The 57,256-nt window shown below is 70.8% G+C and carries 52 protein-coding genes and 1 pseudogene (1 of these 53 running past the window's edge); 30 read left to right on the plus strand and 23 right to left on the minus strand.

Translation table 11 applies throughout. The features are described from left to right. Positions 1-427: 427 nt before the first annotated feature. On the plus strand, positions 428-604 hold the full coding sequence (locus tag ACZ418_RS27200; protein ID WP_450980585.1) for a hypothetical protein: 177 nt from the start codon (positions 428-430) through the stop codon (positions 602-604). Positions 605-628: 24 nt separating this feature from the next. Here ACZ418_RS27200 and ACZ418_RS27205 read toward each other — a convergent pair whose 3' ends face one another. The 3 genes from ACZ418_RS27205 to ACZ418_RS27215 all read right to left on the minus strand — a co-directional run bounded on the left by ACZ418_RS27205 (position 629) and on the right by ACZ418_RS27215 (position 4,076). Beyond that, a complete protein-coding gene (locus ACZ418_RS27205) occupies positions 629-2,599 on the minus strand; it encodes an ABC transporter ATP-binding protein (protein WP_468367813.1) in 1,971 nt (656 codons plus the stop codon). A 146-nt stretch (positions 2,600-2,745) separates the two neighbouring features. Then, complete coding sequence (locus ACZ418_RS27210; protein WP_468368334.1) at positions 2,746-3,132, minus strand: hypothetical protein; 387 nt, start codon at positions 3,130-3,132, stop codon at positions 2,746-2,748. A gap of 170 nt (positions 3,133-3,302) precedes the next feature. Further along, positions 3,303-4,076 carry an ATP-binding protein gene (locus ACZ418_RS27215; RefSeq protein WP_468367816.1) on the minus strand — a complete coding sequence of 258 codons (774 nt, stop codon included), beginning with the start codon at positions 4,074-4,076 and terminating at the stop codon, positions 3,303-3,305. Between the two features lie 239 nt (positions 4,077-4,315). Here ACZ418_RS27215 and ACZ418_RS27220 point away from each other — a divergent pair, with 239 nt between their 5' ends. From ACZ418_RS27220 to ACZ418_RS27230, 3 genes and pseudogenes are all read left to right on the plus strand, one after another. Then, complete coding sequence (locus ACZ418_RS27220; RefSeq protein ID WP_468367818.1) at positions 4,316-5,176, plus strand: helix-turn-helix domain-containing protein; 861 nt, start codon at positions 4,316-4,318, stop codon at positions 5,174-5,176. Continuing rightward, complete coding sequence (locus ACZ418_RS27225) at positions 5,177-5,431, plus strand: DUF397 domain-containing protein (RefSeq protein ID WP_388621247.1); 255 nt, start codon at positions 5,177-5,179, stop codon at positions 5,429-5,431. Between the two features lie 63 nt (positions 5,432-5,494). Next, positions 5,495-5,677, plus strand: a pseudogene (locus ACZ418_RS27230) (SAM-dependent methyltransferase); the annotation flags it as partial. A gap of 101 nt (positions 5,678-5,778) precedes the next feature. Here ACZ418_RS27230 and pdxR read toward each other — a convergent pair. Next, positions 5,779-7,200, minus strand: a complete 1,422-nt coding sequence (pdxR, locus tag ACZ418_RS27235) for a MocR-like pyridoxine biosynthesis transcription factor PdxR (RefSeq protein ID WP_468367821.1) — start codon at positions 7,198-7,200, stop codon at positions 5,779-5,781. A 46-nt stretch (positions 7,201-7,246) separates the two neighbouring features. Here pdxR and ACZ418_RS27240 point away from each other — a divergent pair, with 46 nt between their 5' ends. Further along, positions 7,247-7,765: a carboxymuconolactone decarboxylase family protein gene (locus ACZ418_RS27240; RefSeq protein WP_468367823.1), complete on the plus strand. Its 519-nt coding sequence runs from the start codon at positions 7,247-7,249 to the stop codon at positions 7,763-7,765. Positions 7,766-7,828: 63 nt separating this feature from the next. On the opposite strand, the gene ACZ418_RS27245 is transcribed toward ACZ418_RS27240, so the two are convergent. The 4 genes from ACZ418_RS27245 to ACZ418_RS27260 form a co-directional block, all read right to left on the minus strand. After that, positions 7,829-9,316 carry a glutamate synthase subunit beta gene (locus ACZ418_RS27245; RefSeq protein WP_468367826.1) on the minus strand — a complete coding sequence of 496 codons (1,488 nt, stop codon included), beginning with the start codon at positions 9,314-9,316 and terminating at the stop codon, positions 7,829-7,831. A gap of 186 nt (positions 9,317-9,502) precedes the next feature. Beyond that, positions 9,503-9,982 carry an anthrone oxygenase family protein gene (locus ACZ418_RS27250; RefSeq protein ID WP_468368336.1) on the minus strand — a complete coding sequence of 160 codons (480 nt, stop codon included), beginning with the start codon at positions 9,980-9,982 and terminating at the stop codon, positions 9,503-9,505. A gap of 94 nt (positions 9,983-10,076) precedes the next feature. Then, the gene (locus ACZ418_RS27255; protein ID WP_468367828.1) at positions 10,077-10,772 is read right to left on the minus strand and encodes a DUF2293 domain-containing protein; all 696 of its coding nucleotides are present in this window, start codon (positions 10,770-10,772) and stop codon (positions 10,077-10,079) included. A 44-nt stretch (positions 10,773-10,816) separates the two neighbouring features. After that, complete coding sequence (locus ACZ418_RS27260) at positions 10,817-11,089, minus strand: hypothetical protein (RefSeq protein ID WP_468367831.1); 273 nt, start codon at positions 11,087-11,089, stop codon at positions 10,817-10,819. A 100-nt stretch (positions 11,090-11,189) separates the two neighbouring features. On the opposite strand from ACZ418_RS27260, the gene ACZ418_RS27265 reads away from it, so the two are divergent. Next, a complete protein-coding gene (locus ACZ418_RS27265) occupies positions 11,190-11,822 on the plus strand; it encodes a nucleoside/nucleotide kinase family protein (protein WP_468367834.1) in 633 nt (210 codons plus the stop codon). 31 nt (positions 11,823-11,853) lie between these two features. On the opposite strand, the gene corA is transcribed toward ACZ418_RS27265, so the two are convergent. Beyond that, positions 11,854-12,981, minus strand: coding sequence for a magnesium/cobalt transporter CorA (gene corA, locus ACZ418_RS27270; RefSeq protein ID WP_468367837.1), 1,128 nt, complete (start codon positions 12,979-12,981; stop codon positions 11,854-11,856). A 217-nt stretch (positions 12,982-13,198) separates the two neighbouring features. On the opposite strand from corA, the gene ACZ418_RS27275 reads away from it, so the two are divergent. Further along, the gene (locus ACZ418_RS27275) at positions 13,199-13,993 is read left to right on the plus strand and encodes a methyltransferase domain-containing protein (RefSeq protein ID WP_468367840.1); all 795 of its coding nucleotides are present in this window, start codon (positions 13,199-13,201) and stop codon (positions 13,991-13,993) included. Between the two features lie 273 nt (positions 13,994-14,266). On the opposite strand, the gene ACZ418_RS27280 is transcribed toward ACZ418_RS27275, so the two are convergent. Both ACZ418_RS27280 and ACZ418_RS27285 read right to left on the minus strand, forming a co-directional pair. Beyond that, positions 14,267-15,190: a carbohydrate kinase family protein gene (locus ACZ418_RS27280; protein WP_468367843.1), complete on the minus strand. Its 924-nt coding sequence runs from the start codon at positions 15,188-15,190 to the stop codon at positions 14,267-14,269. Continuing rightward, positions 15,187-16,092, minus strand: a complete 906-nt coding sequence (locus ACZ418_RS27285; protein WP_468367846.1) for a pseudouridine-5'-phosphate glycosidase — start codon at positions 16,090-16,092, stop codon at positions 15,187-15,189. Before ACZ418_RS27285 ends, ACZ418_RS27280 begins: the two co-directional genes overlap by 4 nt. Before the next feature lie 116 nt (positions 16,093-16,208). On the opposite strand from ACZ418_RS27285, the gene ACZ418_RS27290 reads away from it, so the two are divergent. Continuing rightward, the gene (locus ACZ418_RS27290) at positions 16,209-16,640 is read left to right on the plus strand and encodes a VOC family protein (protein ID WP_468367849.1); all 432 of its coding nucleotides are present in this window, start codon (positions 16,209-16,211) and stop codon (positions 16,638-16,640) included. 47 nt (positions 16,641-16,687) lie between these two features. Here ACZ418_RS27290 and ACZ418_RS27295 read toward each other — a convergent pair whose 3' ends face one another. Beyond that, a complete protein-coding gene (locus ACZ418_RS27295; protein WP_468367851.1) occupies positions 16,688-17,242 on the minus strand; it encodes a methylated-DNA--[protein]-cysteine S-methyltransferase in 555 nt (184 codons plus the stop codon). A 41-nt stretch (positions 17,243-17,283) separates the two neighbouring features. Beyond that, positions 17,284-18,153 carry a glycerophosphodiester phosphodiesterase gene (locus ACZ418_RS27300; protein WP_468367854.1) on the minus strand — a complete coding sequence of 290 codons (870 nt, stop codon included), beginning with the start codon at positions 18,151-18,153 and terminating at the stop codon, positions 17,284-17,286. A gap of 279 nt (positions 18,154-18,432) precedes the next feature. Here ACZ418_RS27300 and ACZ418_RS27305 point away from each other — a divergent pair, with 279 nt between their 5' ends. The 5 genes from ACZ418_RS27305 to ACZ418_RS27325 all read left to right on the plus strand — a co-directional run bounded on the left by ACZ418_RS27305 (position 18,433) and on the right by ACZ418_RS27325 (position 25,596). Continuing rightward, the gene (locus ACZ418_RS27305; protein ID WP_468367856.1) at positions 18,433-19,299 is read left to right on the plus strand and encodes an MHYT domain-containing protein; all 867 of its coding nucleotides are present in this window, start codon (positions 18,433-18,435) and stop codon (positions 19,297-19,299) included. 40 nt (positions 19,300-19,339) lie between these two features. Then, positions 19,340-21,478 carry an excinuclease ABC subunit UvrB gene (gene uvrB, locus ACZ418_RS27310; RefSeq protein WP_468367858.1) on the plus strand — a complete coding sequence of 713 codons (2,139 nt, stop codon included), beginning with the start codon at positions 19,340-19,342 and terminating at the stop codon, positions 21,476-21,478. A 157-nt stretch (positions 21,479-21,635) separates the two neighbouring features. Beyond that, a complete protein-coding gene (locus tag ACZ418_RS27315; RefSeq protein WP_468367861.1) occupies positions 21,636-22,214 on the plus strand; it encodes a TerD family protein in 579 nt (192 codons plus the stop codon). A gap of 61 nt (positions 22,215-22,275) precedes the next feature. Continuing rightward, on the plus strand, positions 22,276-24,372 hold the full coding sequence (locus ACZ418_RS27320; RefSeq protein WP_468367863.1) for a TerD family protein: 2,097 nt from the start codon (positions 22,276-22,278) through the stop codon (positions 24,370-24,372). 222 nt (positions 24,373-24,594) lie between these two features. Next, positions 24,595-25,596, plus strand: a complete 1,002-nt coding sequence (locus ACZ418_RS27325; protein ID WP_468367866.1) for a TerC family protein — start codon at positions 24,595-24,597, stop codon at positions 25,594-25,596. Between the two features lie 190 nt (positions 25,597-25,786). Here ACZ418_RS27325 and ACZ418_RS27330 read toward each other — a convergent pair whose 3' ends face one another. Beyond that, complete coding sequence (locus ACZ418_RS27330) at positions 25,787-27,058, minus strand: MFS transporter (RefSeq protein WP_468368339.1); 1,272 nt, start codon at positions 27,056-27,058, stop codon at positions 25,787-25,789. Between the two features lie 212 nt (positions 27,059-27,270). Here ACZ418_RS27330 and aroQ point away from each other — a divergent pair, with 212 nt between their 5' ends. Continuing rightward, complete coding sequence (gene aroQ / locus ACZ418_RS27335; protein WP_468367869.1) at positions 27,271-27,744, plus strand: type II 3-dehydroquinate dehydratase; 474 nt, start codon at positions 27,271-27,273, stop codon at positions 27,742-27,744. A gap of 10 nt (positions 27,745-27,754) precedes the next feature. Here the strand turns inward: aroQ and ACZ418_RS27340 are convergent, their stop codons facing one another. From ACZ418_RS27340 to ACZ418_RS27360, 5 genes are all read right to left on the minus strand, one after another. After that, positions 27,755-28,513 (minus strand): amino acid ABC transporter ATP-binding protein, encoded by a 759-nt coding sequence (locus tag ACZ418_RS27340; RefSeq protein ID WP_468367872.1) that lies wholly within the window; start codon positions 28,511-28,513, stop codon positions 27,755-27,757. After that, positions 28,510-29,412, minus strand: a complete 903-nt coding sequence (locus ACZ418_RS27345) for an amino acid ABC transporter permease (RefSeq protein ID WP_468367874.1) — start codon at positions 29,410-29,412, stop codon at positions 28,510-28,512. The genes ACZ418_RS27340 and ACZ418_RS27345 overlap by 4 nt, the downstream gene beginning before the upstream one ends. Further along, entirely contained in the window at positions 29,409-30,293 is an 885-nt protein-coding gene (locus tag ACZ418_RS27350; protein WP_468367877.1) for an ABC transporter substrate-binding protein, read from the minus strand. Before ACZ418_RS27350 ends, ACZ418_RS27345 begins: the two co-directional genes overlap by 4 nt. A 341-nt stretch (positions 30,294-30,634) precedes the next feature. Then, positions 30,635-31,291 (minus strand): MBL fold metallo-hydrolase, encoded by a 657-nt coding sequence (locus ACZ418_RS27355; protein WP_468367880.1) that lies wholly within the window; start codon positions 31,289-31,291, stop codon positions 30,635-30,637. Between the two features lie 45 nt (positions 31,292-31,336). Beyond that, positions 31,337-32,023, minus strand: a complete 687-nt coding sequence (locus tag ACZ418_RS27360; protein ID WP_468367883.1) for a maleylpyruvate isomerase family mycothiol-dependent enzyme — start codon at positions 32,021-32,023, stop codon at positions 31,337-31,339. A gap of 224 nt (positions 32,024-32,247) precedes the next feature. Here ACZ418_RS27360 and uvrA point away from each other — a divergent pair, with 224 nt between their 5' ends. Further along, complete coding sequence (uvrA, locus tag ACZ418_RS27365; protein WP_468367885.1) at positions 32,248-35,274, plus strand: excinuclease ABC subunit UvrA; 3,027 nt, start codon at positions 32,248-32,250, stop codon at positions 35,272-35,274. Between the two features lie 162 nt (positions 35,275-35,436). Here uvrA and ACZ418_RS27370 read toward each other — a convergent pair whose 3' ends face one another. Together ACZ418_RS27370 and ACZ418_RS27375 are read right to left on the minus strand one after the other, a co-directional pair. Further along, a complete protein-coding gene (locus ACZ418_RS27370; protein ID WP_468367888.1) occupies positions 35,437-36,348 on the minus strand; it encodes a carbohydrate kinase family protein in 912 nt (303 codons plus the stop codon). Beyond that, entirely contained in the window at positions 36,345-37,475 is a 1,131-nt protein-coding gene (locus ACZ418_RS27375; RefSeq protein ID WP_468367891.1) for a LacI family DNA-binding transcriptional regulator, read from the minus strand. Before ACZ418_RS27375 ends, ACZ418_RS27370 begins: the two co-directional genes overlap by 4 nt. Before the next feature lie 247 nt (positions 37,476-37,722). Here ACZ418_RS27375 and ACZ418_RS27380 point away from each other — a divergent pair, with 247 nt between their 5' ends. Further along, entirely contained in the window at positions 37,723-38,151 is a 429-nt protein-coding gene (locus ACZ418_RS27380; RefSeq protein WP_468367893.1) for a Rieske (2Fe-2S) protein, read from the plus strand. A 465-nt stretch (positions 38,152-38,616) separates the two neighbouring features. Here the strand turns inward: ACZ418_RS27380 and ACZ418_RS27385 are convergent, their stop codons facing one another. Next, complete coding sequence (locus ACZ418_RS27385; RefSeq protein WP_468367895.1) at positions 38,617-39,564, minus strand: hypothetical protein; 948 nt, start codon at positions 39,562-39,564, stop codon at positions 38,617-38,619. A gap of 277 nt (positions 39,565-39,841) precedes the next feature. Here ACZ418_RS27385 and ACZ418_RS27390 point away from each other — a divergent pair, with 277 nt between their 5' ends. The 14 genes from ACZ418_RS27390 to ACZ418_RS27455 all read left to right on the plus strand — a co-directional run bounded on the left by ACZ418_RS27390 (position 39,842) and on the right by ACZ418_RS27455 (position 56,949). Continuing rightward, positions 39,842-40,216: a hypothetical protein gene (locus ACZ418_RS27390; protein WP_468367898.1), complete on the plus strand. Its 375-nt coding sequence runs from the start codon at positions 39,842-39,844 to the stop codon at positions 40,214-40,216. Between the two features lie 68 nt (positions 40,217-40,284). Beyond that, a complete protein-coding gene (gene uvrC, locus ACZ418_RS27395) occupies positions 40,285-42,381 on the plus strand; it encodes an excinuclease ABC subunit UvrC (protein WP_468367901.1) in 2,097 nt (698 codons plus the stop codon). Next, positions 42,378-43,397: an RNase adapter RapZ gene (gene rapZ, locus ACZ418_RS27400; protein ID WP_468367904.1), complete on the plus strand. Its 1,020-nt coding sequence runs from the start codon at positions 42,378-42,380 to the stop codon at positions 43,395-43,397. Before uvrC ends, rapZ begins: the two co-directional genes overlap by 4 nt. Next, complete coding sequence (locus ACZ418_RS27405; RefSeq protein WP_468367907.1) at positions 43,394-44,485, plus strand: gluconeogenesis factor YvcK family protein; 1,092 nt, start codon at positions 43,394-43,396, stop codon at positions 44,483-44,485. The genes rapZ and ACZ418_RS27405 overlap by 4 nt, the downstream gene beginning before the upstream one ends. After that, positions 44,476-45,465: a DNA-binding protein WhiA gene (whiA, locus tag ACZ418_RS27410; protein WP_030583311.1), complete on the plus strand. Its 990-nt coding sequence runs from the start codon at positions 44,476-44,478 to the stop codon at positions 45,463-45,465. The genes ACZ418_RS27405 and whiA overlap by 10 nt, the downstream gene beginning before the upstream one ends. 173 nt (positions 45,466-45,638) lie before the next feature. After that, positions 45,639-48,602, plus strand: coding sequence for a M14 family metallopeptidase (locus ACZ418_RS27415; RefSeq protein WP_468367910.1), 2,964 nt, complete (start codon positions 45,639-45,641; stop codon positions 48,600-48,602). Positions 48,603-48,945: 343 nt separating this feature from the next. Beyond that, positions 48,946-49,953, plus strand: a complete 1,008-nt coding sequence (gap, locus tag ACZ418_RS27420; protein WP_468367912.1) for a type I glyceraldehyde-3-phosphate dehydrogenase — start codon at positions 48,946-48,948, stop codon at positions 49,951-49,953. A gap of 146 nt (positions 49,954-50,099) precedes the next feature. Further along, a complete protein-coding gene (locus ACZ418_RS27425; RefSeq protein WP_468367915.1) occupies positions 50,100-51,311 on the plus strand; it encodes a phosphoglycerate kinase in 1,212 nt (403 codons plus the stop codon). A gap of 6 nt (positions 51,312-51,317) precedes the next feature. Then, entirely contained in the window at positions 51,318-52,094 is a 777-nt protein-coding gene (tpiA, locus tag ACZ418_RS27430) for a triose-phosphate isomerase (RefSeq protein WP_468367918.1), read from the plus strand. 114 nt (positions 52,095-52,208) lie between these two features. Continuing rightward, the gene (gene secG / locus ACZ418_RS27435; RefSeq protein WP_023551598.1) at positions 52,209-52,439 is read left to right on the plus strand and encodes a preprotein translocase subunit SecG; all 231 of its coding nucleotides are present in this window, start codon (positions 52,209-52,211) and stop codon (positions 52,437-52,439) included. Positions 52,440-52,656: 217 nt separating this feature from the next. After that, complete coding sequence (locus ACZ418_RS27440) at positions 52,657-52,992, plus strand: RNA polymerase-binding protein RbpA (protein ID WP_078066843.1); 336 nt, start codon at positions 52,657-52,659, stop codon at positions 52,990-52,992. 147 nt (positions 52,993-53,139) lie between these two features. After that, positions 53,140-54,384, plus strand: a complete 1,245-nt coding sequence (locus ACZ418_RS27445) for an MFS transporter (protein ID WP_468367921.1) — start codon at positions 53,140-53,142, stop codon at positions 54,382-54,384. A 52-nt stretch (positions 54,385-54,436) separates the two neighbouring features. Then, positions 54,437-56,089: a glucose-6-phosphate isomerase gene (pgi, locus tag ACZ418_RS27450; protein WP_468367923.1), complete on the plus strand. Its 1,653-nt coding sequence runs from the start codon at positions 54,437-54,439 to the stop codon at positions 56,087-56,089. An 86-nt stretch (positions 56,090-56,175) separates the two neighbouring features. Further along, on the plus strand, positions 56,176-56,949 hold the full coding sequence (locus ACZ418_RS27455; RefSeq protein ID WP_468367925.1) for a DsbA family protein: 774 nt from the start codon (positions 56,176-56,178) through the stop codon (positions 56,947-56,949). 5 nt (positions 56,950-56,954) lie between these two features. Here the strand turns inward: ACZ418_RS27455 and ACZ418_RS27460 are convergent, their stop codons facing one another. Next, positions 56,955-57,256 carry the end of an ABC transporter permease gene (locus tag ACZ418_RS27460; protein WP_468367928.1) on the minus strand. It continues 1,999 nt past the right edge of the window, so the window shows 302 of its 2,301 coding nt (coding positions 2,000-2,301); the start codon falls outside the window, past its right edge; the stop codon is at positions 56,955-56,957.

Here is a 57,256-nt window from a genome sequence, read left to right on the forward strand (position 1 = left end):
AACCCCCCCCCCCCCCCCCCCCCCCCCCCCCCCCCCCACCCCCCCCCCCCACCCCCCCCCTCCCCCCCCCCCCCCCCCCCCCCCCCCCCCCCCCCCCCCCCGCCGGGATGCGCGGTTCGGCGCACGCGAGGTGACGACCGCGTCGTACGTCGGCGTGATGACCGAGTCCCTCGCCGATCGCCTTGACGGCCCTGCTGGAACGGTTTCCCGAACTCGCCCTGGCGGAGGGCGAGCCAGCGACCGGCTGCGTCTTCACGACGAGTACGACTACTGACACGGAGGGTGCGGTTCATGTCTCAAAGTGAACGGTCCCGCACGCTCCGCGCCGAACGAGTGTAGGTAATGTCTCAGTCCCGTCACTGAGCGAGGCGTTTCCCTTCTCCAGGGCGTTAACTCCTACGAGTACGACGCTTTCTGGAGGTGCGAGATGGTGAACGGGCGAACCGTGCTCGAACGCTTTCCCGCCGGTGGTCCGCGGGGCTCCCGGCCCGCGGAGGAGTTCGCGCACGCGCGGCGTCTGGAAGGCCTGCCCGCCGAAGTGGTCATGGACCTCGCGACGGACACCTTCCTGGTGATCGTGCGGGGGACCGAGGCGGCCGAGTGAGCGCGCAGTCGCCGTCGGCTGTGCTCAGGCCGGCCTCGGCGCCGGTACCTGCGCCGTGAACTGTTCCGCCTGCAGCGCGTACAGCTCGGCGTAGACACCACCCCTGGCCAGCAGCTCCTGAGGCGTGCCGGACTCCACCAGCCGCCCGTGCTCCAGCACATGCACCAGGTCGGCATGCCGCACCGAGGCCAGCCGATGGGTGATCAGTACGACCGTCTGCCCGCTGCCGGCCAGCGCCCGGATCTTCTCGAACACCTCCAGCTCGGCCCGCGCGTCCAGCGCTGCCGTCGGCTCGTCCACGATCAGCACCCGCCCGCGCCGGTACGCCGCCCGGGCGATGCCGAGCCGCTGCCACTGACCGCCGGACAGCTCGTGCCCGCCGCTGAAGTCGCGGGCCAGCAGCGTGTCCAGGCCGCGCGGCAGATCCGCGACCACCTCCTCGGCCCCCGCTTCGGCGACGGCCGCGGCCAGCCGTTCCTCGGTGATGGGCGCGGCCGAGCGGCCGACGGCCACGTTCACCCGCGCGGTGAACGGCCAGCGCTTGAAGTCCTGGGCCACCATGGCGATCCGCTCGGCGAGCAGCCGCCGGTCGGCCCGCGCCGCGTCGACGCCGTCCCACAGGATGCGGCCGCGGTCCGGGGTGTACAGGCCCGCGAGCAGCTTGACCAGCGTGGTCTTGCCCGAGCCGTTCTCGCCGACGAGCGCGATGATCCGGCCGAGCGGCAGCGTGAGGGTGACGTCGTCGAGGGCGGGGCGGGCTCGCGATCCACCGGAGGCGGGGTCGGGCGTGTCACTCGGATAGCTGAAGGTGACGTGCTCGAACCGGATCTCCTTCGGGTCCTCCGGCAGGGCCTCACCGCCCTCCGGGACGGCCCGCTCGGCCGCCTCCACGTACAGCCGCTGCAGATCACCCACGAACAGGGCCTCCTCGTGCAGCTGGTTGATCTCCAGCACCAGGGTGTCCAGGCTCGACGCACCCGTGCGGATCGCGATCACCGCCGTACCGGCGACCGACAGGGCCATCGCGCCGGCCAGCAGCAGCGCGCCCAGCGTGGCGTAGGTCGCGAGCGTGGCGAGGCCCGTCCAGCCCGCCGCGATCAGTCCGGTCCGGGCGGCGAGCCGGGCCAGCCGGGCCTGCTCCGCCTCCGCCGACTCCGACATGGACCGGAAGTGCTGCAGCAGGAACGGGCCGACCCCGTGCACCCGGACCTCCGGGGCCGCGGCCGGCTCGGTGAGCAGATGGCTGATCAGCCGGCCGGCGCGGGCGTGCTGCACCCAGACATGGAAGGACTCGTAGCGGCGCCGGGCGTTGGTCAGCGCGCTCCAGGCGCTCGGCAGGGTCATGGTCACCAGCAGCGGCAGCAGGACCGGATGCAGCACCGCCAGCACGCCCGCCGCCGCGATCAGCGAGATCAGCGCGCCGATCACCCGGGCGCCGTAGGAGATCATGCGGCGCGCGGACTCGGCGCCGTACCGAGCGGTGTCCAGCAGTTTGTGAAAGGCGTGGTCCTCGATGGCGGCCAGCTCCACGTTCGCCGCCCGCTCCAGATACAGCTCGGTCGCCACGCGCTCCACCTTGGGCTCAAGCCGCCCGATGGCGTACGTGGAGGCCGCGCGCAGCAGCACGGCCATGAGCGACACGGCGGCCATGGCGAGCAGTGCGGGGGCGGCCGACCGGAGTCGTTGCGCGATGTCCGGGCCGGTCAGCAGCCTGGCGAGCGCGCTGTTCACGGCCAGCAGGCTCACCGCCTGGGCGGCGCCGCGGAGCGCTTCGGTGGCCAGGACGATCCGCGCGGCCCGGGCGTCGGCCTGCAGGGCCAGCCGCAGACTGGACGCCAGCATGCCGGGCAGCCGGAGGACCATCGCCCGGAAGCTCAGTTCCAGGAAGGCGTCCGCGTGCTCGTTCCAGCCCATGTCGTACCGCAGCGGTCCCCCGAACAGCAGTCGCTCCGACCCCGACACCACGGGCTCGGGCGTCCCCCGCTTCTTCCTCACCTGACCTCCCGGAGCGTGACGGAACGGCCACTATGTCCGGGCGTACGGATGGTGGGGCAGGGCGCAAGGGGTGAACGCGGGGGAGTGAAGGGGGTGCAAGGCGAGCCGGCACCCCGGTAGGGCGTCAGGCCCGGGCGAGCGCAGCCCTACGCCGCCCGGGACCAGTCCGGAGTCGTCCCGGTCACCCGGCACAGGGCCAGGTACAGCGGGATCGGCGGAGTGTACGGAACCGTGCCCTCCGGACGATGGATGAGCCGTGCGGTGCCGGTGACCAGGGCGCCGGGGGCGTAGTGCGCCGGGGACGGCCAGGGGAGGGCGTAGTCGGAGTCCGACGGAACGAGCCACCACCAGCGGGCGCCGTCGGTGTACACACAGCCCAGCCGGGGCAGCCGGGGTACGACGAGCGGGCCGAGGCGGTCGGGCACGGCCACGGCGTCGCAGCCGAGCGATGCGGTCATGCCCTCCGGCACCGTGAGCCGGCGGGGCGCGTCCGGGACGGACCTGTGCCGCTGCAGCCGCACCAGGGTGTCCAGACCGAGGGACCGCTCAGGGCCCTGGCCGGCGGCACGGGCGGCACGCGCGGTGCTGACGGTGCCGGGCGGGAAGGGGCCCGTGACGTGGTGCCTGTTGTCATACCCGTCCGGCTCGTACCCGTTGGGGCCGTGGCTGCGGGCGTCGTGGCCGCCGGAGTCGTGCCGTGCGGTCACGGGCGTTCCCCGGCACGGTGCTGCTCGGGGGCGCGGTGCAGAGACTGGTGGGGTGGCCGGTCCAGGATTCGGTGCCGGTGGGGGGCCGGTGCCCCGTGGCGGTGCTGGGGCTCGGGTGCGAGAGGGTGAGGGTGCCCGGTGGCCCGTTGCCGGCCCTCCGGTGCCTCGTCCTCGCCGGAGTCGTCCGGGCGGCCCGGCTTGGGGCGGGCGCCCCAGCCCAGGTCGCCTCGCGGAGCGGCGGTGTCGTGGGCCGCGTCGCTCCCGCGGGCCAGCTCGGCCCATACCAGCAGGCCGGGCCCGTGTTCCTGGGCGCCCCAGGCCTGGCACAGCGCGTCGACGAGGAGCAATCCCCTCCCGTGCTCCTCGTCGGGTCGCTGTGGGGAGGGCTGGGGTTCGCCGGGGGCGCAGCCCTCGTCCCGTACGGCTATGCGTACGGTGTCGTCGTGGTCGTGCAGCTCGCACACCACGCGGCTGCTCGCGGTGTGCACGATCGCGTTGGTGACCAGCTCGGATATGACCAGGGCCGCGCTGTCGCAGATGTCCGCGCACACCGACCAGCCGGTCAGCCGGGCGTGCGCGAGGCGTCGCGCCTGGGCGACGGAACCCGGATGTGCGGCCAGCTCGAAGCGGAACCGGCGCCCGGCAGCACCCCCGTCAGGGGCTGCTCCCGTGGCGGCACCGAGACCGGGGTGGTCTGCGGCGGCGTCTGTTCCTAAGGGCGCGGACGGAATCACGCTTGCCACTATCTCCCCGCCGTGAACACTTGGCAAGTGTCACTCTGAAAATTGCAGAGTGCTGTGTGACTCGGTCAGGGGCCGTGGCACACTGCTCGCAACAGCACGTCGAGCGGCGCCAATTGGGGTCATCGGAGGTCCGTCCCGGTCTTCGAATGCATCTTCGAGTGGCGCCGCAGGGCTATCGGGAAACCCCTGTCAGGAAAGGTTCGGTCGCCTGGAAACCTTCGGTTGCCGGGAAACGTTCGGTGGAGGCGTTCGGTGGAGGTGAGAGCGTGAGCGAACCGCGGTCCGCGCCGACGGTGGGCCAGGTGGTCCTCGGACGGCGCCTGTTGGACCTGCGGGAACGCGCCGGACTGAAGCGTGAGGAGGCCGCCCGCGTCCTGCGCGTCGCGCCCGCCACCGTCCGCCGCATGGAGACGGCCGAGGTCGCCCTCAAGATCCCGTACCTGCAACTGCTGCTGAAAGCCTACGGCGTGGCCGACGACGAGGCCGAACTCTTCGTCCAGCTGGCCGAGGAGGCCAACAGGCCCGGCTGGTGGCAGCGCTTCCACGACATCCTGCCCGGCTGGTTCTCGATGTACGTCAGCCTGGAGGGTGCGGCCGGTCTCATCCGCTCCTACGAGCCGCACTTCGTCCCCGGCCTGCTCCAGACCGAGGACTACGCGCGCGGTGTGCTCAAGTCCGGTGCCATCGGCCAGACCAGCCCGGACGACATCGAGCGGCACGTCGCCCTGCGCATGCAACGCCAGCAACTGCTCACCCGTCCCGACGCCCCCCGCTTCTGGGCGGTGATGGACGAGACCGCCCTGCGCCGCCCGGTCGGCCCTCCGGAGGTGATGCGCGCGCAGATCGACAAGTTGCTCGAGGCCACGAAGCTGCCCCATGTGACGCTCCAGGTCGCCCCGTTCGCGAGCGGGCCGCACCCGGGGACGTACGGGCCCTTCGTGCTGTTCCGATTCGCCATGCCGGAGCTGCCGGACATGGTCTACAGCGAGTACCTGACCGGCGCCGTCTATCTGGACGCGCGCACGGAGGTGGCGACCCACCTCGAGGTCATGGACCGCATGGCGGCGCAGGCCGCTACGGCACAACGCACGAAGGAGATCCTCCGGGATCTCCGCAAGGAGCTGTGAATGGATCGCATCACGCCGCGCGGACACGTCTACAACGGCATGCCGGCGCGGGAGTTGGGCAGCGAGGGCTGGCACAAGCCCTGGAGCGGCGGCAACGGCGGGAACTGCCTGGAGGCGATGAAGCTCGCCGACGGCCGGATCGCCGTACGGCAGTCCACCGACCCGGACGGGCCGGCGCTGATCTACACCACGGCCGAGATGACCGCGTTCATCGAGGGCGCCAAGGCAGGGGAGGCCGACTTCCTGCTGTCCTGACCTCGAACCATGTGTTGCTTCTTGCTCAACTTCCTTATGGTGCCGACTTGATCATCCATGGCCAGGCTGCTCGCCGAACCGCCCTCCGGCAGTTACCTGATGACGACCCACGCCACGGCAGACTTCAGCCCCGAGGAGTCGGCGGCCGCCACCGGGAGGCTGAAGACGGCCGGCGTCACCCTCGCCCTGCGCTCCCGCGAGGAGTTCACCCGCTTCTTCACCGGCCTCGACCTGGTCGAGCCCGGCGCCGGACCTGCGCGGCGCGCCTGTTCAGCGGCAGGCTCGGCCACTGACCCCCGGCGCCGCGCCGGGGGCGACTGCGCCGCACGCCGGAGGTGACCCGCTCCTCACCCGGGAGGCAGTACCCCGCACAGCGCCTCCAGGGCCGCGCCGTAGGCGTGTTCCGCCGTGGCCGCGTACCCCACCACCAGTCCGTCACCCACCGTCGCCGCCGCCTCCGGATGCCGGAACGCGGCGAGTCCGTCCAGGGCGACGCCCTGCCATGCGGCGGCCTTCACCGTAGACCGCTCGGTGCCCGGCGGCAGCCGCAGCACCGCGTGCAGCCCGGCCGCGATGCCCGTCACCTCGACCTGCGGCGCGTGTTCGGCGAGCGCGGCGACGAGCCGGTCACGCCGGTGCCGGTAGCGCTGCCGCATGCGCCGCACATGACGGTCGTAGGACCCGGAGACGATGAACTCCGCCAAGGCCAGCTGGTCCAGGACGCTCGCCCAGCCCTCCCGCTCGCCCTTCGCCGCCAGCACGGGCCCGACATACCGCTCCGGCAGCACCATCCAGCCCAGCCGCAGCGCCGGTGACAGGCTCTTGCTGACCGACCCGAGGTGGATCACCCGCTCCGGATCGAGGCCCTGGAGCGCACCGACGGGCTTGCGGTCGTACCGGAACTCGCCGTCGTAGTCGTCCTCCAGTACCACCGTCCCACGCGCGCGTGCCCAGCCGATCACGGCCGCCCGGCGCTCCGGGTGCAGCGGGCCGCCGGTCGGGAACTGGTGCGCCGGCGTGAGCAGCACGGCCCGCTCCCGCCCCAGTACGTCCACTCGCGCGCCGTGTTCGTCCAGCGGCAGCGGCACCGTGCGCACCCCGGCCGTGGTGAGCAGCCCCCGGTGGAAGTCCAGCCCGTAGGCCTCCACGCCCAGCGGACCGCGCAGCACCCCGCCCGCGCCCTGGCCGAACAGCAGCCGCACCGCGTGCGCGAAGCCCGAGCAGATCACGATCCGGTCCGGCTCGGTCCGCACGCCACGCGCGCGTGCCAGATATTCGGTCAGCGCCTCCCGCAGCTCACGCCGGCCGGCCGGATCCCCGGGCCCGAACGCCTCGTTCGGCGCCGCCTGAAGCGCCCGCCGATAGCAGGCCGACCAGGCTGCCCGCGGGAACGCCGACGCGTCCGGCGCGCCCTGCCGCAGATCGTGTCGCGGGCCACGCGCGCGTGGAGGTGTTTTCACCGGCGTGCGTACCGCGTGCCGCAGCGGCTCCGCCCGGTCGGCGACCCGGGTGCCGGAACCCTGGCGGGCGGTCAGCCAGCCCTCCGCGACCAGTTCCGCATACGCGTCGGCCACCGTGTTGCGGGCCACGCCCAGATCGGCGGCGAGCGACCGGTACGGCGGCAACCGGGTGCCCGGCGCCAGCCGCCCGCTGCGCACGGCCTCGCGCAGCGCCCGGGTCAGCGCGGCCCGCCGCCCGCCCGGACCCGACAGCTCCAGATGCAGATCGGCGCCGATCCGCTCCGCGGAATTGACCCATGATTCCGTCATGGAAATGCACCCTACAGCCGGTCTATCCGGCCCGTAGGTTGAAGCCATGACGACGAACACGAACACCACCGCAGCCGACATCACCACCGCGATCGCCGAGGTCGAGGCCGCCCGTACCCGACTGGACTTCGCGAAGTCCGCCCCGAAGGTCTTCCGCGCCGTCATCGGCTTCGACGCCGCCGCCCGCGCCGGCCTGGACCCGGCGCTGGTGGAGCTGATCCAGATCCGTTCCTCCCTCCTCAACCACTGCGCCTACTGCCTGCACATGCACACCAACGACGCCCGCAAGGCCGGCGAGAGCGAGGACCGGCTGCACATGGTCGCCGTCTGGCGCGAGGCACGGCACTTCTTCACGCCCAAGGAACAGGCCGCCCTCGCGCTCACCGAGGCCCTGACCCTCGTCGCCGACGCGGGCGTCCCCGACGCCGTCTACGCCGAGGCCGCGGCCCACTTCGACGAGGAGGAACTGGCCCACGTCATCGCCGTGATCTGCGCGATCAACACGTGGAACCGGGTGGCCCTGTCGACGGGGAAGGTGGCGGGGACGGACGAGCGAAAGGGATGACCCGGGGCCGACGCCGGCCGTGCTCCACGGCAACCAACAGCCACAAGAAACCTTCCGCCACACCTACACCCTCATCGGCCGATCCCTCGGAGAGACCGGCGCAGGCAGCCGTGAACTCCCGGTCAGACAGCGGTCGACGGCCGCCGCCACCGCCCGCCCCTCCGCGATCGCCCAGACGATGAGCGACTGCCCGCGCGCCGCGTCCCCGGCGGCGAACACCCCGGGGACGTTGGTCGCGAAGCCGTCGTCCCGGGCGATCGTGCCGCGCGGTTCGAGTTCCAGACCCAACTGCCCGATCAGCCCGTCCGCCTGGTCCGGCCCGGAGAAGCCGAGGGCGAGCAGCACGAGATCGGCGGGAAGCGTCCGCCCGGTGCCCGGCACCGGGCGGCGCGACTCGTCGACCTCGACCAGGTGCAGCGACCGCACCCGCCCGCCGGCGTCCCCGCCGAAGCGGAGCGTGGACGCCGCGAACAGCCGCGCGTCCGCGTCCGCCGCCGGTGCCGTACGCAGGTCCCGGGCCTCCTCGTGCGCGGCCGACAGCCGGTAGATCTTCGGGTACGTCGGCCATGGCTCGGCGTCCTCGTCGCGCTCGGTGCCCGGCTGCGCGTAGATGTCCAGCTGGGTCACGGACGCGGCCCCCTCGCGCACCGCGGTTCCCAGACAGTCCGCCCCGGTGTCCCCGCCGCCGACGATCACCACATGCTTGCCGGCCGCGGACAGCGGTGAAACCTCCAGATCCCCCTCACACACCCGGTTGGCCAGCGGCAGATACTCCATCGCCTGGTGTATCCCGTACAACTCCCGGCCCGGCACCGGAAGTTCCCGCCACGCGGTGGCTCCGGTGGCGATGACGACGGCGTCGTACCGTCCCCGCAGCTCCACCGCCCCGACATCACGCCCGACGGCCGTCGACGTACGGAACTTCGTCCCCTCGGCCCGCATCTGCTCGATCCGCCGCTCCAGATGCCGCTTCTCCATCTTGAACTCGGGGATGCCGTACCGCATCAGCCCGCCGATCCGGTCGTCCTTCTCGTACACGGCGACGGTGTGCCCGGCCCGGGTCAGCTGCTGCGCCGCGGCGAGCCCGGTGGGCCCGGAGCCGATGACGGCGACCGTCTTCCCGGACAGCCGCTCGGGCGGCCGCGCCTGGGCGAAACCTTCCTCCCAGGCCCGGTCGGCGATCGCGCACTCGACGTTCTTGATGGTGACGGCCGGCTGGTTGATCGCCAGCACGCATCCCGCCTCGCACGGTGCCGGACACAACCGCCCGGTGAACTCGGGGAAGTTGTTGGTGGCGTGCAGCCGGTCGCTCGCCGCCCGCCAGTCCTCCCGTGAGACCAGGTCGTTCCACTCCGGGATCAGATTGCCCAGCGGGCAGGCGTCGTGGCAGAACGGGATGCCGCAGTCCATGCACCGGTCGGCCTGCTTGCTGATGATGGGCAGCAGCGCTCCTGGGACGTACACCTCGTCCCAGTCCCGCACCCGCTCCTCGACGGGCCGCCGCGGCCACTCCTGGCGCGGCGTGTTCATGAACCCCTTGGGATCGGCCATGGTGGTCTTCCTCGCGTACGGATACCGCGCGGGTATCGGGTGTACGACGGGCCGTACGCCATCGGGCGGCATCCTTCGGCACTCTTTCGGCCACGATACGTCGGCGCCGACCACCGCGCAGAGTGGTGGACAGCGCTTTCTCCGGGGGCTTGTCAGGGGCCGGTCATCCCGGGGGTCGCACGGAGATCAGGCGAGGGCCAGTACGTAGACCAGCGCGGCCGCTGCCGAGGCGACGGTGCGGACGTGGTTCCAGAACGTCCACTCGCGTACGTACTCCGGCCAGTACTCGGCGGCCTCCGCGGCGCCCGGGGCCAGCCGGGCCAGCCGGTCGTTGCGCGGGACGTTGGCGACGATCGTCAGCCCGAACGAACCGAACAGATACAGCGCGCTGCCCAGCAGCAGGTCTAGCTTCCCCTCGTCCGGCCACACCACGAACGTCACCACCGCGATCATCGCGCTCAGCACCGCCGAGCCGTTGAACACCGTCATGAAGGCGGGCCGGACCGCGGCGACGTTGATCGCGTTCATCGCCGCGACACCCTGCGCGGGCGGCAGCGCGGCGAGCCCCCGCATCACAAAGGTCGAGAACGCGCAGAAGACCCCGGCCATCAGCCCGGTGCCGAGAACCCCCACCACGACCAGCAGGAAGAACGGCCCGTCGATCATCTCCACGCCCCATTTCGTCTCGTTCCGCCCGGTACCCCTCCCGGCCCCCCGGCTCCTCCCCCCGCTCCTCCTCCCCCCGCTCCCCTCCCCCCGCTCAGCCTGCCTCCGCCCCGGCGTCCTGCCAGCCTCGCAGCACACTCTCCACGGCCGGGGCGATCCGGCGCCGTGCCTCGTACCGTGACACCCCGCTCATCAGTAGCTGGTCGTACGGCGTGTCCACATGCCGTACGGCCGCCACGACCGCCGAGACCACCGCTCCTTCCGACAGCGCCCGCCCGGCCGCACTGCGCCCGACCCGCCCACTGCCGCGCACGGACGCGTGCGCCGCGACGGCCCGCGCGCGATCGGCAGGGCAGCCGGGAAAGAGCCGCAGGATCTCGGCCGCGAACGCCGCCGCGAACCGCTCGTCCTCCGCCGCCCGGCGCCGTGCGTCCCGCGCCCGCCGCCTGCGCCGCGCCTCCGCGTCTGCCAGGCAGCGGGCCTCGGCCCGGGCCAGCGCCGCCTCCTCCACCAGCACGCCCTGCCGCTCGTAACGGCCCTTGCGCCGGTTGAACCGCACCACGACGACCGACAGCCCGCTCTCCTCCCTCGACCTGCGGGTCAGTGCGGTGTCCCCGCGCGGCAGGAACACCAGGTGTCCGAGGTCCGCGCAGTGCAGACAGCGCGGCGCCCCGTCCTCCAGCACGAGCAGCGACAGCGGCCCGCGCCGGCACACGGCGCACCGCTTGGGCTTCTGCGCCTGGATGACGACAAGCCGTCCGGGGGAGTGGGGAGTTGAGGGAAGCGCCATACGCAGTACTTTCCCCGCAGCCGCCCACGCTTCCCACGCCTTGCCTACTCCTTCGTGTCCATCGCCTCCTCCTTCCCGCTCCGGAAGTTGAACACCGACACCCGGGTACGGTGCCGCGCCGGAGCCTGGATCTCGTCCACCACCGCCACCGCGAGATCGGCGTACGACAGCCATGGCTCAACCCCGCCGTCGCCACTCTCTGCTCCGGGCAGCCGCTCCCCGCCGACGCGGTACCGCCCCGTCCGCGGTCCGCCGTGCTCCAGGTGTCCGGCGGGCGTGAGCATCACCCAGTGGCGGCCCGCTGAGCGTCCGAACACCGCAACTGATCCCGCTGCTCCTACGCCGGTCAGCCCTCCGCCGGGCCTGCCCCCGGCAGGCAGTGTCACCTCACCTTCCGCCACCCGGCATCATGGCCCTGTGCGACTCGAAGCGATCACCTGGGACCGGCTCGCGGAGCTGCTCGCCGATCGGCTGGCCGGGCTGGAGCCGGCCGACGGAAGCGCCTGGCCGCGAGTCGGCTTCGACGGGGCCCCGGCCGCCCGGCCCGGCGACCTCGCGGAACGGGTCGGGGAAGCACTGCGGGTGCGTGGCCGGCCCTCACTCGTGGTCGGCGCGGAGGGTTTCCTGCGCCCCGCCTCGCTACGCCTGGAGCACGGGCGGCGCGACGCTGAGTCGTACTACGGCGGTTGGTTCGACACCGGCGCCCTGTGGCGCGAGGTCTTCGGCCCGCTCGACCCCGGTGGCAGCGGGCGGGTCCTGCCCGACCTGTGGGATCCGGCCACCGACCGGGCCACCCGCAGCCCTTACGTCCAACTCCCGCCCCGCGGTGTCCTGTTGCTCCATGGCCCCCTCCTGCTGCGGCACTGGTTCCCCTTCGACCTGACCGTGCACCTCCTCCTCTCCCCGGGTGCTCTGCGCCGCCGTACCCCCGAGACCGAGCACTGGACACTTCCCGCCTTCGAACGCTACGAGTCCGAGGTCGACCCCACCGCCACGGCGGACGTGCTGGTACGCACCGACGACCCGCGCCATCCCGCCTGGAGCGGCTGATCCGGGCGGCCCGGCAGCGCGCCCCTGCGGCTCAGAGCCAGCCGTTGCGCCTGAAGCCCCGGTACAGCACCAGACACGCCGCCCCCATGACGGCCATGACCAGCGGATAGCCGAACCGCCAGTGCAGCTCCGGCATGTGGTCGAAGTTCATGCCGTACACCCCGCACACCATCGTCGGCACGGCGATCACCGCGGCCCAGGCCGTGATCTTCCGCATGTCCTCGTTCTGTGCGACGGTCACCTGTGCGAGGTGGGCCTGCAGAATCGAGTTGAGCAGTTCGTCGAAGGAGGCGATCTGTTCCTTGGCGCGTATCAGGTGGTCGAGCACGTCCCGGAAGTACGCCTGTATCTCCGGGGCGATGACCCGTATGGGCCGGGTGGCGAGGTCCTCCACCGGGCGGCCGAGCGGCACCACCGCCCGCTTCAGTTCGAGCAGTTCACGCTTCATCTGGTAGATGCGCCCGGGGTCGAGCCGCGCACCGTTCTCCGAGAACACCTCCGTCTCGACCTGGTCGATGTCGGCCTGCACCGCGTCCGTGACATTCAGATAGTCGTCGACGACATGGTCGGCGATCGCGTGCAGCACCGCCGCCGGCCCCTTGGCGAGCTGATGCGGATGCGCCTCCAACTCCTCGCGCAGCGGACCCAGTGAGCCGTGCCGGCCGTGCCGCACCGTGATGACGAAGTCCTCGCCGACGAACACCATGATCTCGCCGGTGTCGACCACCTCGCTGGTCGCCGTCAGTTGTTCGTGCTCCACGTAGCAGACCGTCTTGAACACCGCGAAGAGCGTGTCGCCGTAGTGCTCCAGCTTCGGCCGCTGATGGGCCTCGACCGCGTCCTCCACCGCCAGGGGATGCAGGTCGAACAGCTCGGCGATGCCCGCGAACTCACGGTCCGTCGGCTCGTGCAGCCCGAGCCAGACGAAGCCCTCGCCCGTCTTGCGCACCATCCGCACGGCATCCACCAGGTCCGTGCACTGCGGCACCCGCACACCGTCCTGGTACGTCACACAGTTGACCACCGAGGAGCCCAGCGGTGACCGGGCGGGATGGCTCAGGTCCACGCGCGGCCGCCGCCGGGCCAGCCGCGCCACCTTGCGCAGGCCGCCGACCCTGCCCAGCCCCGTGACCTTCCGCAGATTCCCCGCCATGGACATCTGGATCTCCTTGCCTGGATCTCCTCGCACAACGCTTTCGCGCCTTGCCGGGCAAGTCTGCCAGCCGAGGGCAAAGCGCGGGTAAGCCTGTGGGAACGGGATGTTCCGCTTGGTTCCCGGCTGTGGACGCAGCATCGATGCCCCGGCATCGCCCCGGCCGCCCCTGGCCGGAGCGTCGGCGGGCTGGCCGAAGCCGGGTGACGGGGATGATCGTGGCATGACCTCATCCGACGGATATCTCCTGGACAACCGGCAGAACGAGGCCGCGGAGCGCTTCGACGCCTTCGCCGACCTCTTCGATCCCACGACCTTCCGGCACATCGAGGCATTGGGCATCGGACTCGGCGGGCGCTGCTGGGAAGTCGGGGCCGGCGGCACCTCCGTGGTGTCCTGGCTCGCCAGGAAGGTGGGTCCCACCGGACAGGTCGTCGCCACCGACATCGACACCTCGCGGCTCGCCGCCGCAGCCCGCCCGCCGGTGGAGGTCCGCGTCCACGACGTGGGTGCCGAGGAACCGCCGGGTAAGGGCTTCGACCTGGTCCACGCCCGGCTCGTCCTCGTCCATGTGCCGGACCGGGAAAAGGCCTTGCGGTCCATGATCCAGGCCCTGCGGCCCGGCGGGCACCTGCTGATCGAGGATGCCGACCCCGCTCTCCAGCCCCTGATCTGCCCCGACGAGCACGGTCCCGAGCAGCGGCTCGCCAACCGCCTGCGTCAGGGCTTCCGCACGCTGCTCGCCGAACGTGGCGCCGACCTGTCGTACGGCCGTAAACTCCCGCGTCTGCTCCGCGAGGCCGGACTGAGCGGGGTGGAGGCGGATGCGTTCTTCCCGGTGACGTCACCTGCCTGCACCGCTCTCGAGGCCGCCACGGTCCGTCAGATCCGGCACCGGCTGGTTGCCGCGGGGCTCGCCACCGACGAGGACATCGACCAGCACCTGGCCAACGTCGAGGCCGGCGGCATGGACCTGGCCACCGCGCCGATGATCTCGGCGTGGGGGAGGAAGGACTAGTGGGGGAGGAAGGAGTGGAGGAGGAAGGAGTGGGGAGGAAGAACCAGAAGAACTAGTGGGGAGGAAGGCCTAGGCACCCGTACCTCGGTTCGACGCTGACTCAACCACCCCGGCTCGGCTCGGCGCGGATCCCAGCCGCCCTGGCCGGGCTCGGCGGAGATCTCCGCCGCCCCGGCGGCTACGACGCGGATCCCCGCAGCCCCGGCCGCGGCGTTCGCGATGCGCCGCGAGTCGAGCCGCCACTGCCGGTGTCTTCATGGCCCCCGCCGGTCGCTAGCCGGCGCGCCCCGGACGCGGCGGTCTGGCGCCCACCCGTTCGACCGCCTCCGCACCTGCCCGGCAGCCGTGTGCCGCCGCCTCCTCCGGGTCCGCTCCCGTGAGCAGGGCGGCGAGGAACGCACCGGTGAAGGCGTCACCGGCGCCCGTGGTGTCCCGAGGGACCGCCGGAACGGCCGGGACCCTGGCCGGTGCGCCGCCGGAACGGGCCACCAGCGCACCGTCCGCACCCGCCTTGGCGACCACGAGCGGGACGAGACGGCTCAACTTGGCCGCCGCATCCACCGGATCCGGCAGCCCCGTCAGCAGACATGCCTCGTCCCGGCTCGGCAGCAGCACGTCCAGCCCCTCCGCGAAGGCCAGGAAGCGGTCCACCCCCAGCCGCACCAGGAATCCGGCCGATGCCGGATCGAGGCTGACCGGCACGCAACGCGCGCGTGCCGCCGCGAGCGCCGTCCGTGCGAGCTCCCGGCTCGGCTCCGTGAACAGCAGATAGCCCGACAGGTGCAGTCGGCCGACGCCGTCGAGCAATGCGTCCGACCAGTCGGCGGGTTCGAGCCGCAAAGACGCCCCGCTGTCCGTGAGGAACGTACGCTCTGCCGCCGCATCCGTATCGACCAGGCAGATGACCGTCCCGGTCGCCGCTGTCGGATCGATCACCAGCCGGGGCCGCACGCCGGCCGCGGCCAGCTCACGCTCGTGCCATGCGGCCGCGTCCGCGCCCACCCGCCCGAGCAGCCGTACGTCCGCGCAGCCCGTGTGCGCGGCCCAGCAGGCCACGTTCGCGCCCGCGCCACCCGGCAGGGTCCGGATCGACGCGGCGGTGTCGGTGCCGGCCGCGAGCGTCCCCCGGTGCCGGGCGACCACATCCGTGACCACGTCACCGACGACCAGCAGGGCCCCGCCCGGGCCCGTGGTCACCCCCTGGTCCACGCCGTGGCGATCCGCGCCGCCAGCCGTACGTTGCCGCGTACGGCCGCCAGATTGGCGCTCAGGGAGGCCCCGTCGGTGTGCCGGACCAGGTAGTCCAGCAGGAACGGGGTCACCGCCTGACCTGAGATGCCCTGGTCCGTGCAGGCGCGCAGGCCCTCGGCCAGCACGCGTGCGTGCAGCTCGGGATCGAGCTGCTCCGCCTCTGGGACCGGCTGGGCGACGATCAGCGCCGACGGCGGCGCGTCAAGTGCCTCCTGGGCTCGCATGACGTCCGCGACCTGCTCCGGGGTGTCCAGTGTCCAGTCGACCGGATGCCCCGAGTCGGACAGGTAGAAGCCGGGGAACCGGTCCGTACCGTACCCGGCGACGGCCACGCCCAGCGTCTCCAGTCGCTGCAGGGTCGCCGGCACGTCCAGGATCGACTTCACGCCCGCGCAGACCACCGTGATCCTGGTGCGGGCCAGCAGACCGAGGTCGGCCGACTCGTCCTGGGTCACCGTCCACTCCCGGTGCACACCGCCCAGCCCGCCGGTGGCGAACACCCGGAGGCCCGCGAGCGCGGCCAGCTGTGCCGTCGCCGACACCGTGGTCGCCCCGCTCACGCCCGCCGCCACGGCGAGCGGCAGATCGCGATGGCCCAGCTTGCGGATGCCGTCCTCGTTCGCGACCCGCTCCAGCTGCTCCTTGTCCAGGCCGACAAGGGGACGACCGTCGAGCACGGCGATGGTCGCCGGGACGGCGCCCTCCCGGCGCACCGCGTCCTCCAGCTCCAACGCCACCTGCAGGTTGCGCGGGCGGGGCAGACCGTGCGCGATGATCGTGGACTCCAGGGCCACCACCGGCCGCCGTGCGTCGATCGCTTCCCGGACCTCTTCCGACACCACCAGCACGGGCACCGCCTCCTGTCTGTCGGCCTCTCCTCATCTCTGGCGGGCGCCGGCCGCCGTTAAACGCTCATGGCCTGTTGCCCTTGCGGACTGTGGGGGACGCCACCAGCCTGGGCCACATGACCAGGAACAGCACGCGTCTCGACCATGTCGTCCTGTGGGTGGCCGATCCCGTGGCCGCGGCCGGCTTCTACCAGGAGGCAGTCGGTCTGGAGCCGATCAGGGTCGCCGAGTTCGCCGAGGGAAAGGTGGCCTTCCCCTCGGTGCGCGTCAATGAGGAGACCATCCTCGACCTCGCCCCGCTCACCATGGCCGCACGCATGCAGATGCTGCCCGGTGCGGCCGAGAGTGCGGGTCACCCCGTGAACCACGTCTGCCTGTCCCTGCCGGCCGACGCCTTCGACGCCCTGCGCGCCCGCCTGCAGGACCATGGCGTCGCCATCTCGGGCGTCGACCACAACCTCTCCGGTGCCCGCGGCAACGCCACGAGCAGCTTCTACTTCCGCGACCCCGACGGCAACGTCTTCGAGGCCCGGCACTACGGCGAGTAGCCGGCTCCTTCTCCGGGGCTTGTCAGAGACGGGTCTCCGGAGCGGGGTCAGAACAGCGGCTCGGGCAGTACACCCTCCAGGGCGAGCAGCTTCCGCTTGGTCTCCAGCCCGCCCCCGAAGCCGCCGATTCCACCGTCGCTCTCCACCACCCGGTGACACGGAACGACCACCGGCAACGGATTGGCACCCATGGCCGCGCCGACCGCCTGCGCCCCGCCGGGCTGTCCGACCCGCCCGGCGAGATCGCCGTACCCCACCACCGTGCCGTACGGCACACCGGTCGCGAGCTCACGCAGCACCTGCCGGTTGAAGCCCGAGATCAGCGACCAGTCCAGCGGCAGGTCGAAGTCGTGCCGCTCGCCCGCGAAGTAGGCCCGCAGCTGGTGTATCGCCTCCGTCAGCAACGGTGAGTCGGGATCCTCCACGGGAGCGGCGCCCAGCCGGGCCGCCAGCCGCTCCACGGCGCGGTCGCGCACCGCGTCCGTGGCGTGGAAGACGACGTTGACCAGGCCGTCACGGGTCGCCGCCAGCATCAGCGGCCCGATGTCCGTGCCCACCACGGCCCACACGACCCGCTGCTCGTCCTGCACATGGCTGTCCATGCGCCCACGGTACGACCCGCCACTGACAACGCCCGCCGCGCTCAGTCCGAGCCCAGCGCGGCCCGCACCACGTCGGGCTTGTTGGTGATGATCCCGTCCACCCCGTAGCCCGCGGCCTTGCGTGCGGTCGCCGCGTCGTTCACCGTCCAGGCGAACACCCTGAGCGGCCTGCCGTGCGGCCCGCCGAAGGCGTGCAAGGCCGAGACGTACCCCTTGGAGAGCGACCCGTACGAGGGGTTGATGAGGTCGGTGAAGCGCTTGTACTGGTGCAGCTGCGCCACGGTGGGCGATCCGAGGCAGGCGGTGGTGATCGCGGGCTTCAGCTCGTGCACGGTCCGGATGCTGTCGGCGCTGAAGCTCTGCACGATCAGCCGGTCCAGGTGTTCGTGGTCCAGCCAGCCCTCGTTGCCGAGGAGCTTCAGGGTCTGCTGCTCGATGCCCGGATACAGCTCCGGGTTCTTGATCTCCAGGAGCAGTTTCTCGTGGTTGTGCTCGACCCGGCGCATGTACTGCTCCAGCGTCGGCACGCGCGTCCCGGCATAGGCGCGCGAGTACCAGCTGCCCGCGTCCAGCCGGGCGATCTCGGCCGCGGTGAAGTCCTTCACCTTCCACGGCGCCCGGCCGGGGAAGACCTGCTCGACGTTCGTGGTGCGCTGCAGGCTGTCGTCGTGGATGACGACCAGCTCGCCGTCCTTGGTGCGCTGGACGTCGTTCTCGACCCAGGAGAAGCCCAGCTGCGCGGCCTTGTCGATCGAGGCCAGCGTGTTCTCGGGAGCATAGGCGGAGGCACCGCGGTGGGCGATCACCGTCGGCTCGCCGACGCCGCCGGCCCGGGCATCGGAGCCGGGGCTCAGCAGGGCCGCCGTCCCCAGGACCGCGGCGACCGTGGCGGCAACTACGCGCGCGTGCATGCAGACTCCTCGCATCGAGCGAACACGGACAGCAACAGACTGACAGCAGACGGTCGACGGCACCCGGCGCACGATGGCCACAGACGGAATGGACATGTCCCAAGTCCGCTCACCGGTACCGCACAACTGCGGCAAGGCCGTGTTTCTTTGCCGGAAAATCGTTCGACCGTTCCGGTGGGGGTCATACTCTCTGCGAAAACCCTGACCGCCCCGGCGGTCCTGGGCCGGGGGAACATTTCAAGGATTCCGGGACGCAAGAGGGCGGAAGGGCAGCCGCGGATGCAAGGCACGGTCGACGGATTCAGCTACGGGGCCGTCACTCCATTGGTGGCCTATCTGATGGCCTGCCTCGGCGGCGCCCTCGGCCTGCGCTGCACCACCCGGTCCCTGCTGGTCACGCACTCCCGGCGGCCCGCCTGGCTGGCCCTCGGCTCGGCCGCGATCGGCTCCGGCATCTGGACCATGCACTTCGTCGCCATGATCGGCTTCGCCATCAAGGAGACGCCGATCCACTACGACAAGCCGATCACCTATGCGAGTCTCGGCCTCGCCATCGTGATGGTCGGCGTCGGGATCTTCATCGTCGGCTACCGGGGTGCCACCGGCACCGCGCTGTTCACCGGTGGCACGATCACCGGTCTGGGCGTCGCCTCGATGCACTACCTCGGCATGGCCGGCGTGCACTTCCACGGGCGGTTCACCTACAACACGCTCACCGTCGCCGCCTCCGTCGTCATAGCGGTCGTGGCCGCCACCGCCGCGCTGTGGGCCGCCGGACGTGTCCGGGGCTTCACGTGGAGCGTGGGGGCGAGCCTCGTCATGGGTCTCGCGGTCAGCGGCATGCACTACACGGGCATGGCCGCCCTCGGCGTTCACCTCGACGGCACCTCCCACACCGGCGGAGGCGCGCCGGAGCCGTCCGTGCTCGCGCCCATGCTGATCGGTCCGCTCGCCTTCCTGCTCCTCGCGGGCGTCGTGGTGGTCTTCGACCCGCTGATGATCATGGGCAGGCCCGTCCCCAGGCTCGTCGAGCACAAACCGGGTGTCCCGGCCTCCGCCGTCGCCTCCCACCCGCACCGGCGTACCGCCCTCCACGAGGGGCACCGGCCCGCGCACCCCGTCTCCCGGACCCCGCAGAACCGCTGATCCGGACCCGTTGTCAGTGCGGGGTCGTACGGTGGATGACATGCGGCCCGTTTCCCAGATCGAACGCACGGTGGCGCCCTTCGAGGTCGTCAGCCCCTACCAGCCCAGCGGCGACCAGCCGACGGCCATCGCCGACCTCGCCAAGCGCATCCAGGCCGGTGAGAAGGACGTCGTCCTGCTGGGCGCGACCGGCACCGGCAAGTCCGCCACCACGGCATGGATGATCGAGAAGCTCCAGCGCCCCACGCTCGTGATGGCGCCGAACAAGACGCTGGCCGCCCAGCTGGCCAACGAGTTCCGCGAGCTGTTGCCGAACAACGCGGTCGAATACTTCGTCTCGTACTACGACTACTACCAGCCCGAGGCCTACGTCCCGCAGTCGGACACCTACATCGAGAAGGACTCCTCGATCAACGAGGAGGTCGAGCGGCTGCGCCACTCCGCGACGAACTCGCTGCTCACCCGCCGCGACGTCATCGTGGTCGCCTCGGTGTCCTGCATCTACGGCCTCGGTACTCCGCAGGAGTACGTGGACCGGATGGTCCCCCTCAGGGTCGGCGACGAGATCGACCGGGACGAGCTGCTGCGCCGCTTCGTCGACATCCAGTACACGCGCAACGACATGGCCTTCACCCGCGGCACCTTCCGCGTCCGCGGCGACACCATCGAGATCTTCCCGGTCTACGAGGAGCTGGCCGTCCGCATCGAGATGTTCGGCGACGAGATCGAGGCGCTGTCCACGCTGCACCCGCTCACCGGTGAGATCATCAGCGACGACCAGCAGCTGTACGTCTTCCCCGCTTCCCACTATGTCGCCGGCCCCGAGCGCATGGAGCGGGCCGTCAACGACATCGAGAAGGAGCTGGGAGAGCGCCTGGCGGAGCTGGAGAAACAGGGCAAGCTCCTGGAGGCCCAGCGCCTGCGGATGCGCACCACGTACGACATCGAGATGCTCCGCCAGATCGGCACCTGCTCCGGTGTGGAGAACTACTCGATGCACTTCGACGGCCGCTCGCCCGGCTCCCCGCCCAACACCCTGCTGGACTACTTCCCGGACGACTTCCTGCTCGTCATCGACGAGTCGCATGTCACAGTCCCGCAGATCGGCGCCATGTACGAGGGCGACGCCTCCCGAAAGCGCACCCTCGTGGAGCACGGCTTCCGCCTGCCCTCCGCGCTGGACAACCGCCCCCTGAAGTGGGAGGAGTTCCAGGAGCGCATCGGCCAGACCGTCTACCTGTCCGCCACCCCGGGCACCTACGAGCTGTCCCGCGGGGACGGTGTCGTCGAGCAGATCATCCGACCCACCGGTCTGGTCGACCCGGAGGTCGTGGTCAAGCCCACCGAGGGCCAGATCGACGACCTGGTGCACGAGATCCGCAAACGCACCGAGAAGGACGAGCGGGTTCTCGTCACCACGCTCACCAAGAAGATGGCCGAGGACCTCACCGACTACTTCCTGGAGCTCGGTATTCAGGTGCGCTATCTGCACAGCGACGTCGACACGCTGCGCCGCGTCGAGCTGCTGCGCGAGCTGCGCTCCGGTGAGTACGACGTCCTGGTCGGCATCAACCTTCTGCGGGAGGGCCTCGACCTGCCCGAGGTGTCCCTGGTCGCGATCCTGGACGCCGACAAGGAGGGCTTCCTGCGCTCGGGCACCTCGCTGATCCAGACCATCGGCCGCGCGGCGCGCAACGTCTCCGGCCAGGTCCATATGTACGCCGACAAGATCACCCCGGCGATGGAGAAGGCCATCGAGGAGACGAACCGCCGCCGGGAGAAGCAGATCGCCTACAACAAGGCCAACGGCATCGACCCGCAGCCGCTGCGCAAGAAGATCAACGACATCGTCGCCCAGATCGCCCGCGAGGAGGTCGACACCGAGCAGCTCCTCGGCACCGGCTACCGCAAGTCCAAGGACGGCAAGGGCGCCAAGGCACCCGTCCCGGCGCTGGGCGACAAGGCGGCCAAGGCCGGCAAGTCGGCCAAGGGCAAGGCGGCGGCCATGGTTCCCACGGACCGCCCGGCGGCCGAACTCGCCGAGCAGATCGAGGAGATGACCGAGCGCATGCGCGCCGCCGCCGCGGAGCTGCAGTTCGAGATCGCGGCCCGGCTGCGTGACGAGGTCTCGGAGATGAAGAAGGAACTGCGCCAGATGCGGGAAGCCGGTCTCGCCTGAACCCCCGCCACCGTGCCGGACCTCGGTATATGCGCCAAGTGTTGCAACACCGACACAAAGCGCGGACCGGGGTTCGGCACTGTCGGTGCCCCTGCGTAGGGTTCTGGACAACCGCGCACTGCGCGGCAACAGGGGACTTTCGAGAGGGGATTCAGCGGTGTCCGTCAACTTGAGCAAGGGTCAGGCCATCAGCCTGGAGAAGAAGGACGGGGGCACGCTGACCGCGGTCCGTATGGGGCTCGGCTGGCAGGCGGCGAAGCGGCGCGGTCTGTTCGGCTCCCGCACGCGCGAGATCGACCTGGACGCGTCGGCCGTCCTCTTCGCCGAGACCCAGCCGGTCGATGTCGTCTTCTTCCGCCACCTGGTGAGCGACGACGGTTCCGTCCGCCACACCGGCGACAACCTCGTCGGCGGCGCCGGACAGGGCGGTGACGACGAGGCGATCCTCGTGGACCTGCAGCGCGTCCCGGTCCACGTCGACCAGATCGTCTTCACCGTGAACTCTTTTACGGGTCAGACCTTCCAGGAGGTGCAGAACGCGTTCTGCCGTCTGGTGGACGAGACCAACGGCCAGGAACTGGCCCGCTACACGCTGGACGGCGGCGGCGACTACACCGCCCAGATCATGGCGAAGGTGCACCGCGCGGGCTCCGGTTGGACGATGACCGCCCTGGGCGCCCCGGCCAACGGCCGTACGTTCCAGGACCTGATGCCGGCGATCCAGCAGCACCTCTAGGACCGCCCGCTCGACCGGCGGGCGCAGGACCGAACGACAACGACACAGGGGGGCGACGGCGATGACGGCCGAGCTGGTGCGGGGGCAGAACCACCCGCTGTCCCACGTCCGGCTGGCGATCCGGATCTCGGCCGGGGTGCCGGTCATGGCCGGAGCCACGCTCGGCGACGAGAACGGCACGGTCCACGGCCCCCAGTGGGTGGCCCATCCCGGCGCCCCCGCCCTGCCCGGTGTCGAGGTGCCCCGGCAGGCCGCCACCGGGCACCGGCTCGCCGTCGACCTGGGCGCTCTGCCCGAGGCCGTCCACCGCGTCGGCGTCTTTCTCGCCCTGCCCACCGGGGCCGGGGCACCGCTCCGGTTCGGTGCCGTCGCCGCCCCGCACACGACGGTCGAGGGTCTCGACGGCACCGAACTCGCCTGCTTCACCCTCACCGGCCTGGACGGCGAGACGGCCGTGGTCGCCCTCGAGCTCTACCGCAGACAGGGCGCCTGGAAGGTGCGTGCCGTGGGCCAGGGCTACGCGGCCGGGCTCCACGCACTGTTCGCCGACCAGGGACTGCGCGAGGCCGCCGACGTGGCTGCCGCGGCTCATGCGGCGGCAGCCCCTGGCGAGGCGGCGGCTCCCAGCGAGGCGGCTGCCCACAGCCCGTCCCGCACGCTGCCGACGCCGGCCTCCGCACCGTCGGCGCACGAGACCTCAGCTCGCACATCCCAGGACACCTCTGCGGCTGCACCGCACGACGCATCCGCCTCCACCGCGCACGTCACGTCGGCCCCCGGGCCGTACGACACCGACGTACCCGATCCTCAGGACACCTCCGCGTCCGGGACGCCCGGGCAGACGCCTTCCTGCGCCTCGCAGCAGCCGGAGTCGGAGCCCGCGCAGCCGTACGCCGCGCGGAACCCGTACGACACCCAGGCATCCGACGCAGCCTCGCGAGAGCCCGGCGCCCGGGTCGACTACACGCACCCCGGCCGCCGCCCGCACGGCACACCGCCCCCGGAGGCTCCGGCCGCCGACGACGGGCCCGCGCAGCCCGTCGCAGGCGACGCGGTGGGCTGGTCGATGGAGGAGCGGCTGTACAACCAGGTCTGGGGCATGTTCGAGGACCTGGCCCGCACGACCGCCGCGTACCGCAGCGCCGTCGACTTCGCCGACTCCCGCCTGGAGAAGGAGCTCGACCAGGCCCTCGCCGACTCCCGGGGCAGGCTCGGCAGCGCGAGCGACGCCGCGCGCGAGGCGGCCCACGCCCGCCGGACCCAGCTGGTGGATCAGGCGCGTGCGGTCCTCGACCGCGACCTCGCCCAGCTCACCGCCGAGTCCGAGGTGGTCGAGCCCGCGCTGCCGCCCGCCTACGCCCGCTGGGACAACCCCGTCTGGCACGGCTACCGCGTGCCCGCCGAGCCCCCGATGGCTCTGCGCCTCGGCGATCTCCGTCTGCCCGAGAGCGCGCCGCTGCGCATCCCCCTGCTGGTCAGGCTGCCGCTGGAACGCGGTCTGTGGCTCGACAGCGGCCCGGCGGCGGCATCCGGCGGCTTCCCGGACTCCGCCGAGCTGCGGCACCTGGCCATGGAGGCAGCGGTGGCGCTGGCGGCGCGGTTGCTCGCCGTGCATCCGGCGGGGGACTTCGCCGTGCAGGTCATCGACCCGGCCGGCACCGGGGCCGCGACCTTCGCCCCGCTCACGCGGACCGGCGTGCTCGCCACGCCTCCCGCGACCGGCGTGGCCGGGGTGACGCAGATGCTGGAGCGGCTCACCCGGCGGGTGGACCTGGTGCAGATGGCGGTGCGCGGCGGTGCGCCCGAATCGCTGCCGGCCGATGTCGACACCGCTCGCCAGCTGCTGATCGTCAACGACTTTCCGCACGGTTTCGACGACCGCGCCGTGACCCGGCTGCGCTATCTCGCCGACGAGGGGCCCGACGTCGGTGTCCACCTCCTGCTGGTGGCGGACCGTGAGGACGCCGCCGCCTACGGCCCCCTGCTCGATCCGCTGTGGCGTTCGCTGCTGCGACTCACACCCGTACCCGACGATCACTTCGCCGACCCCTGGGTGGGGCACGCCTGGACCTATGAACCGTCGCTGGTGCCGGCCGGGAGCCAGGTCGTGCACCAGGTGCTCACCGAGGTGGCCAGGACCTCGACCAAATACAGTTAAAGGCCTCCCACCAGCATACTTGGTCTTTGCTTTACTTTTCTCTTTACCTTTCCTTGGTGATTGGGGTACGGTCTTCCGTACGGAGGGGAGTACTCCCTGACTGCGGCGCACCCGTCAGTACGGACCGGTTCCGGTCCCGGGGCGTCGGCCCGACGCGGGTGGAAGAGACCTCCGGCAGCGACGACGCTGATGTGTTTGCCGTTACGTAATGCCGGAGGTGCAGTGGAAGTCTCCATGATCCTGTGGGTCCTGACCATCGTGGGCCTCGCCGCCCTGATCGCGGTCGATTTCCTCATCGGGCGCAAGCCCCATGAGGTGTCGGTCAAGGAAGCCGGTATCTGGACCGTCGTATGGATCGCCCTGGCCGGGCTGTTCGGCCTCGGTCTCCTCGTCTTCGGCGGCGGACGGCCGGCCGGTGGGTTCTTCGCGGGATTCATCACCGAGAAGTCGCTGAGCGTCGACAACCTCTTCGTCTTCGTCCTGATCATGGCGAAGTTCGCGGTCCCCGCGCAGTACCAGCAGCGCGTTCTGCTCGTCGGCGTGCTCATAGCGCTGGTCCTGCGGGCCGCCTTCATCGCCGCGGGAGCCGCGATCATCGCCAGCTTCTCCTGGGTCTTCTACCTCTTCGGCGCCTTCCTGATCTGGACCGCCTGGAAGCTCATCCAGGAGGCCCGCGCGGACCAGGAGGCCGAGGAGTACGAGGAGAACAAGCTGCTGAAGGCCGCGGAGCGCAAGTTCGGTGTGGCCGACCGGTACCACGGCACCAAGCTGTGGATACGGCAGAACGGCAAGCGGGTCATGACCCCGATGCTGGTCGTGATGCTCGCCATCGGCACCACGGACGTCCTGTTCGCTCTGGACTCCATCCCCGCGATCTTCGGTCTGACCCAGGACCCGTACATCGTCTTCACCGCCAACGCCTTCGCCCTCATGGGCCTGCGACAGCTGTACTTCCTCATGGGCGGCCTGCTGAAGAAGCTGGTCCACCTCTCGTACGGCCTGTCGATCATCCTCGGCTTCATCGGCGTCAAGCTGGTGCTGCACGCCCTGCACGAGTCCGGCGTCCACGTCCCCGAGATCAGCATCCCGGTCTCGCTCGGCGTGATCTGCGCGGTCCTGGTCGTCACCACCGTCACCAGCCTGATGGCCAACAGCAGGCAGGCTGCCGACGAGGCGGCGCGCACCGGCGGCGAAGCCGTCCCGAAGGACAGCGTCGACGCCTGACCAAACCTGCGGCCTCAGGACGGAAAGAGGCAGAAGTATCCCGGCAATGGACGATCCTCGTGCCCGTCTTCGCGGCCGTCCACCTGATGCTCTTCGCGGCCTACCTGGAGTTGGCCGTCAGCCCGTAGCCCGCCCGTCCGGCCCCGCTGTGGATACCTGTAACGCGTCGCCGTCGCCCCGGGCCCCGGCCTCAGCCCGTCGCAGGCTCCACCGCCGGCACGGGCACGGGCCGTGTCTCCGGAAGCAGCGCGAAGCACATCAGGCTGATCAGCCCGATGCCCGTCAGATACATGCCCACGGCCCAGGGCACCCGCCCGCTCTGCTCCGCGAGCGCCGTGGCCACGACCGGGGTGAGCGCGCCGCCGAGGACCCCGCCGAGGTTGTAGCCCACCGCGGCGCCTGTGCACCGCACCCGCGCCTCGTACAGTTCCGGCAGGTAGGCGGCGATGACCGCGAACATGGTGACAAAGGCGATCAGCGCGCCCAGGATGCCCAGGAACATCAGCAGCGGCTGGCCGGTGGCCAGCAGTGCCACCATCGGGAGCATCCACACGACGCAGGCCGTGCACCCCGTCAGACACATCGGCCGCCGCCCGTAGCGGTCGCCGAGGAGCGCCACCAAGGGTGTGAGGGCCCCTTTCACGACCACCGCGGCCATGACACAGGTCAGCATCACCGTCCGGCTCACCCCGAGCCGCTCCGTCGCATACGCCAGCGACCACGTCGTCACCGCGTAGAACACCGCGTACCCGATGGCCAGCGCGCCGGCCGTCAGCAGCACCAGCCGCCCGTGCTGCCGTACGACCTCGACGAGCGGCACGCGCGCGTGGTCGTCGATTTCCAGGAATCGGGGGCTCTCGGCGAGCGAGGAGCGCAACCACAGCCCGGCGAGCGCCGGCGCACCGGCGACCCAGAACGGCACGCGCCAGCCCCACCCTGCGAACTCCGCGTCGGACAGGCCCGCCGACAGCGCGAGCATCACCCCGTTGGCCAGCACGAAGCCGACCGCGGGCCCCACTTGAGGAAAGCTCGACCACAAAGCGCGTCGCGCGGGCGGCGCGTGCTCGGCGGTCAGCAGCACCGCCCCACCCCACTCACCGCCGAGCCCGAGACCCTGCAGGAAGCGCAGCACGAGCAGCAGCAGCGGCGCGGCGACGCCGATCGTTCCGTACGACGGCACACAGCCCACCGCGACGGTAGAGGCGCCCGTGAGCAGCAGTGAGGCGACGAGCACCGGCCGCCGCCCGCGCCGGTCGCCGAGATGTCCGAACACCACCGAGCCCAGCGGCCGGGCCACGAACCCCACCCCGAACGTCACGAACGCCGCCAGCGTCCCTGCGACCGGCGAGAACGTCGGGAAGAACAGCGGCCCCAGGACCAGCGCCGCCGCGGTCCCGTAGACGAAGAAGTCGTAGAACTCGATCGCGGTCCCCGCCAGGGACGCGGCGGCGAGTCTCGACATCGAAGGGGTGCTCACGGCACGTACAGGCTGCATGCCGCGTCAACCACCCTCCGTGATCAACAGTTACGGGGCGCGCGGAGGCGATCGGGCGACCTTGGCGTGCGCCACCGAAGCCTCCGGCGCACGCGACCCGCCAGGTGCTCCGGCCACCGTGATAGACCGGGTGCGAGCGGCGGTCGTCGACGTACCGCCCCGAACGGACCGGAGGAAACGTGCCCCGCACCCTGGCCAACGCCCCGATCATGATCCTCAACGGGCCCAACCTGAACTTGCTCGGCCAGCGCCAGCCCGAGATCTACGGCAGGGACACCCTGGCCGACGTCGAGGCGATGTGCTCGAAGGCGGCGGCCGCGCACGGCGGCACCGTGGACTTCCGGCAGTCCAACCACGAGGGTCAGTTGGTCGACTGGATCCACGAGGCGCGCCTGAACCACAGCGGGATCGTCATCAACCCCGGCGCCTACTCCCACACGTCGGTCGCGATTCTGGACGCACTCAACACCTGCGACGGCATGCCGGTGCTGGAGGTGCACATCTCCAACATCCACCAGCGCGAATCGTTCCGGCACCACTCCTATGTCTCGCTGCGCGCAGACGGTGTGATCGCCGGCTGCGGAGTGCAGGGCTATGTGTTCGGTGTGGAGCGGGTCGCCGCCCTGCTGGGCGCGGCCCAGGCCGAGGCGTAGTCCGAGGCCGTCACAGCCGGCCCGCCTCCACGATCCGCCGCAGGAAGCGCCGCGTGCGCTCCTGCTGCGGGTCGCCGAAGACCTGCTCGGCGGTGCCGCGCTCCAGCACGACGCCACCGTCCAGAAAACAAACCTGGTCGGCGACGTCCCGCGCGAAGCCCATCTCGTGCGTCGCCAGCACCATGGTCATGCCGTCGTCCTTCAGGTCCCGGACCACCTCCAGCACCTCGCCCACGAGTTCGGGATCGAGCGCCGCCGTGATCTCGTCCAGCAGCAACAGCCGGGGCCGTACGGCAAGCGCCCGCACGATCGCCGCACGCTGCTGCTGGCCGCCGCTGAGCCGGTCCGGATACGCATCCGCCTTCGCGGCCAGTCCGAGGCGCTCCAGCAGCTCCCTGGCCCGTTCCTCGGCCTCCGCGCGGGGGACGCCGTGCACCCGGCGGGGCGCCAGCGTGATGTTGTCCAGCACGGTCATGTGCGGGAAGAGGTTGTACGCCTGGAAGACCACGCCGATCCGGCGCCGGACCGCGTCCTGGTCGACGCGGGGATCGGTGATCTCCTCGCCGTCCAGCCAGATCGCGCCGTCGTCGATCTCCTCCAGGAGGTTGGCGCAGCGCAGCAGCGTGGACTTGCCCGAGCCGGAGGCGCCGATCAGCGCGGTCACCGTGTGCGGGGCGACCTCCAGACCGACGTCCCGCAGCACGACGGAGCCGCCGAAGGTCTTGCGGACGGACTCCATGCGCAGCACGGGCGTGACTGCGTCGCTCATAGCGATCCTCCCTGGGCCCGCTGCCGGTCCATCCGGGCCGTCACCCAGTCCGTGAAGCGGGTCATCGGAATGGTCAGTGCGACGAAGACCAGGCCCGCGACGATGTACGGCGTGTAGTTGAGGCTGCGCTGAGCGATGATGTCGGCCGCCCGTACGGCGTCGACCGCGCCGCCGATCGACACGAGCCCGGTGTCCTTCTGGAGGGACACGAGGTCGTTCAGCAGGGGCGGCACCTGACGTCGTACCGCCTGGGGGAGCACCACGTACCGCAGCGCCTGACGGTTGGTCAGGCCCAGCGAGCGGGCCGCGGCGCGCTGCGAGGGGTGCACGGACTCGATGCCGGCGCGGAACACCTCGGCGACATAAGCGGAGTAGGTCAGCGTCAGCGCCGTACCACCGAGCAGCACGGGATCGACGGTCACGCCTTGGAGGCGCAGCGCGGGCACGCCGAAGACCACGATCATCAGGTTGATGATCAGCGGCAGACCGCGGAAGAAGTCCGTGTACGCGGCCGCCAGCACCCGCAGGGGGAAGAACACCGGCCCGGGCAGGGTGCGCGCGATGGCGATCAGCATGCCCAGGACGAGCACCAGCACGCCGCAGATCAGCAGCAGCCGGACGTTCAGCCACAGTCCTTCGAGGACCTTGGGGAAGGCCTCGCGCGCGTACTGCCCGTCGAAGAAGGTCTCCTTGGTGCGCGGCCAGCCGGGCGCATCGACGACGACCAGATAGAGGACGACGCCGGTGACCAGGGTCGAGAGGGCCGCGATCGCCGTCGCGCGGCGGGCACGCGCGCGCTTGTGGCGCTCGCGCTCCAGCCGCCGTTCGGACGGGACGTACCCGTCGCGCATGTCGTGCTTGCCGGAGTCCTCCCCGGACTCCTCCTTCATGACCGTCACTTGAGCACCGGAGCGTCGACGGCGTCGGACAGCCACTGCTTCTCCAGCTTCGCCAGCGTGCCGTCCTTGCGCAGGGCGTCCACGGCCGATGCCACGCACGAAGTGAGACCGCTGCCCTTGTCCAGGACGAGCCCGAACTGCTCGGGTGTGCCGCCCTGGTTCTCGAACTGGCCGACGATCCTGGCGTTGGTCACCTGGGCCGAGGTGACGTAGAAGGCGGTCGGCAGATCGGTGACGATCGCGTCCACCTGGCCGTTCCTCAGCGCGGAGATGGCCTGGTCGTTCTTGGAGTACGCGGCCGCCTCCTGCGACGGCTTCACCACGTCGCTGATGTAGTTGAGGCTCGTGGTGCCCACCTGGGCGCCCAGCTTGAGGTCCTTCAGGTCCGCGATGCTCGTCGCCTTGGCGGCCTTGCTGCCCTTCAGCGCGATGACGGCCTGGCGCACGTCGTAGTAGCCGGAGGAGAAGTCGACGGCCTTCTTGCGCTCGGCGCTGATCGACACCTGGTTGATGTCGAAGTCGAAGCTCTTCACCCCGGGCGCGAACGCCTTGTTGAACGGCACGCTCTGCCAGACGACCGCGCTCTTGCCGTAACCCAGTTGCTGGGCCACGGCGTAGGCGACCGCCGACTCGAAACCCTCGCCGTTCGCGGGCTTGTCGTCCTTGAACCAGGGCTCGTACGCCGGTTCGTCCGTCGCGATCGTCAGCTTTCCGGACGTCTTGGTGGCCAACTTGCCCTTGGCGCAGCTCTTCGCGGCCGAGCCGGAGGGGGAGGCCGACGCCTTCTTCTCCGGCTGCGGAGCACAGCCGACGGCGGTGGCGAGCAGGGCTACGGTGGCGGCGGCTGCCGCGCGGCGCAGGACACGAGGGGCTGTGTACATGGCGGGAGATTGGCAGCGAACCCCGTGTTTGTCCAGGTCACACCCATAACTGTCCGCATACTGGGAACGGGTGTTGCGGTCGTGTGAACATCCGTCATGGCGCAGGCCTTCGGCCTGGGCCGCCGGCCGAGGGCGGGGTTGAAGACCGGCGGCCCTGCCGCAGAGGAGCCGTCATCCTCTGCGGGTTTGCCACCAGTTGACCGCGTCACAGAGCGCGCGGGGAGCGCGCACGCGCCCCCAGTGCGTGCGAGACGTTCACACGGGGCGCGTGCGGCAAGAAACGTGCCCGGCGCTCAGGAGAGGAAAGCGCCCGGCTCTCAGGAGGGGAATGCGCCCGGCGCTCACCACCCGCGTGCGTGCCACTCCGGCAGATGCGGTCGCTCCGCACCCAGGGTCGTGTCGTTCCCGTGCCCGGGATAGACCCAGGTCTCATCGGCGAGCACGTCGAAGATCTTCGTCTCCACGTCGTGGATCAGGCTGGCGAAGGCCCTCGGATCCTTGCGCGTGTTGCCGACACCGCCCGGGAAGAGACAGTCGCCGGTGAAGACGTGCGGGTGGCCGTGCGGGTCGTCGTAGACCAGCGCGATCGAACCCGGGGTGTGCCCGACGAGGTGCCGTGCGGTGAGCTCCACCTGTCCCACCCTGATGACGTCGCCGTCGTCCACGAGGACATCGGTGGGCACGGGGATGCCGGGGGCGTCCTCGCGGCCGGCGTACGTGCGCGCGCCCGTGGCCGCGACGACCTCGGCGAGCGCCTGCCAGTGGTCGCCGTGCTGATGCGTGGTGACGACGGAGGCGATGCCGTCGTCACCGATCATGCCGAGGAGCGTCTGCGCCTCGTTGGCGGCGTCGATCAGAAGCTGCTCGTCGGTGGCCCGGCAGCGCAGCAGATAGGCGTTGTTGTCCATCGGGCCGACCGCGATCTTCGTGATCATCAGGTCCTTGAGCTCGTGCACATCCGCCGGTCCGCCGACCCTGACCTCTCCGGTGTACGTCATGGTGATCAGCCTATAGCGGGGGAGGGCCCGCGGACCGCAGCGGACCTACAACGCAGGCAGCTTCGGCAGTGTGCCGTTCGTGGTCAGGCCGGAGCCGTCGCGTCGCCCGGCGAGCCAGCCGAGCAGGTCGGCGGGCGTACCCTCGACCCGGACCGGTCCGCCCTCCGCTCCGCCGCCCGTGGTCCAGATCCGGCCATTGCCCGCGCTCAGGCCGGTCGAGGGCACGTCCTTGTGTCCGGTGAAGCGCTCCGCCAGGAAGTCGATCTCCCGGTCCGTGAACTCGGCCGGAAGATCCTCCAGCTCGTACCCGATGCCGAGATCGACATGGTGCAGCTCGACCTCGACCCACCGCCGGAACGGCACGCGGGACGCCGAGTCGGTGACCCCGTTGCGCAGCTCCACCGTGCGTGACCAGTCCGCCGGCGCGTCCCCCGTGGCCTGGAAGCGCGCCGCGCTCTCGCGCAGGTCGGCGAGCTGGGCGTCGAGGGGGCGCGGGGCGTCGCGTTCGATGTCGGCGTCCCGTGCCTCCGCGCTCGCGTACATGGGCCGGCCCTCGAGAACGTTCACGAGCGCGTCCGCGTTGCGGGCGAGGTGGGCGAGGACATGCCCGCGGGTCCACCCCGGAAGCCGTGACGGCTCGGCGAGCGAGGCGTTGTCCAGTTCGGCGACCGCGGTGAGGAGCCGTTCGGTCGCGTCGCGTACACATGCCAGGTCATGAGCGTGATCAATCATGGCCCTGACACTAGCCCCACCACACCTTTGGGTGAAGGTGGTGAAGCTCGACCGCAAATCGAAAGCACGTGCTATATCGTCGAGGGCGGCGTCGGGCATGCTGGATGGCCGGGGGTTGTTATGCAACCGGGCAATCCGACCGGCGTTGTCAGTGGCTCCCCCTAGTCTGAAGAAGCACGGGGGCCCCGCCCCTGTCACTTCTCTCAAGAAAGGTGCGGACCGGCGTGGCCGACCGTCTCATCGTCCGTGGCGCGCGCGAGCACAATCTGAAGAACGTCTCGCTCGACCTGCCGCGTGACTCGCTCATCGTCTTCACGGGCCTGTCCGGGTCGGGCAAGTCCTCCCTGGCCTTCGATACGATCTTCGCCGAGGGCCAGCGGCGCTACGTGGAGTCGCTCTCCTCGTACGCCCGGCAGTTCCTCGGCCAGATGGACAAGCCGGACGTCGACTTCATCGAGGGCCTGTCCCCGGCGGTCTCCATCGACCAGAAGTCGACCTCGCGCAACCCGCGCTCGACGGTCGGCACCATCACCGAGGTCTACGACTACCTGCGTCTGCTCTTCGCGCGCATCGGCAAGCCGCACTGCCCCGAGTGCGGCCGCCCGATCTCCCGCCAGTCGCCGCAGGCCATCGTCGACAAGGTCCTGGAGCTGCCGGAGGGGAGCCGCTTCCAGGTGCTGTCGCCGCTCGTGCGCGAGCGCAAGGGCGAGTTCGTCGACCTCTTCGCCGACCTGCAGACCAAGGGCTACTCCCGCGCGCGTGTGGACGGGCAGACCATCCAGCTCTCCGACCCGCCGGCGCTGAAGAAGCAGGAGAAGCACACCATCGAGGTGGTCGTGGACCGCCTCACGGTGAAGGAGTCCGCCAAGCGCCGCCTCACCGACTCCGTGGAGACGGCCCTCGGCCTGTCCGGCGGCATGGTCGTGCTCGACTTCGTCGACCTCCCCGAGGACGACCCCGAGCGCGAGCGCATGTACTCCGAGCACCTGTACTGCCCGTACGACGACCTGTCCTTCGAGGAACTGGAGCCTCGCTCCTTCTCCTTCAACTCGCCCTTCGGCGCCTGCCCCGACTGCACCGGCATCGGCACGCGCATGGAGGTCGACCCCGAGCTGATCGTCCCGGACGAGGACAAGTCCCTGGACGAGGGCGCCATCCACCCCTGGTCGCACGGGCACACCAAGGACTACTTCGGCCGCCTGATCGGCGCCCTCGCGGACGCGCTCGGCTTCCGCACGGACATCCCGTTCGCGGGCCTGCCCCAGCGCGCGAAGAAGGCCCTGCTCCACGGCCACAAGACCCAGATCGAGGTCCGCTACCGCAATCGGTACGGCCGCGAGCGCGTGTACACCACGCCCTTCGAGGGCGCGGTGCCGTTCGTGAAGCGCCGGCACAGCGAGGCCGAGAGCGACGCCAGCCGCGAGCGCTTCGAGGGCTACATGCGTGAGGTGCCCTGCCCCTCCTGTGAGGGCACGCGCCTGAAGCCGATCGTCCTCGCGGTCACGATCATGGAGAAGTCGATCGCCGAGGTCTCCGCGATGTCGATCAGCGACTGCGCGGACTTCCTGGGCCGGCTGAAGCTGAGCGCCCGTGACAAGAAGATCGCCGAGCGGGTGCTGAAGGAGGTCAACGAGCGACTGCGCTTCCTGGTCGACGTCGGCCTCGACTACCTCTCGCTGAACCGCGCGGCCGGCACGCTCTCCGGCGGCGAGGCCCAGCGCATCCGCTTGGCCACCCAGATCGGCTCCGGCCTCGTCGGCGTCCTGTACGTCCTGGACGAGCCGTCCATCGGTCTGCACCAGCGGGACAACCACCGGCTGATCGAGACCCTGGTCCGGCTGCGCGACATGGGCAACACCCTCATCGTCGTGGAGCACGACGAGGACACCATCAAGGTCGCCGACTGGGTCGTGGACATCGGCCCCGGCGCAGGTGAGCACGGCGGCAAGGTCGTGCACAGCGGTTCCCTGAAGGAGCTACTCGAAAACACCGAGTCGCAGACCGGTGCGTACCTCTCGGGCCGCAAGGCGATCCCGCTTCCGGACTTCCGCCGCCCCCTCGACCCGTCCCGCCGGCTCACCGTGCACGGCGCCCGTGAGAACAACCTGCAGGACATCGACGTGTCCTTCCCGCTGGGCGTGTTCACGGCCGTCACGGGCGTCTCCGGATCCGGAAAGTCGACGCTGGTCAACGACATCCTGTACACGCACCTGGCCCGCGAGCTGAACGGCGCGAGGAACGTCCCCGGACGGCACACGCGCGTGGACGGCGACGACCTGGTCGACAAGGTCGTGCACGTCGACCAGTCGCCGATCGGCCGCACCCCGCGGTCCAACCCGGCGACGTACACCGGCGTCTTCGACCACATCCGCAAGCTGTTCGCCGAGACCACCGAGGCGAAGGTCCGCGGCTACCAGCCCGGCCGCTTCTCCTTCAACGTCAAGGGCGGCCGCTGCGAGAACTGCGCGGGCGACGGCACGATCAAGATCGAGATGAACTTCCTCCCGGACGTCTACGTCCCGTGCGAGGTCTGCCACGGCGCCCGGTACAACCGGGAGACCCTGGAGGTCCACTACAAGGGCAAGTCCATCGCCGATGTGCTGAACATGCCGATCGAGGAGGCCGCCGACTTCTTCGAGGCCGTCCCGGCCATCTCCCGGCACCTGAGGACGCTGAAGGACGTCGGCCTCGGCTACGTCCGCCTTGGCCAGTCCGCCACCACCCTCTCCGGCGGTGAGGCCCAGCGCGTGAAGCTGGCCAGCGAACTGCAGAAGCGCTCCACCGGACGCACGGTGTACGTCCTGGACGAGCCGACCACCGGCCTGCACTTCGAGGACATCAGCAAGCTGCTGAAGGTCCTCGGCGGCCTGGTCGACAAGGGCAACACGGTCATCGTCATCGAGCACAACCTCGACGTGATCAAGACCGCCGACTGGATCGTCGACATGGGTCCGGAGGGCGGCGCCGGCGGTGGCCTGGTGGTCGCCGAGGGCACCCCCGAGGAGGTCGCCGGGGTTCCGGCCAGCCACACCGGCAAGTTCCTGCGCGAGATCCTCGGTGCCGACCGCATCAGCGACGCCGAACCCCTGCCGGCGCAGCGCACCGTGACGGCTGGGAAGACGGCCGCGGCGAGGACGGCCGCGAAGAAGACGGTGACGGCGAAGGCCAACAGCACGGCGACCAAGAAGGCCGACGCGGTCGCGAAGAAGGCGACGCCCGCGAAGAAGACGACGCGGGCACGCAAGGCCTGACACATCAGCAGAAAAGTGGCGCCCCGCGGGAACTCCCCGCGGGGCGCCACTCGTTCCACCATCAGCCACCCCGGCTCCGAGGTCTGCCGGCTCCCCGCACCACGGGTCCGGTCGCACCTTGACAACAGGAGAGAGGAAAACCGCAGACAGAAAAGGGGCCGCTCACAGTTCACCGAGCTCGGCCGCGAACGGCGGCTCGGCCCCCGCCCGCGAGCAGGTGATCGCAGCCGCGCGTGCCGCGAAGCGCAGCAGCCGCGTCCAGCCCTCCGTCCCGAGGGCGGCGAGTGCTTCCTCCGACAGCGCGTCCAAGGCGGAAAGCCCATGCAGCAAGGCCGCGTTCACCGTGTCACCGGCGCCGATGGTGTCCACCACGGCGACCTTCTCACCCGGTACGGAGTACTCCGCGCCGTCCCGGGTGAACGCGGTCAGACCGTCCCCGCCCCGGGTGACCACCACGGCCGCCGGTCCCGCGGCCAGCCACTCCCGGGGGGTGCCGCCCAGCCACTCGGCGTCCTCCGCGGACAGCTTCAGCAGCGTCACCGAGGGCAGCCAGCTCTTGAAACGCGCCCGGTAGGCGTCCGCGTCCGGGATCAGCCCCGCCCGGATGTTGGGGTCGAGGGCGGTGAACAGCCCCTGCCCGGCCGCCGCGTGCATCAGCTCCTCATAGGCGCTCGCCCCCGGTTCCAGGACGAGCGAGCAGGTGCCGAAGGACACCGCGCGGGTACCGGCCGGCAGCGCGGCGGGGGCGGTGAACAGACGGTCGGCGGTGCCGTCGACGTAGAAGGAGTAAGCGGCCGACCCACTGGCGTCGATCGTGGCCACCGCCAGCGTCGTCGGCTCCGTCCCGCGCTGCACGGCCGACACGTCCACCCCAGCGCGCCGCAGCCCGTCGAGCAGGGCCTCGCCGAAGGCGTCGTGCGACGTCCGGGAGCAGAAAGCGGTGCGGGAACCGAGCCGGCCGAGGGCCACGGCGGTGTTGTAAGGGCCGCCGCCGAGCGCCGGCATCAGGGCCGCGAGGGCGCCAGGGCCCTGCGGTACAAGGTCGATCAGTGCCTCACCGGCGACGACGATCACGAGGCGGTTCCCTTCTCCGACGGCGTTGATGATGCGGTGTGCCCGGGCTCCTCGGACCCGCCCGGCTCCTCCGGGCACCCGCAGGACGTGCGATGGACGAACGCGCACGGCAGCCGCACCGTCCGCGTCGGCCGGCGCGGCTCGTCCAGACGGTCCAGGAGGACCCGGACGGCCTGCGCGCCCAACTCCCTGCTGGGCTGTGCGATGGCGGTGAGCCGGGGTGAGAACAGATCGGCCCAGGCGAAGTCGTCGAAGCAGCACAGGGCGATGTCGTCCGGGACGGACAGGCCGTGCCGACGCAGGGCGCTCAGGGCGCCGATGGTCATGGTGTTGTTGGCCGTGACGAGTGCCGTGGGCGGTTCGGGGAGGGTGAGCAGGGCGGCCGTGGCCTGCTCGGCACCAGTGGACTCGGAGTTGCCGGACACCAGGAGCCGTTCATCGAGATCCAGGCCGACGGCGCTCAGGCCGTCCCGGTAGCCGGAGACACGCTCACTGGTGGTGCTGAGCCCGGGCAGCCCCGCGACCAGGCCGATCCTGTGGTGGCCCAGCCCGGCGAGATGGGTGACCAGACGGGCGGTCGGCTCGGCGCTGTCGGCGCATACCTGGTCGTACCAGGACGCGTTCTGGTCGGGAGCGGTACCCGCTCCGGCACCCACCGCGGAGCCGCCCGGCACGCTCGCGTCGATCATCCGGTCCAGGAACACGGTCGGTACGGCGTGGCGGCGGAGATAGCCGACGAGTTCGTGCGGGCGCGCGGAGGGCGCGACGATCATGCCGTCCACCCGGCGCTCATGGAGGAGCTGCACGACCTTGCGTTCGTGACCGGGGTCGTCGTGCGGGTCCGCGATGAGCAGGCTGTAGCCCGCCTCCAGGGCGGCGGCCTCTACGCCCTGGAGGATCTCCGTGAAGTACGGGTTGCTGATCGCCGACACCGCGAGCCCGATGGAGCGGGTGTGGGAGGTCACCAGGGACCGCGCCAGCGTGTTGGGGGTGTAGCCGAGGGCGTCGATGGCGTCGAGCACGGCCTGGCGGGTGTGGGGCAGTACCGGGCGGGTGCCGTTCACGACGTGGGAGACGGTCGCCACGGAGACCCCGGCGCTCCGTGCGACATCCGCCATGGTGGGCATCGCGTCTCCTTCCTGAACCGATCGGGCGCAGTCCTTCCGGCCGGGACGGTATCCCATGGACCGGCTCCGCGTAAACGCTTGCGCAAGCGTTTACGTCAGGGTCCCTCCCCCGAGCACCAGGAACTCCCTCGCTCCTCACTGCCGCTCCCGGCACACCCTCCCACCGCAGTCGTCGCCCCCGCCCCGAGGCCGGCCCTTGTGCCCGGGTATCGTCGCACTGCACACCCCTTGAGCAGTGGAGTCCCAGATGCCCGCCCGACCGTCCGCGAGCCGTCGTACCGTCCTTCGAGGGGCCGCCGCAGCCCCGGTCGCCGGGCTCGGCCTGGCCGCGTGCGCGGGGCCGGGCCAGGGCAGTTCGGTGGCGGCCACCCCGACCGCGCCGGTGGACCTCGGCGCCAGGAGCGAGGTCTCGAAGGGCGGCGCCAAGCTCTACCGGGACCACAACGTGGTCGTCAGCCGCGACGGCAGCGGCGCGCTGAAGGCCTACAGCACGATCTGCACGCACGCGGGGTGTCCCATCAACAAGCTCCAGGGGACGACCCTGATCTGCCCCTGCCACGGCAGCCAGTTCGACGCCGTGACGGGCAAGGTGGTCCAGTCACCGGCCTCCGAGCCCCTGGCCGAGCTGCCGGTGAAGACGACGAACGGCAGGATCATCGCCGGCCCGGGCGCCTGAACGGACAGCCACGCTGACACCCCGGATGCTCGAACGGGGTGTACGGGCCGCACAACACCGCCGACGCGGCCTCGCGTGCCCCCATGGGCCCGGTGCGGCCGTGCCGCCACCCCGTCGCACGGGCACCGCGTTCCCGCTGGTACCGCTCGCCCCCGGCCGCCGGTCTCTGCCCGGCCGCCGGTCTCTGCCCGGCCGCCGGTCTCTGCCCGGCCGCCGGTCTCTGCCCGGCCGCCGGTCTCTGCCCGGCCGCTGGCCCCTGCCCGGCCGCTGGCCCCTGCCCGGCCGCTGGCCCCTGCCCGGCCGCTGGCCCCTGCCCGGCCCCCAGTACCTGCCCGGCCGCCGGCCCCCAGTACCTGCCCTCGGCCCCCGCCCCCTCCAACCCGCTGCCCTCGGTCCTCAACCAGCCCCGGCAGTCGTCCGGCCCCGCGCCACACTTCCCAGCCGGGACTCACACCGGAGACGCGTTCACTCCCAGTCCCACGCGATCCCGACGATCCCCGGGCGGATCCGTGGCTCGACCACGTGGACGCAGTGGTGGGGGCCGCTGACCGGCAGTTCGTGGCGGCCGGTGCGCGGGGCCGCCGTCGAGTGCTGGGTGAAGCGATGGCAGCGGGCGGGCAGCGCGGCCGCGTCGAACCGCACCTGGAGGGCGTACTGGCCGCCGGGGAAGCCGAAGCGGTGGAGGAACTCGCGGCTCGGCCCGGCCGTGCCGTCCTCGATCCCGTACCGGAAGAGGAAGGTGTCGCCGGTGCGCAGCCGGGTGTCGAAGAGCAGCTCCGCGGCCAGTACGCCGGTGTCCTGGTCCCAGCGGACGCGTCCGGTGCGGCAGTTCTCCAGCGCCCGCACCCTGATGTCGTGCGGGCGGCAGCCGGGGTCGCCGTGGTGCACGGCGATGAAGCGGTCGATGCCGTCGCGGTGGGCCCGCACGATGTGGTGGGCCTCGCGGCCGGCCAGCTCGCGCCGGGCGCCTATGCGGACGCATTCGTGATGGCCCAGGGTGTGCAGCCCGCCGTCGAGGGACCAGCCGAGCTCGGCCCGGAGCCGGTCCAGGACGTTCGAGGCCTCGATCAGGGAGCGGTAGGAGCGCCCCGCCGGGCGGCCGGCCGCGGCGGCCCCGTCGGCCTCGGCGAGCAGCCGGATCAGCGACTCGTCCGGCAGCTGGAGGATCTCCTCCAGCGCCCGTACGGCCCGCAGAGACTCCGGTCGCTGGGGGCGGCGGGCACCCTGCTGCCAGTAACTCAGGCTGGTGACGCCGACCTTGACCCCGTGCCGGGACAGATGGTGCTGGACGCGCTGCAGCGGCAGCCCGCGTGCGGCGATCGCGGCGCGCAGCGCCACATGGAAGGGGCCGCCCCGCAGGGCCGTGTCCAGTTCCGCGGTGGGGAGGTGCGCGTGCTCTGTGGCATGCCGCATACCGGGGCGCCTTTCTGTGAGGTGTCGCTACGGCTGGTCAGACCGCCTGCGCTGGTGTGCGGGGCCACCCCCGTGGACGTCGTGGACGCCCCCTGGCTGAGCACGCCTCGCTTGTACGCGCGCGTGCACGGCCCCGAGTTCCCCCGCATTGAAGCGTGTTGACCAGACCCCGACAACACCTCGAACCCGCCACGGCCACCCCTGGCCGGGCCGTTGCTCCGCGCCGGCGCCTCGGGCCACGGGCGTCACGCCCGCCCGGCGATGGGAAGATCGCCGCGTGACGGAGACCTGGACCTTCGACGGTGATCGCACGGCCGTGACGGCGGAGGAGGCGGTCGCCGTGCTCCGGCGGCGGATCGCCGAGGGCCGGCTCGAGACCTGGCTGACCGCCTCCACCGGGCGCCTGCTGGCCGTGGTGAGCAACACCGACCGCGCACTGGTGATGCTTCTCGACGGAGCGGACGACCCGGGAGCCCACGCCGTCTCCGCGGGATCCGGAGGAGTGAGCGGGGGCTTCCTGCTGGCCGACGGGCAGTGCGACACGTACCCGGACGAGGACACCGTGCCGCTCGACGAGGCGTTCCGGATCGTCCGGCACGTGATCGGTACGGGCCTGCCGTCGGCGGACACGGAATGGGCTGTGGACGGCTGAACGGCACGGGCGTGGGCGTTGTCCACAGGCCCGACGCGGTGTCGGTGGTCGCCAGTAGGGTGTGAGACATGGCCGATCCCTCCAGCTACCGCCCCAGGCCGGGTGAGATCCCGGACTCCCCGGGGGTGTACAGGTTCCGTGACGAGCACCGCCGGGTGATCTACGTCGGAAAGGCGAAAAGCCTGCGTCAGCGCCTGGCGAACTACTTCCAGGACCTGGCGAACCTGCACCCGCGCACCCGGACGATGGTGACCACCGCCGCGTCCGTGGAGTGGACCGTGGTGTCCACGGAGGTCGAGGCCCTCCAGCTGGAGTACTCCTGGATCAAGGAGTTCGACCCCCGGTTCAACGTCAAGTACCGCGACGACAAGAGCTACCCCTACCTCGCGGTGACGATGAACGAGGAGTTCCCGCGCGTGCAGGTGATGCGCGGTCACAAGAAGAAGGGCGTCCGGTACTTCGGGCCGTACGGGCACGCGTGGGCCATCCGGGACACCGTCGACCTGCTGCTGCGGGTCTTCCCGGTGCGCACCTGCTCGGCCGGCGTGTTCAAGAACGCCGCGCGCACCGGCCGCCCCTGCCTGCTCGGCTACATCGGCAAGTGCTCCGCACCCTGCGTCGGCCGGATCAGCCCCGAGGACCACCGCGAGCTGGCCGAGGAGTTCTGCGACTTCATGGCCGGCCGCACCGGCACCTACCTCCGCCGTCTGGAGAAGCAGATGATGGAGGCGGCCGAGGAGATGGAGTACGAGCGGGCGGCCCGGCTGCGCGACGACGTCGAGGCCCTGAAGAAGGCCATGGAGAAGAACGCCGTCGTGCTCGCCGACGCGACGGACGCCGACCTCATCGCCGTCGCCGAGGACGAGCTGGAGGCGGCCGTGCAGATCTTCCATGTGCGCGGCGGCCGGGTGCGCGGCCAGCGCGGCTGGGTGACCGACAAGGTCGAGGAGATCACCACCGGCGCCCTGGTCGAGCACGCCCTGCAGCAGCTCTACGGCGAGGAGACGGGGGACGCCGTCCCCAAGGAGGTCCTGGTCCCGGCGCTGCCCGAGCCCGTCGAGCCGGTCCAGGAGTGGCTGACCGGCCGCCGCGGGGTGAATGTCTCGCTGCGCATCCCGCAGCGCGGCGACAAGAAGGCCCTGATGGAGACCGTGCAGCGCAACGCCCAGCAGGCCCTCGCCCTGCACAAGACCAAGCGCGCCTCCGACCTGACCACGCGCTCGCGCGCCCTGGAGGAGATCGCCGAGGCCCTCGACCTGGACAGCGCCCCGCTGCGCATCGAGTGCTACGACATCTCGCATCTCCAGGGGGACGACGTGGTCGCCTCCATGGTCGTCTTCGAGGACGGCCTGCAGCGCAAGAGCGAGTACCGGCGCTTCCAGATCAAGGGCTTCGCGGGCCAGGACGACGTCCGCTCCATGCACGAGGTGATCACCCGCCGCTTCCGGCGGTACCTCGTGGAGAAGGAGAAGACGGGGGAGTGGGCCGACGGCTCCGGCACCGAGGACGCCCTCACCGACGGCGACGGCACCCTCACCGGCCCGGACGAGATCACCAACTCCCTCAAGGACGACGACGGCCGTCCGAAGAAGTTCGCCTATCCGCCCCAGCTCGTCGTGGTCGACGGCGGGGAGCCGCAGGTCGCCGCGGCCCGGCGCGCCCTGGACGAGCTGGGCATCGACGACATCGCCGTCTGCGGCCTCGCCAAGCGCCTGGAGGAGGTCTGGCTGCCCGGCGACGACGATCCGGTGGTCCTGCCCCGCACCAGCGAGGGCCTCTATCTGCTCCAGCGCATCCGTGACGAGGCCCACCGGTTCGCGATCACCTATCAGCGCACCAAACGCGCCAAGCGCTTCCGGGCCGGCCCCCTGGACGACGTTCCCGGCCTCGGCGAGACCCGCAAACAGGCGCTCATCAAGCATTTCGGCTCGGTGAAAAGGCTGCGGTCCGCCACAATCGAACAGATCCAGGAGGTGCCCGGGATAGGCCGGAAGACGGCCGAGACCATCGCCGCGGCCCTCGCCCAGGCGGCTCCGGCCGCACCCGCCGTGAACACGGCTACTGGGGAGATCATTGATGACGAGGAACCCGATACGGCGGCGGGTTCCTCGGGGGAGCCCGTAACCGCGGGCCTCCGGGACGAACGACGGGGGCAGGAGAGATGACGGAGCACGACGCACAGCCCACAGCGGAGCGAGATCGGGCCCACGAGGAAGCGGGGCAGAATCAGCCACCCCCCGCGGCGGGCGAGCAGCCCGCGGCCCAGGAAAACGGAGCACAGGTGAGCACGGACGGTACGCCGGCCTCGGGCCAGGAAGCGGCCATCCCCGAGCTGGTGATCATCTCCGGCATGTCCGGAGCGGGACGGTCCACGGCGGCGAAGTGTCTGGAGGACCTCGGCTGGTTCGTCGTGGACAATCTCCCGCCCGCCCTCATCCCCACCATGGTGGAGCTGGGCGCCCGCTCACAGGGCAACGTGGCACGGATCGCGGTCGTCGTGGACGTGCGCGGCCGGCGCTTCTTCGACAATCTGCGCGAATCCCTCGCCGACCTCGACACCCGGGGCGTCACCCGGCGGATCGTCTTCCTGGAGTCCTCCGACGAGGCCCTGGTGCGGCGCTTCGAGTCGGTGCGCCGCCCGCACCCGCTGCAGGGCGACGGCCGCATCGTGGACGGCATCGCCGCCGAGCGCGAGCTGCTGCGCGAGCTGCGCGGCGACGCCGACCTGGTGATCGACACCTCCAGCCTGAACGTGCACGAGCTGCGCGCCAAGATGGACGCCCAGTTCGCCGGCGAGGAGGAGCCCGAGCTGCGGGCCACCGTGATGTCCTTCGGCTTCAAGTACGGCCTCCCGGTCGACGCCGACCTGGTCGCGGACATGCGGTTCTTGCCCAATCCGCACTGGGTCCCGGAGCTGCGCCCGTTCACCGGCCTGAACGAGGAGGTGTCGGCGTATGTCTTCAACCAGCCCGGCGCGAAGGAGTTCCTCGACCGGTACTCCGAACTGCTGAGGCTCATCGCCGTCGGCTACCGGCGCGAGGGCAAGCGATATGTGACCATCGCGATCGGCTGTACCGGTGGCAAGCACCGCTCGGTCGCGGTGTCGGAGAAGCTCGCCGCGCGCCTCGCGGCCGAGGGTGTGGAGACGGTGGTCGTACACCGGGACATGGGACGGGAATGACGGAACGTACACGGCGGCTCGGCAGGCTGCGCCGGATGGTGCCGGAGGGGCGCTCCAGCCGAGCCACGGCCGAGGGAACGGCCCGCCCCGCCGAGGCCCGCGGTGGCCGGCCCCGCCGCCGGGGCGCGCAGCCCAAGGTCGTCGCGCTCGGCGGCGGCATGGGCCTGTCCGCCTCGCTCGCCGCGCTGCGCCGGATCACCGGCGACCTCACGGCCGTAGTCACCGTGGCCGACGACGGCGGCTCCAGCGGCCGGCTGCGCGACGAGCTGGGCGTGCTGCCGCCCGGCGATCTGCGCAAGGCGCTGGCCGCGCTGTGCGGCGACGACGAGTGGGGCCAGACCTGGGCCAGGGTCATCCAGCACCGCTTCCAGTCCAAGGGCGATCTGCACGAGCACGCGGTCGGCAATCTGCTGATCGTCGCCCTGTGGGAGCAGCTCGGCGACCACGTCCAGGCCCTGGACCTGGTCGGCAAGCTGCTCGGCGCGCACGGCCGGGTGCTGCCCATGTCCGCCGTACCGCTGGAGCTGCAGGCCCTGGTCAAGGGGCACGATCCGGAGCGCCCGGACGACGTGGACACCGTGCGCGGGCAGGCGAACGTCGCCCTCACGCCCGGTGAGGTCCAGTCGGTGCACCTGGTGCCGCACGACCCGCCGGCCGTGCCCGAGGCCGTGGCGGCGGTCCTGGACGCGGACTGGGTGGTGCTCGGACCCGGCTCCTGGTTCTCCTCGGTGATCCCGCACCTGCTCGTCCCCGAACTGCTGGACGCCCTCACGCAGACCAAGGCACGCAAGGTGCTGTCGCTGAACCTCGCCCCGCAGCCGGGAGAAACCGAGGGGTTCTCCCCGCAGCGTCATTTGGAGGTTTTGGGGCGACACGCCCCTAAACTCGCCCTGGACGTGGTGCTGGCCGACGAGGCCGCCGTGCCCGACCGCGACTCGCTCACCGAGGCCGCCAAGCGGCTGGGAGCCGCGGTCGAGCTGGCGCCGGTGGCCCGGACCGATGGATCACCCCGGCACGATCCGGAGCTGTTGGCCGCCGCGTACGACCGTATTTTTCGGATGCATGGAAGGATCGGCCCATGGCGATGACGGCAGCGGTGAAGGACGAGATCTCCCGGCTCCCCGTCACCCGGACCTGCTGCAGGAAGGCGGAGGTCTCCGCCATTCTGCGGTTCGCCGGCGGCCTTCACCTGGTGAGTGGGCGCATCGTGATCGAGGCGGAGCTGGACACCGCGATGGCGGCCCGCCGTCTCAAGCGGGACATCCTGGAGATCTTCGGGCACAGCTCCGAGCTGATCGTGATGGCGCCCGGTGGGCTGCGCCGCGGCTCGCGCTATGTCGTACGGGTCGTCGCGGGCGGTGACCAGCTGGCTCGCCAGACGGGGCTCGTGGACGGCCGGGGCCGCCCGATCCGCGGTCTGCCCCCGCAGGTGGTCTCCGGGGCCACCTGTGACGCCGAGGCGGCCTGGCGCGGGGCCTTCCTGGCGCACGGTTCGCTGACCGAGCCCGGCCGTTCCTCCTCCCTCGAGGTGACCTGCCCGGGTCCGGAGGCCGCGCTCGCGCTGGTCGGCGCCGCCCGTCGGCTCTCGATCGCCGCGAAGGCCCGCGAGGTGCGGGGCGTGGACCGGGTGGTCGTCCGTGACGGCGACGCGATCGGCGCGCTGCTGACCCGGCTCGGCGCGCACGAGTCGGTGCTGGCCTGGGAGGAGCGCCGGATGCGCCGCGAGGTGCGGGCCACGGCCAACCGGCTCGCCAACTTCGACGACGCCAACCTGCGCCGTTCGGCCCGGGCCGCCGTGGCCGCCGGCGCCCGGGTGCAGCGGGCGTTGGAGATCCTCGGTGACGAGGTCCCCGAGCACCTCGCCGCCGCCGGACGCCTGCGCATGGAGCACAAGCAGGCCTCGCTGGAGGAACTGGGCGCGCTCGCCGACCCCCCGCTGACGAAGGACGCGGTCGCGGGCCGGATCCGCCGGCTGCTGGCCATGGCCGACAAGCGCGCCGCCGACCTGGGCATCCCGGGCACGGAGGCCAACCTCAGCGAGGAGCTGGCGGACAACCTGGCGGGCTGACCGGCCCGTGTCAACAGGCCGGTGCCGAGGCCCAGTCGGGGCTTCGGCACCGGCTTTCCCATGCCTGGCAAGCCTGCGTTTACGTGGCCGTGAGGCGCTCTTGACTCGATCACTGTCTGACATGAGCCTGGCAACCTGTTCGCCGCTGTGGCGGACCACCGCTAGGGGGGTTCATGAGACACAGAGCGAGATCGATCCTCGCTGTCGGCGCGCTCCTGATCGGGGGAGCGAGCCTCGCACCCGTAGCCCAGGCACAGAGCGGAAGTCGGGCGAAGTCCGACCCGGACGCGGTCAAGGTTTTCCGAGCCGACGTCACCAAGGAGCAGATACCCCTGCTCCTCAAGGCCGGCCAGGACGGCGACGAACTCGCCGAGCAGATCACCGGAGCCGGAAAGGCCGGGAAGTCCGAGGTGGAGGTCTATCTCACCGACCACCAGGCCGCGCAACTCCGCCGACAGGGCGTCGACCTCACCGAGCACACCGTCCCGGCCAAGGCGGAGGCCCGCATCGAGAGGGCGTCCCAGGGTGTGTTCCGGCCCTACAGCGGAAGCGGCGGGCTCAAGGCGGAGATCCTGCGCACCGCCCAGGCCAACCCCGGCCTGACCAAGGTCGAGTCCATCGGAAGGACGGTGGACGGCCAGGACATCCTCGCCCTCAGGCTGACCAGGGACGCCAGGAAGACGAAAGACGGCTCCAAGCCGTCCGTGCTGTATCTGTCCAACCAGCACGCGCGCGAGTGGATCACACCGGAGATGACCCGGCGTCTGATGCACTACTACCTGGACCACTACAAGACGGACAAGCGCATCCGGAGGATCGTCGACTCCACCGAGCTGTGGTTCGTCATCTCGGCCAACCCCGACGGCTACGACTACACGTTCAGGAACTCCACGACCCGCCTGTGGCGCAAGAACCTGCGGGACGTCAATGGCGACGGGGTCATCGGCACGGGTGACGGCGTCGACCTCAACCGCAACTTCCCCTACAAGTGGGGGTACGACGACGAGGGTTCGTCCCCCGACCCGACCAGCGAGACCTACCGCGGCGCGAGCCCCGAGTCCGAGCCCGAGACCAAGGCGCTGGACGGCTTCGAGAAACGCATCGGGTTCAGATACGCCGTCAACTACCACTCCGCCGCCGAACTCCTCCTCTACGGCGTCGGCTGGCAGGTCGCAACCCCCACCCCGGACGACGTCCTCTACAAGGCGCTCGCCGGCACCCCGGACAACCCGGCCATCCCCGGCTACCGTTCGCAGGTCTCCTCGGAGCTGTACACCACCAACGGCGAGGCGGACGGACACGCGTCGAACGTCAACGGCATCGCGATGTTCACCCCCGAGATGTCGACCTGCCAGACCGCGTCGCAGATCGACCCGAACGACGCCTGGAAGCCCGAGGACTGCCAGTCGGTCTTCAACTTCCCCGACGACGAGAAGCTGATCCAGCAGGAGTTCACCAAGAACATCCCCTTCGCGCTCTCCGTCGCCGAGACCGCCGCGCACCCGGACCGGCCGGTCTCCTCGGTCGGGCTGAGCGCGGCCGACTTCACCCCGGCCACCTTCTCCACCTCGTACTCGCGGGGCGCGGACCAGGAGGTCTCCGCCGTCGTCCGCAAGGCGATCCGCGACAAGGAGCTGAAGTACCGCGTCAACGGCGGCCGTACGCACGACGGGGCGCTCCGCCGCTGGAAGGGCGGCCGGACCTACGGCGGCCACGACGATCTGTACTTCGACGAGTACCGGGCCAGGGTGCGGGGCGGCGCGCCGGGCGACAAGGTGGAGGTCTGGTTCACCGGCGAGGAGAAGGGCGGCAAGAAGGTCTCCAGCTCGCACTTCACCTACACCGTCGCCGAGCGGCCCGAGGCCGACACACTCGTCGTCGCCGAGGAGGGCGCGGCCGCCACACAGAAGCAGAAGTACCTGGACGCGGTCAGGGCGGCCGGGCACCGGGCGATCGTGTGGGACGTCGCCACGCAGGGCGCCCCGGACGCGCTCGGCGTGCTGAAGCACTTCCGCACGGTCGTGCACTACTCGGGTGCGAACGGCCCCGGCAACGCCACCCAGCTCCAGCTGCGCGCCTACCTCAACGAGGGCGGGCGGCTGATCGAGGCCGGTGAACTGGCCGGCGGGAGCGTCGACCTCGGCGACGGCACCCTCTCGGACGACTTCAGCCAGTACTACCTGGGCGCCTACAGCCGTACGTCGACCAAGGGAGCCACCGGCTTCACCGGCTCCGGTGCCCTGGACGGCTACTCCGGCACCCTCGGTGACGCGCCCGGCAACCCGCTGGACGAGGCCGGTACCTACGGCGTCACCTCCGACGAGCTTCCGGCATCCGCTTACCCGCAGTTCAAGAGCGCGGGCGCGGGCCGGTTCGCCGGGGCGGTGAGCCCCTACGGGCCGTACTCCGGCTCGTACATGGCCGCCGCCGTGCACACCGACGACGCCTATAAGCGCCTCACCCGCACCATAGACCTCACCGGTGTCAGCGCCGCCGACAAGCCGGCCCTCACCACCCGGCTGTTGTGGGACACCGAGCCGGGCTACGACCACGCGGTGATCGAGGCGCACACCGTGGGCGCCGACGACTGGACCACGCTGCCGGAGGCCGGGGGCGCCACGAAGACCGCCGTGCCGGCGGACTGCGGGCAGGGATTCCTGATCGCCGAGCATCCCTGGCTGAAGCACTATCTGACGCTCGCGGCGGGCGCCTGCACGGCGCAGGGCACCACCGGCTCCTGGAACAGCCTCACCGGCAGCTCCGGCGGCTGGCGGCAGGCCAGCTTCGACCTGAGCGCCTACGCCGGGAAGTCCGTCGAGGTCTCCATCAGCTACATCACCGACCCGGGCACCGGCGGACACGGCGTCCTCGCCGACGACGCCTCGCTCGTCGTCGGCGGGACGGCGCGTGAGACCGAGGGCTTCGAGTCGTCGCTGGGCGCCTGGCGCGTGGCCGGACCGCCCTCGGGCAGCCCGCCGGTCCTGAAGGACTGGGCGCGCTCCGGCGCGCTGTTCCAGACGTACGGAGCGGTCACCACGGACGACACCGTGCTGCTCGGTTTCGGCCTGGAACAGGTGTCGTCGGCGGCCGGCCGGGCAGCCCTGCTGAGGAGGGCGTTCGCGGCGCTCGGCGGGTGAGGGGCGCCACGTTGACAGATCCCGCTCGTCTTGTTCCAACAGGTGAGCGGGAGCCCTCTCAACGGTGCGCGGAAGGGGCCCTGATCAAGTGAGCCGACCCGCTCACGAACGAGTGAAGACGGCGCGAAAACCGCCCGGCATTCCGTACTAAATACGAGTGAAACCACTGCCGTTCCGGGACGGTCCGTACCCCTACTGGCTGGTACGGACCGCCTGCCCGTGTATGGGCCATCTCGATGTCACCCCGGGGCCCTCAGGGAGGTAGGGTCGGTGGTGGTCGGGGACATCCCAAACAGAGCTCGCCGGCACCGCATGGCCGGCGTACCAACGAGGAGATCGGTTCGTGACGATCCGCGTAGGCATCAACGGCTTCGGCCGCATCGGGCGTAACTACTTCCGCGCGCTGCTGGAGCAGGGGGCGGACATCGAGGTCGTGGCGGTCAACGACCTGGGTGACACCGCGACCACCGCTCACCTGCTCAAGTACGACACGATCCTGGGTCGCCTCAAGCAGGAGGTCTCCCACACCGCCGACACCATCACCGTGGACGGCCACACCATCAAGGTGCTCTCCGAGCGCAACCCGGCCGACATCCCCTGGGGCGAGCTGGGCGTCGACATCGTCATCGAGTCGACCGGCATCTTCACCAAGAAGGAGGACGCCGCCAAGCACCTCGCCGGCGGCGCCAAGAAGGTCCTCATCTCGGCCCCGGCCAAGGACGAGGACATCACCATCGTGATGGGCGTCAACCAGGACAAGTACGACGCGGCCAACCACCACGTCATCTCCAACGCCTCCTGCACCACCAACTGTGTGGCGCCGATGGCGAAGGTCCTGGACGAGAACTTCGGCATCGTCAAGGGTCTGATGACGACGGTGCACGCGTACACGAACGACCAGCGCATCCTGGACTTCCCGCACAAGGACCTGCGCCGCGCCCGTGCCGCCGCCGAGAACATCATCCCGACCACCACCGGTGCCGCGAAGGCCACCGCCCTGGTGCTGCCGCAGCTCAAGGGCAAGCTGGACGGCATCGCCATGCGTGTCCCGGTCCCGACCGGTTCGGTCACCGACCTGGTCGTCGAGCTGTCCCGCGAGGTCACCAAGGAAGAGGTCAACGCCGCCTTCCAGAAGGCCGCCGAGGGCGAGCTGAAGGGCCTCCTCGACTACACCGAGGACCAGATCGTCTCCTCCGACATCGTCAACGCCCCGGCGTCCTGCACCTTCGACTCCTCCCTGACCATGGTCCAGGAGGGCAAGAACGTGAAGGTCATCGGTTGGTACGACAACGAGTGGGGCTACTCCAACCGCCTCGTGGACCTCACGGTCTTCGTCGGCAACCAGCTCTGATCGCCGCAGACCGCGGCAGCAGGACCGTGAAGTGAGAGCAGGGCTCGGGCAGCGCACCGTCGCGCTGTCCGGGCCCTGTCTCGCGTACGGACCACGTCCTTTTACGATCAGGGTGCACCACGAGCCCTCCTTTGGAGTCCACCTCAATGAAGACGATCGACGAACTTCTCGCCGCCGGCGTGAGCGGCAAGCGGGTCTTCGTCCGCGCCGACCTCAACGTGCCGCTGGAGAGCGGCACCATCACCGACGACGGCCGGATCCGCGCCGTCCTGCCCACCGTCAAGGCCCTCGCGGACGCGGGCGCCAAGGTGGTCGTCGCCTCGCACCTGGGCCGCCCCAAGGGTGCCCCGGACCCCGCCTTCTCCCTCGCGCCGGCCGCCTCCCGCCTGGGCGAACTCCTCGGCTCCGCCGTGGCCTTCGCGACCGACACCGTGGGCTCCTCCGCCCAGGACACGGTCGCGGGCCTCACCGACGGCCAGGTCGCCGTCCTGGAGAACCTGCGCTTCAACCCCGGCGAGACCAGCAAGGAGGAGACCGAGCGGGGCGCGTTCGCCGACCAGCTCGCCGCCCTCGCCGACGTCTACGTCGGTGACGGCTTCGGTGCCGTGCACCGCAAGCACGCCTCCGTCTACGACCTGCCGAAGCGGCTTCCGCACTACGCCGGCCACCTCATCGCCACCGAGGTCGGCGTCCTGAAGAAGCTCACCGAGGACGTCAAGCGCCCGTACGTCGTCGCGCTCGGCGGCGCCAAGGTCTCCGACAAGCTCGCCGTCATCGACCAGCTGCTCGGCAAGGCCGATCGCCTGCTCATCGGCGGCGGCATGGCCTACACCTTCCTCAAGGCCAAGGGCTACGAGGTCGGCATCTCCCTCCTGCAGGAGGACCAGATCCCGGCCGTCACCGAGTACATGGAGCGCGCCGAGAAGCAGGGCGTCGAGCTTGTGCTCCCCGTCGACGTCCTCGTCTCGCCGGAGTTCCCGGACCTGAAGACCAAGGCCCCGGCCAACCCCACGACCGTCGACGCGGACAAGATCCCCGCCGACCAGGAGGGCCTGGACATCGGCCCGAAGACCCGAGAGCTGTACGCCTCGAAGCTCGCCGACGCCGCGACCGTCTTCTGGAACGGTCCCATGGGCGTCTTCGAGCACCCCGACTACGCCGAGGGCACCAAGGCGGTCGCCCAGGCCCTCGTCGACTCGCACGGCTTCACCGTCGTCGGCGGCGGTGACTCGGCCGCGGCCGTGCGTACGCTCGGTTTCGACGAGAACGCATTCGGCCACATCTCGACCGGTGGTGGCGCGTCCCTCGAATACCTCGAGGGCAAGACGCTCCCCGGCCTCGCCGCACTGGAGGACTGACCCCGCATGACCACTCGCACGCCGCTGATGGCGGGCAACTGGAAGATGAACCTCAACCACCTCGAGGCCATCGCGCACGTCCAGAAGCTCGCCTTCGCCCTGGCCGACAAGGACTACGAGGCCGTCGAGGTCGCCGTCCTGCCGCCCTTCACCGACCTGCGCTCCGTGCAGACCCTGGTCGACGGCGACAAGCTCAAGATCAAGTACGGTGCCCAGGACATCTCGCAGCACGACTCCGGCGCCTACACCGGCGAGATCTCCGGTCCGATGCTGGCCAAGCTGAAGTGCACGTACGTGGTCATCGGCCACTCCGAGCGCCGCCAGTACTACAACGAGACCGACGAGCTCGTCAACACCAAGGTCAAGGCGGCCTACAAGCACGGCCTGACCCCGATCCTGTGCGTCGGCGAGGAGCTGGACGTCCGCGAGGCGGGCAACCACGTCACCCACACCCTCGCCCAGGTCGAGGGCGGCCTGAAGGACCTCCCGGCCGAGCAGGCCGAGACCGTCGTGATCGCCTACGAGCCGGTGTGGGCCATCGGCACCGGCAAGGTCTGCGGCGCCGAGGACGCCCAGGAGGTCTGCGCCGCCATCCGGGCCAAGATCGCCGAGCTGTACTCGCAGGACGTGGCCGAGAAGGTCCGCATCCAGTACGGCGGCTCCGTGAAGTCCGGCAACGTCGCCGAGATCATGGCGCAGGCCGACATCGACGGCGCCCTGGTCGGGGGCGCCTCGCTGGACGCCGACGAGTTCGTCAAGATCGTGCGTTTCCGCGATCAGTGACGCACGCAGTGAGTAGGCGGTAGCGGCGATACGTCGTACCCTTGCGGGGGCACAGCCGAGATGCTGTGCCCCCGTCGTCCATCCGAATCCGAGGAAGTTGGTCCAGCCGTGGTTTTGGGGTTCTCGATCGCCCTGATCGTCTTCAGCCTGCTGCTGATGCTGCTGGTGCTGATGCACAAGGGGAAGGGCGGCGGCCTCTCCGACATGTTCGGTGGCGGCATGCAGTCCTCTGTCGGCGGCTCCTCCGTCGCCGAGCGCAACCTGGACCGGATCACCATCGTGGTCGGCCTGCTGTGGTTCGCGTGCATCATCGTCCTCGGCATCCTGATGAAGACGAACAGCTGACACCTGTACAGCACACACATCACGCATATTCGGTACGTATGGCCCCATGTTCGGTACGCGCTCCTGGGCGCGGCCTATCATGGGGCTTGCGTCTGGGAGCGGGGCCCTTGTAACTCCAATCACTGGACGCGCGTTGGGCCTTACGTACACTGAGGCGCTCGCAGTGAAGCGAAACGCCGACTCGCTTCGCGGCACCATCACGCAGGGAGTTACGACCGTGGCAAGTGGCAACGCGATCCGAGGAAGCCGGGTCGGGGCGGGGCCGATGGGCGAGGCCGAGCGCGGCGAGTCCGCGCCGCGGCTACGCGTCTCCTTCTGGTGCTCCAACGGGCACGAGACGCAGCCGAGCTTCGCCAGCGACGCGCAGGTTCCCGACACCTGGGACTGCCCGCGCTGCGGCTTCCCGGCCGGCCAGGACCGGGACAACCCGCCGGACCCACCGCGCACCGAGCCGTACAAGACGCACCTCGCGTACGTACGGGAGCGGCGCAGCGACGCGGACGGCGAGGCGATCCTCGCCGAGGCGCTCGCCAAACTCCGGGGCGAGATCTAGCACTTGACACCGGCCGGGCGCCTTGAGGTGCCTGGCCGGAGCCGTATCCGCCCGCGAGCGGTCGGACCGATTGTCAGTGGCTCCCCTTACCTTGTGTCCATAGGCGCATGGTGAGGGGGAGCTGTGGCGACGGTCGAGGAAGGGCGCGTGACGGCGCCCGTGTGGCGCGGGGGATTCGGGCGGCTGTGGACGGCCGCCGTGGTCTCCCGGTTCGGGGACGCGCTACGGACCTCCGCACTGCCCCTGCTTGCGGTGCGGCTCAGCGTCGAACCCTTGGTCATCGCCTCGGTGACGGCCTGCGGGTATGTGCCGTGGCTGCTGTTCGGGCTGCTCGGCGGGGCCGTGGCCGACCGGGTCGACCAACGCCGGGCGATGTGGGCCGTGGACACGGTCCGCGGCCTGCTGGTGGCCGTGTTCGCCGTCGTCGTGGGACTGGGCCACGCCTCGATCCCGCTGCTGTTCGCCCTCGCCTTCGCGCTGACCACGCTCCAGACCCTCTTTGACAACGCCGCCACGTCCCTGCTGCCCGCGCTCGTGGACCGCGCGGCCCTCGGCGGCGCCAACGCCCGGCTGATGACCGGACAGCAGATCGCCGGCGGTCTGCTCGCCGCCCCGCTGGTGCCGCTGCTGCTGGCGGCGGGCGCCTTCATGCCGTTCGCGGCCGACGCGAGCACCTTCCTGGCGGCCGCCGCCCTGGTGGCATCCCTGCGGATACGTCCGCCGGAGCGCGAGCCGCACCCGGCGGGCAGCACCCTGCGGGCCGAGATCGCGGCGGGCCTGCGCGCCCTGTGGGGCGACCGGGCACTGCGCGCGATCTGCATGGCCACGCTGCTGTGCAACGTCGGCATGGGCGCCCTGATCGCCACCCTGGCACTGCACGTGACGCGCTGGCTGAATGCGGGAAACGCCGGATACGCGGCCGCGATGACGGCATTCTCGGTGGGCAGCATCACGGGCGGATTCATCGCCCAGCGCATCTCGCGCCGCACCGGCCGGGTGCGGGCGCTGCTGGTCGCCGGCAGCGTCCAGACGTCGTCACTGCTGCTCATCGGATCCGTCCGGCACCTGACCGCGCTCGTCACCGGCATGCTGCTGCTCGGCGCGATGAACATGGTGTGGAACGTCAACCAGGTCACTCTGATGCAGCAGCGCAGCCCCGAGGCGATGGTGGGCCGTATCGCCTCCGCGTTCCGCACGTCATCGACGTCCGGCGCCCCGCTCGGCGCGCTCCTCGGCGGAGTGGCGGCGCGGACGTACGGGCTGAACGGTCCCGCGCTGCTCGCCGCCGTTCTCTTCACCCTCGCTGTCACCTCGCTGATACCGGCCCGCAAGGCGGACGTACCTGTTGTTGCGCCGGGCGACGACGTCACGACGGCTCGCGCCGCGTGCTGATCAAATAGGTTGGAACAGCTGGGACAGGCACGAAAGAAGGCGGAAGTCGGAAATGAACGCAGACGGCCGTACCAGGCTCAACCAGACGCCCGAGTGGACCGCTCTCGCCAAGCACCGGGAGGAGTTGGCCGACACCCCTCTCAGGGAGCTGTTCGCCGGCGATCCCGGGCGCGGCGAGGGGTACACGCTCCAGGTCGGCGATCTGTACCTCGACTACTCGAAGCACCTGGTCACGGACGAGACGCTGCGGTTGCTGCGCGAGCTGGCCGCTGCCACGGACGTGTTCGGCCTGCGGGACGCCATGTTCCGCGGCGAGAAGATCAACGTCACCGAGAACCGGGCCGTGCTGCACACCGCGCTGCGGGCCTCGCGGGACGCGGTGATCGAGGTCGACGGCGAGAACGTCGTCCCGAAGGTGCACGCCGTCCTCGACAAGATGAGCGACTTCGCCGACCGCGTCCGCTCCGGCGCCTGGACCGGCCACACCGGCAGGCGCATCAGGAACGTGGTCAACGTCGGCATCGGCGGCTCCGACCTGGGCCCCGCGATGGCCTACGAGGTGCTGCGCAGTTTCACCGACCGCGCTCTGACGGTCCGCTTCGTCTCCAACGTGGACGGCGCCGATCTGCACGAGGCCACACGGGACCTGGACCCGGCCGAGACGCTGTTCGTCATCGCCTCCAAGACCTTCACCACCATCGAGACCATCACCAACGCGACCTCCGCGCGGACGTGGCTGGTGGACGCGCTCGGTGAGGAGTCGGCGGTCGCCAAGCACTTCGTGGCGCTGTCCACGAACGCCGAGAAGGTCACCGAGTTCGGCATCGACCCGGACAACATGTTCGAGTTCTGGGACTGGGTCGGCGGCCGCTACTCGTACGATTCGGCGATCGGCCTGTCCCTGATGATCGCGATCGGACCCGACCGGTTCCGCGAGATGCTCGACGGCTTCCGGCTGGTCGATGACCACTTCCGCACCGCGCCCGCCGAGGCCAACGCTCCACTGATCCTCGGTCTGTTGGGCATCTGGTACGACAATTTCCACGACGCCCAGTCGCACGCGGTGCTGCCGTACAGCCACTACCTGTCCAAGTTCACCGCCTATCTCCAGCAGCTGGACATGGAGTCCAACGGCAAGTACGTGGCCCGGGACGGCAGGCAGGTCGAGTGGCAGACCGGGCCGGTGGTGTGGGGCACGCCGGGTACCAACGGGCAGCACGCCTACTACCAGTTGATCCACCAGGGCACCAAGCTGATCCCGGCGGACTTCATCGGCTTCGCCGAGCCGGTGGGCGAGCTGAGTGACCAACTCAAGGCCCAGCACGACCTGTTGATGGCCAACTTCTTCGCCCAGACCCAGGCGCTGGCCTTCGGCAAGACGGCCGAGGAGGTCCGCTCGGAGGGCGTGCCGGAGGAGCTGGTGGCGCACAAGACCTTCCAGGGCAACCGGCCGACGACGACCATCCTGGCGAAGGAGCTCACCCCGTCCGTTCTCGGCCAGCTGGTCGCACTCTACGAGCACAAGGTGTTCGTACAGGGCGCGGTGTGGAACATCGACTCCTTCGACCAGTGGGGCGTCGAGCTGGGCAAGGTACTGGCCAAGCGGGTCGAGCCGGCGCTGACCGAGGGCGCGGAGGTCCGCGGACTGGACGCCTCCACCAAGACGCTGGTCGCCAAGTACAGGCAGCTGCGCGGCCGGAGCTGATCCCCGCCCGAACCGCCGCGGCAGCCTCTCTGTGTGCTCGCTGTGCGTGTCCCATAGGGTTGGGCGACTTCAGGGAAGGAAGACGCATGGTGCACAGAGGGTTCGCCGCGGCGGTCGCGGTGGCCGTGGTGGGGTTGTCGGCGGTGGGCTGCGGCAGCAGAGACCCGTCCGCGGAGGCGAAGAGCGGCGGGTCGTCCGCCACGGCGAAGGCCGCGCCGGCCTACTCCGGGCTGTCTCAGGCGCCGGAGCGGCTGGGGAACGACGGGACGACCATCACGGTCGGCGACCCGGCCGCCCCGGTGACGGTGCACCTGTACGAGGATCCACGGTGCCCGGTGTGCAAGGAGTTCGAAGCCACCGGCGGCGCCCCGCGACTGCGCGAGGCGACGATCCGGCGCGAGGCCAGGACCCAGTACACGCTGGCCTCCTTCCTGGACGGCCGGCTCGGCGGCTGGGGGTCCAGGAAGGCGGTCAACGCCCTGCGGGCCGCGCTGGACAAGGGCAAGTTCGCCGAGTATCACGACGTGCTCTACGCCCACCAGCCCGCCGAGAGCGTCGACGGGTTCACCGACGCCTACCTCCTCAAGCTGGCCGCGCGAGTCCCCGGGCTGCGCGGGCCGGACTTCGACTCGGCCGTGAAGAGCATGAAGTACCGCTCGTTCGTGATCCGGTCCGAGAAGGCCTACGAGGACGCGGGCGGAGTGAAGGACCCGAAGGGTCCCGGGACTCCCACCGCCGAGATCAACGACGTGCGCATCCCGGCCGAGTACAACGGGGTGCTGTTCGACGGTGACGTCTTCGCCGGACTGCTCTCGAAGATCCGCGCCAGCCCCCAGCAGTGGCAGGACACGTTTTCCTGACCCCGTCAGGCCACCGCGCTCAGCGTGTCCGCGAGCCGTCTGCGGGCGGCGCGGCCCGCCGGCAGCGCGGACAGCACAGCGGCACCCAGGACCGCGGCGAGGCCGACCGACAGCAGCAGCACCGGCGACGGGGACTGGGCGATCCCGGCGCCGATGCCGCTGGAGCTGCCCTGGGCGTCGATGAGCCGGCGGCCCAGCGGCAGCCCCAGCGCCGTGCCGACGATCACGGCCGCCAGGGCCGTACAGCTCGTCGCCGTGACGGTGATCGCGGTGATCTGCCGCGGCGACATGCCGATCGCCTTCAGCG

The sequence above is a fragment of the Streptomyces sp. NPDC030820 genome (genome assembly GCF_055572075.1).

Excerpts from the sequence above, each read along its gene's own strand:
- ACZ418_RS27200 (WP_450980585.1), top strand. The coding sequence starts at position 428 with ATGGTGAACGGGCGAACCGTGCTCGAACGCTTTCCCGCCGGTGGTCCG.
- ACZ418_RS27225 (WP_388621247.1), top strand. The coding sequence starts at position 5,177 with ATGGATCGCATCACGCCGCGCGGACACGTCTACAACGGCATGCCGGCG.
- pdxR (WP_468367821.1), bottom strand. The coding sequence starts at position 7,200 with ATGACGGAATCATGGGTCAATTCCGCGGAGCGGATCGGCGCCGATCTG.
- ACZ418_RS27240 (WP_468367823.1), top strand. The coding sequence starts at position 7,247 with ATGACGACGAACACGAACACCACCGCAGCCGACATCACCACCGCGATC.
- ACZ418_RS27245 (WP_468367826.1), bottom strand. The coding sequence starts at position 9,316 with ATGGCCGATCCCAAGGGGTTCATGAACACGCCGCGCCAGGAGTGGCCG.
- ACZ418_RS27250 (WP_468368336.1), bottom strand. The coding sequence starts at position 9,982 with ATGATCGACGGGCCGTTCTTCCTGCTGGTCGTGGTGGGGGTTCTCGGC.
- ACZ418_RS27255 (WP_468367828.1), bottom strand. The coding sequence starts at position 10,772 with ATGGCGCTTCCCTCAACTCCCCACTCCCCCGGACGGCTTGTCGTCATC.
- corA (WP_468367837.1), bottom strand. The coding sequence starts at position 12,981 with ATGTCCATGGCGGGGAATCTGCGGAAGGTCACGGGGCTGGGCAGGGTC.
- ACZ418_RS27275 (WP_468367840.1), top strand. The coding sequence starts at position 13,199 with ATGACCTCATCCGACGGATATCTCCTGGACAACCGGCAGAACGAGGCC.
- ACZ418_RS27290 (WP_468367849.1), top strand. The coding sequence starts at position 16,209 with ATGACCAGGAACAGCACGCGTCTCGACCATGTCGTCCTGTGGGTGGCC.
- ACZ418_RS27295 (WP_468367851.1), bottom strand. The coding sequence starts at position 17,242 with ATGGACAGCCATGTGCAGGACGAGCAGCGGGTCGTGTGGGCCGTGGTG.
- ACZ418_RS27300 (WP_468367854.1), bottom strand. The coding sequence starts at position 18,153 with ATGCACGCGCGCGTAGTTGCCGCCACGGTCGCCGCGGTCCTGGGGACG.
- ACZ418_RS27305 (WP_468367856.1), top strand. The coding sequence starts at position 18,433 with ATGCAAGGCACGGTCGACGGATTCAGCTACGGGGCCGTCACTCCATTG.
- uvrB (WP_468367858.1), top strand. The coding sequence starts at position 19,340 with ATGCGGCCCGTTTCCCAGATCGAACGCACGGTGGCGCCCTTCGAGGTC.
- ACZ418_RS27320 (WP_468367863.1), top strand. The coding sequence starts at position 22,276 with ATGACGGCCGAGCTGGTGCGGGGGCAGAACCACCCGCTGTCCCACGTC.
- ACZ418_RS27330 (WP_468368339.1), bottom strand. The coding sequence starts at position 27,058 with ATGTCGAGACTCGCCGCCGCGTCCCTGGCGGGGACCGCGATCGAGTTC.
- ACZ418_RS27340 (WP_468367872.1), bottom strand. The coding sequence starts at position 28,513 with ATGAGCGACGCAGTCACGCCCGTGCTGCGCATGGAGTCCGTCCGCAAG.
- ACZ418_RS27350 (WP_468367877.1), bottom strand. The coding sequence starts at position 30,293 with ATGTACACAGCCCCTCGTGTCCTGCGCCGCGCGGCAGCCGCCGCCACC.
- ACZ418_RS27355 (WP_468367880.1), bottom strand. The coding sequence starts at position 31,291 with ATGACGTACACCGGAGAGGTCAGGGTCGGCGGACCGGCGGATGTGCAC.
- ACZ418_RS27360 (WP_468367883.1), bottom strand. The coding sequence starts at position 32,023 with ATGATTGATCACGCTCATGACCTGGCATGTGTACGCGACGCGACCGAA.
- ACZ418_RS27375 (WP_468367891.1), bottom strand. The coding sequence starts at position 37,475 with ATGCCCACCATGGCGGATGTCGCACGGAGCGCCGGGGTCTCCGTGGCG.
- ACZ418_RS27380 (WP_468367893.1), top strand. The coding sequence starts at position 37,723 with ATGCCCGCCCGACCGTCCGCGAGCCGTCGTACCGTCCTTCGAGGGGCC.
- ACZ418_RS27385 (WP_468367895.1), bottom strand. The coding sequence starts at position 39,564 with ATGCGGCATGCCACAGAGCACGCGCACCTCCCCACCGCGGAACTGGAC.
- uvrC (WP_468367901.1), top strand. The coding sequence starts at position 40,285 with ATGGCCGATCCCTCCAGCTACCGCCCCAGGCCGGGTGAGATCCCGGAC.
- rapZ (WP_468367904.1), top strand. The coding sequence starts at position 42,378 with ATGACGGAGCACGACGCACAGCCCACAGCGGAGCGAGATCGGGCCCAC.
- ACZ418_RS27405 (WP_468367907.1), top strand. The coding sequence starts at position 43,394 with ATGACGGAACGTACACGGCGGCTCGGCAGGCTGCGCCGGATGGTGCCG.
- whiA (WP_030583311.1), top strand. The coding sequence starts at position 44,476 with ATGGCGATGACGGCAGCGGTGAAGGACGAGATCTCCCGGCTCCCCGTC.
- ACZ418_RS27415 (WP_468367910.1), top strand. The coding sequence starts at position 45,639 with ATGAGACACAGAGCGAGATCGATCCTCGCTGTCGGCGCGCTCCTGATC.
- ACZ418_RS27425 (WP_468367915.1), top strand. The coding sequence starts at position 50,100 with ATGAAGACGATCGACGAACTTCTCGCCGCCGGCGTGAGCGGCAAGCGG.
- tpiA (WP_468367918.1), top strand. The coding sequence starts at position 51,318 with ATGACCACTCGCACGCCGCTGATGGCGGGCAACTGGAAGATGAACCTC.
- pgi (WP_468367923.1), top strand. The coding sequence starts at position 54,437 with ATGAACGCAGACGGCCGTACCAGGCTCAACCAGACGCCCGAGTGGACC.
- ACZ418_RS27455 (WP_468367925.1), top strand. The coding sequence starts at position 56,176 with ATGGTGCACAGAGGGTTCGCCGCGGCGGTCGCGGTGGCCGTGGTGGGG.